Source organism: Planococcus beigongshangi, from assembly GCF_016820495.1.
Classification (GTDB): domain Bacteria; phylum Bacillota; class Bacilli; order Bacillales_A; family Planococcaceae; genus Planococcus; species Planococcus beigongshangi.
Window position 1 is genome coordinate 1 of sequence record NZ_JADHDU010000008.1, and the last position, 57,671, is coordinate 57,671.

Annotated in this window: 56 protein-coding genes and 2 riboswitches; of the genes, 44 read left to right on the forward strand and 12 right to left on the reverse strand. The window is 47.9% G+C overall.

Annotation, left to right across the window (positions count from 1 at the left end):
• Positions 1–253 precede the first annotated feature (253 nt).
• From IQ294_RS13965 to IQ294_RS14090, 26 genes are all read left to right on the forward strand, one after another.
• Positions 254–835, forward strand: coding sequence for a DUF2179 domain-containing protein (locus tag IQ294_RS13965; RefSeq protein ID WP_203334675.1), 582 nt, complete (start codon positions 254–256; stop codon positions 833–835).
• Positions 832–1,020 carry an NETI motif-containing protein gene (locus IQ294_RS13970; RefSeq protein WP_203334676.1) on the forward strand — a complete coding sequence of 63 codons (189 nt, stop codon included), beginning with the start codon at positions 832–834 and terminating at the stop codon, positions 1,018–1,020. The genes IQ294_RS13965 and IQ294_RS13970 overlap by 4 nt, the downstream gene beginning before the upstream one ends.
• An 85-nt stretch (positions 1,021–1,105) precedes the next feature.
• Positions 1,106–1,205, forward strand: a riboswitch (purine riboswitch).
• Positions 1,206–1,339: 134 nt separating this feature from the next.
• Entirely contained in the window at positions 1,340–1,828 is a 489-nt protein-coding gene (gene purE / locus IQ294_RS13975; RefSeq protein ID WP_203334677.1) for a 5-(carboxyamino)imidazole ribonucleotide mutase, read from the forward strand.
• Positions 1,825–2,964 (forward strand): 5-(carboxyamino)imidazole ribonucleotide synthase, encoded by a 1,140-nt coding sequence (gene purK / locus IQ294_RS13980; protein ID WP_203334678.1) that lies wholly within the window; start codon positions 1,825–1,827, stop codon positions 2,962–2,964. Before purE ends, purK begins: the two co-directional genes overlap by 4 nt.
• Positions 2,964–4,259: an adenylosuccinate lyase gene (gene purB / locus IQ294_RS13985; protein WP_203334679.1), complete on the forward strand. Its 1,296-nt coding sequence runs from the start codon at positions 2,964–2,966 to the stop codon at positions 4,257–4,259. The genes purK and purB overlap by 1 nt, the downstream gene beginning before the upstream one ends.
• A gap of 15 nt (positions 4,260–4,274) precedes the next feature.
• Positions 4,275–4,991 carry a phosphoribosylaminoimidazolesuccinocarboxamide synthase gene (gene purC / locus IQ294_RS13990; protein ID WP_203334680.1) on the forward strand — a complete coding sequence of 239 codons (717 nt, stop codon included), beginning with the start codon at positions 4,275–4,277 and terminating at the stop codon, positions 4,989–4,991.
• Positions 4,988–5,242: a phosphoribosylformylglycinamidine synthase subunit PurS gene (gene purS / locus IQ294_RS13995; protein ID WP_203334681.1), complete on the forward strand. Its 255-nt coding sequence runs from the start codon at positions 4,988–4,990 to the stop codon at positions 5,240–5,242. Before purC ends, purS begins: the two co-directional genes overlap by 4 nt.
• Positions 5,239–5,922 carry a phosphoribosylformylglycinamidine synthase subunit PurQ gene (gene purQ, locus IQ294_RS14000; RefSeq protein ID WP_203334682.1) on the forward strand — a complete coding sequence of 228 codons (684 nt, stop codon included), beginning with the start codon at positions 5,239–5,241 and terminating at the stop codon, positions 5,920–5,922. The genes purS and purQ overlap by 4 nt, the downstream gene beginning before the upstream one ends.
• Positions 5,906–8,134, forward strand: coding sequence for a phosphoribosylformylglycinamidine synthase subunit PurL (gene purL, locus IQ294_RS14005; protein WP_203334683.1), 2,229 nt, complete (start codon positions 5,906–5,908; stop codon positions 8,132–8,134). The genes purQ and purL overlap by 17 nt, the downstream gene beginning before the upstream one ends.
• A complete protein-coding gene (gene purF / locus IQ294_RS14010) occupies positions 8,110–9,531 on the forward strand; it encodes an amidophosphoribosyltransferase (RefSeq protein WP_203334684.1) in 1,422 nt (473 codons plus the stop codon). Before purL ends, purF begins: the two co-directional genes overlap by 25 nt.
• A 13-nt stretch (positions 9,532–9,544) precedes the next feature.
• Positions 9,545–10,606, forward strand: a complete 1,062-nt coding sequence (gene purM / locus IQ294_RS14015) for a phosphoribosylformylglycinamidine cyclo-ligase (protein ID WP_203334685.1) — start codon at positions 9,545–9,547, stop codon at positions 10,604–10,606.
• Positions 10,596–11,168 carry a phosphoribosylglycinamide formyltransferase gene (gene purN / locus IQ294_RS14020; protein WP_203334686.1) on the forward strand — a complete coding sequence of 191 codons (573 nt, stop codon included), beginning with the start codon at positions 10,596–10,598 and terminating at the stop codon, positions 11,166–11,168. The genes purM and purN overlap by 11 nt, the downstream gene beginning before the upstream one ends.
• Before the next feature lie 33 nt (positions 11,169–11,201).
• Positions 11,202–12,740: a bifunctional phosphoribosylaminoimidazolecarboxamide formyltransferase/IMP cyclohydrolase gene (purH, locus tag IQ294_RS14025; protein ID WP_203334687.1), complete on the forward strand. Its 1,539-nt coding sequence runs from the start codon at positions 11,202–11,204 to the stop codon at positions 12,738–12,740.
• An 18-nt stretch (positions 12,741–12,758) separates the two neighbouring features.
• Complete coding sequence (purD, locus tag IQ294_RS14030; RefSeq protein ID WP_203334688.1) at positions 12,759–14,018, forward strand: phosphoribosylamine--glycine ligase; 1,260 nt, start codon at positions 12,759–12,761, stop codon at positions 14,016–14,018.
• Positions 14,019–14,213: 195 nt separating this feature from the next.
• Positions 14,214–14,804: an N-acetyltransferase gene (locus tag IQ294_RS14035; protein WP_203334689.1), complete on the forward strand. Its 591-nt coding sequence runs from the start codon at positions 14,214–14,216 to the stop codon at positions 14,802–14,804.
• Positions 14,805–14,990: 186 nt separating this feature from the next.
• Positions 14,991–16,721 carry an adenine deaminase C-terminal domain-containing protein gene (locus tag IQ294_RS14040; protein ID WP_203334690.1) on the forward strand — a complete coding sequence of 577 codons (1,731 nt, stop codon included), beginning with the start codon at positions 14,991–14,993 and terminating at the stop codon, positions 16,719–16,721.
• Positions 16,722–16,759: 38 nt separating this feature from the next.
• Entirely contained in the window at positions 16,760–17,080 is a 321-nt protein-coding gene (locus tag IQ294_RS14045) for a YerC/YecD family TrpR-related protein (RefSeq protein ID WP_203334691.1), read from the forward strand.
• 247 nt (positions 17,081–17,327) lie between these two features.
• Complete coding sequence (pcrB, locus tag IQ294_RS14050; protein WP_203334692.1) at positions 17,328–18,029, forward strand: heptaprenylglyceryl phosphate synthase; 702 nt, start codon at positions 17,328–17,330, stop codon at positions 18,027–18,029.
• Between the two features lie 28 nt (positions 18,030–18,057).
• Entirely contained in the window at positions 18,058–20,271 is a 2,214-nt protein-coding gene (pcrA, locus tag IQ294_RS14055) for a DNA helicase PcrA (protein WP_203334693.1), read from the forward strand.
• Positions 20,272–20,286: 15 nt separating this feature from the next.
• A complete protein-coding gene (ligA, locus tag IQ294_RS14060; protein ID WP_203334694.1) occupies positions 20,287–22,293 on the forward strand; it encodes an NAD-dependent DNA ligase LigA in 2,007 nt (668 codons plus the stop codon).
• Positions 22,294–22,307: 14 nt separating this feature from the next.
• Complete coding sequence (locus IQ294_RS14065) at positions 22,308–23,417, forward strand: CamS family sex pheromone protein (RefSeq protein WP_203334695.1); 1,110 nt, start codon at positions 22,308–22,310, stop codon at positions 23,415–23,417.
• Positions 23,418–23,656: 239 nt separating this feature from the next.
• Positions 23,657–23,947 (forward strand): Asp-tRNA(Asn)/Glu-tRNA(Gln) amidotransferase subunit GatC, encoded by a 291-nt coding sequence (gene gatC, locus IQ294_RS14070; RefSeq protein WP_203334696.1) that lies wholly within the window; start codon positions 23,657–23,659, stop codon positions 23,945–23,947.
• 18 nt (positions 23,948–23,965) lie between these two features.
• Complete coding sequence (gene gatA, locus IQ294_RS14075) at positions 23,966–25,435, forward strand: Asp-tRNA(Asn)/Glu-tRNA(Gln) amidotransferase subunit GatA (RefSeq protein ID WP_203334697.1); 1,470 nt, start codon at positions 23,966–23,968, stop codon at positions 25,433–25,435.
• Positions 25,432–26,862, forward strand: a complete 1,431-nt coding sequence (gene gatB, locus IQ294_RS14080) for an Asp-tRNA(Asn)/Glu-tRNA(Gln) amidotransferase subunit GatB (protein ID WP_203334698.1) — start codon at positions 25,432–25,434, stop codon at positions 26,860–26,862. Before gatA ends, gatB begins: the two co-directional genes overlap by 4 nt.
• A 119-nt stretch (positions 26,863–26,981) precedes the next feature.
• Positions 26,982–27,542: a thioredoxin family protein gene (locus IQ294_RS14085; RefSeq protein ID WP_203334699.1), complete on the forward strand. Its 561-nt coding sequence runs from the start codon at positions 26,982–26,984 to the stop codon at positions 27,540–27,542.
• An 84-nt stretch (positions 27,543–27,626) separates the two neighbouring features.
• Entirely contained in the window at positions 27,627–28,538 is a 912-nt protein-coding gene (locus IQ294_RS14090; protein WP_203334700.1) for a diacylglycerol kinase, read from the forward strand.
• A 59-nt stretch (positions 28,539–28,597) separates the two neighbouring features.
• Here IQ294_RS14090 and IQ294_RS14095 read toward each other — a convergent pair whose 3' ends face one another.
• Complete coding sequence (locus IQ294_RS14095) at positions 28,598–29,026, reverse strand: NUDIX hydrolase (RefSeq protein ID WP_203334701.1); 429 nt, start codon at positions 29,024–29,026, stop codon at positions 28,598–28,600.
• A 207-nt stretch (positions 29,027–29,233) separates the two neighbouring features.
• On the opposite strand from IQ294_RS14095, the gene IQ294_RS14100 reads away from it, so the two are divergent.
• The 6 genes from IQ294_RS14100 (at position 29,234) to IQ294_RS14120 (ending at position 34,991) form a co-directional block, all read left to right on the forward strand.
• Positions 29,234–30,583, forward strand: coding sequence for a cytochrome ubiquinol oxidase subunit I (locus IQ294_RS14100; RefSeq protein WP_203334702.1), 1,350 nt, complete (start codon positions 29,234–29,236; stop codon positions 30,581–30,583).
• Complete coding sequence (locus IQ294_RS14105; RefSeq protein WP_203334703.1) at positions 30,580–31,608, forward strand: cytochrome d ubiquinol oxidase subunit II; 1,029 nt, start codon at positions 30,580–30,582, stop codon at positions 31,606–31,608. The genes IQ294_RS14100 and IQ294_RS14105 overlap by 4 nt, the downstream gene beginning before the upstream one ends.
• 15 nt (positions 31,609–31,623) lie before the next feature.
• Positions 31,624–31,734, forward strand: a complete 111-nt coding sequence (gene cydS / locus IQ294_RS16530; protein WP_432419964.1) for a cytochrome bd oxidase small subunit CydS family protein — start codon at positions 31,624–31,626, stop codon at positions 31,732–31,734.
• A 110-nt stretch (positions 31,735–31,844) separates the two neighbouring features.
• Positions 31,845–33,209, forward strand: coding sequence for a 23S rRNA (uracil(1939)-C(5))-methyltransferase RlmD (gene rlmD, locus IQ294_RS14110; RefSeq protein ID WP_203334704.1), 1,365 nt, complete (start codon positions 31,845–31,847; stop codon positions 33,207–33,209).
• Between the two features lie 117 nt (positions 33,210–33,326).
• Complete coding sequence (locus tag IQ294_RS14115) at positions 33,327–33,485, forward strand: Fur-regulated basic protein FbpA (protein WP_203334705.1); 159 nt, start codon at positions 33,327–33,329, stop codon at positions 33,483–33,485.
• A gap of 57 nt (positions 33,486–33,542) precedes the next feature.
• Positions 33,543–34,991, forward strand: coding sequence for an amidase family protein (locus IQ294_RS14120; protein WP_203334706.1), 1,449 nt, complete (start codon positions 33,543–33,545; stop codon positions 34,989–34,991).
• 48 nt (positions 34,992–35,039) lie between these two features.
• Here IQ294_RS14120 and IQ294_RS14125 read toward each other — a convergent pair whose 3' ends face one another.
• Positions 35,040–35,897 (reverse strand): TetR/AcrR family transcriptional regulator, encoded by an 858-nt coding sequence (locus IQ294_RS14125; protein ID WP_203334707.1) that lies wholly within the window; start codon positions 35,895–35,897, stop codon positions 35,040–35,042.
• A 173-nt stretch (positions 35,898–36,070) separates the two neighbouring features.
• Between IQ294_RS14125 and IQ294_RS14130 the strand changes: the two genes are divergently transcribed.
• The 4 genes from IQ294_RS14130 (at position 36,071) to IQ294_RS14145 (ending at position 41,030) form a co-directional block, all read left to right on the forward strand.
• A complete protein-coding gene (locus IQ294_RS14130) occupies positions 36,071–37,543 on the forward strand; it encodes a DHA2 family efflux MFS transporter permease subunit (protein ID WP_203334708.1) in 1,473 nt (490 codons plus the stop codon).
• Positions 37,544–37,677: 134 nt separating this feature from the next.
• On the forward strand, positions 37,678–38,835 hold the full coding sequence (locus IQ294_RS14135; protein ID WP_203334709.1) for a DEAD/DEAH box helicase: 1,158 nt from the start codon (positions 37,678–37,680) through the stop codon (positions 38,833–38,835).
• Positions 38,835–40,064, forward strand: a complete 1,230-nt coding sequence (locus tag IQ294_RS14140) for an aminopeptidase (RefSeq protein ID WP_203334710.1) — start codon at positions 38,835–38,837, stop codon at positions 40,062–40,064. Before IQ294_RS14135 ends, IQ294_RS14140 begins: the two co-directional genes overlap by 1 nt.
• Positions 40,065–40,076: 12 nt before the next feature.
• Positions 40,077–41,030, forward strand: coding sequence for an SGNH/GDSL hydrolase family protein (locus IQ294_RS14145; RefSeq protein ID WP_203334711.1), 954 nt, complete (start codon positions 40,077–40,079; stop codon positions 41,028–41,030).
• Between the two features lie 44 nt (positions 41,031–41,074).
• Here IQ294_RS14145 and IQ294_RS16540 read toward each other — a convergent pair whose 3' ends face one another.
• Together IQ294_RS16540 and IQ294_RS14150 are read right to left on the reverse strand one after the other, a co-directional pair.
• Positions 41,075–41,221: a hypothetical protein gene (locus tag IQ294_RS16540; protein WP_489884383.1), complete on the reverse strand. Its 147-nt coding sequence runs from the start codon at positions 41,219–41,221 to the stop codon at positions 41,075–41,077.
• Between the two features lie 70 nt (positions 41,222–41,291).
• Positions 41,292–42,365, reverse strand: coding sequence for a M20 family metallopeptidase (locus IQ294_RS14150; RefSeq protein ID WP_203334712.1), 1,074 nt, complete (start codon positions 42,363–42,365; stop codon positions 41,292–41,294).
• 137 nt (positions 42,366–42,502) lie between these two features.
• Positions 42,503–42,602, forward strand: a riboswitch (TPP riboswitch).
• 96 nt (positions 42,603–42,698) lie between these two features.
• Between IQ294_RS14150 and thiT the strand changes: the two genes are divergently transcribed.
• Together thiT and map are read left to right on the forward strand one after the other, a co-directional pair.
• Entirely contained in the window at positions 42,699–43,274 is a 576-nt protein-coding gene (gene thiT / locus IQ294_RS14155; protein WP_203334713.1) for an energy-coupled thiamine transporter ThiT, read from the forward strand.
• Between the two features lie 124 nt (positions 43,275–43,398).
• Positions 43,399–44,151 (forward strand): type I methionyl aminopeptidase, encoded by a 753-nt coding sequence (gene map, locus IQ294_RS14160; RefSeq protein ID WP_203334714.1) that lies wholly within the window; start codon positions 43,399–43,401, stop codon positions 44,149–44,151.
• 28 nt (positions 44,152–44,179) lie between these two features.
• On the opposite strand, the gene IQ294_RS14165 is transcribed toward map, so the two are convergent.
• Entirely contained in the window at positions 44,180–44,932 is a 753-nt protein-coding gene (locus IQ294_RS14165; protein ID WP_203334715.1) for a TspO-related membrane protein, read from the reverse strand.
• A 212-nt stretch (positions 44,933–45,144) separates the two neighbouring features.
• Between IQ294_RS14165 and IQ294_RS14170 the strand changes: the two genes are divergently transcribed.
• Positions 45,145–46,944, forward strand: a complete 1,800-nt coding sequence (locus IQ294_RS14170; RefSeq protein ID WP_203334716.1) for a M3 family oligoendopeptidase — start codon at positions 45,145–45,147, stop codon at positions 46,942–46,944.
• Position 46,945: 1 nt separating this feature from the next.
• Positions 46,946–47,497 (forward strand): GNAT family N-acetyltransferase, encoded by a 552-nt coding sequence (locus IQ294_RS14175; protein WP_203334717.1) that lies wholly within the window; start codon positions 46,946–46,948, stop codon positions 47,495–47,497.
• Between the two features lie 127 nt (positions 47,498–47,624).
• Here IQ294_RS14175 and IQ294_RS14180 read toward each other — a convergent pair whose 3' ends face one another.
• The 4 genes from IQ294_RS14180 to IQ294_RS14195 form a co-directional block, all read right to left on the reverse strand.
• Entirely contained in the window at positions 47,625–48,188 is a 564-nt protein-coding gene (locus IQ294_RS14180; protein ID WP_203334718.1) for a carbonic anhydrase, read from the reverse strand.
• 236 nt (positions 48,189–48,424) lie between these two features.
• Positions 48,425–49,432, reverse strand: coding sequence for a rod-share determining protein MreBH (gene mreBH / locus IQ294_RS14185; protein ID WP_203334719.1), 1,008 nt, complete (start codon positions 49,430–49,432; stop codon positions 48,425–48,427).
• Between the two features lie 248 nt (positions 49,433–49,680).
• Positions 49,681–49,821, reverse strand: coding sequence for a hypothetical protein (locus IQ294_RS14190; protein WP_203334720.1), 141 nt, complete (start codon positions 49,819–49,821; stop codon positions 49,681–49,683).
• Between the two features lie 82 nt (positions 49,822–49,903).
• The gene (locus IQ294_RS14195) at positions 49,904–51,136 is read right to left on the reverse strand and encodes an aminopeptidase (RefSeq protein WP_203334721.1); all 1,233 of its coding nucleotides are present in this window, start codon (positions 51,134–51,136) and stop codon (positions 49,904–49,906) included.
• 214 nt (positions 51,137–51,350) lie between these two features.
• Between IQ294_RS14195 and IQ294_RS14200 the strand changes: the two genes are divergently transcribed.
• Positions 51,351–52,658, forward strand: coding sequence for an FAD-dependent oxidoreductase (locus IQ294_RS14200; protein ID WP_203334722.1), 1,308 nt, complete (start codon positions 51,351–51,353; stop codon positions 52,656–52,658).
• Positions 52,655–53,641, forward strand: a complete 987-nt coding sequence (locus tag IQ294_RS14205; protein WP_203334723.1) for a class I SAM-dependent methyltransferase — start codon at positions 52,655–52,657, stop codon at positions 53,639–53,641. The genes IQ294_RS14200 and IQ294_RS14205 overlap by 4 nt, the downstream gene beginning before the upstream one ends.
• A 509-nt stretch (positions 53,642–54,150) precedes the next feature.
• Here IQ294_RS14205 and IQ294_RS14210 read toward each other — a convergent pair.
• Both IQ294_RS14210 and IQ294_RS14215 read right to left on the reverse strand, forming a co-directional pair.
• A complete protein-coding gene (locus IQ294_RS14210) occupies positions 54,151–54,372 on the reverse strand; it encodes a DUF1128 domain-containing protein (RefSeq protein ID WP_203334724.1) in 222 nt (73 codons plus the stop codon).
• 58 nt (positions 54,373–54,430) lie between these two features.
• Positions 54,431–55,804 (reverse strand): alanine/glycine:cation symporter family protein, encoded by a 1,374-nt coding sequence (locus tag IQ294_RS14215; protein WP_203334725.1) that lies wholly within the window; start codon positions 55,802–55,804, stop codon positions 54,431–54,433.
• A 196-nt stretch (positions 55,805–56,000) separates the two neighbouring features.
• Between IQ294_RS14215 and IQ294_RS14220 the strand changes: the two genes are divergently transcribed.
• The gene (locus IQ294_RS14220) at positions 56,001–56,441 is read left to right on the forward strand and encodes a YtxH domain-containing protein (protein ID WP_203334726.1); all 441 of its coding nucleotides are present in this window, start codon (positions 56,001–56,003) and stop codon (positions 56,439–56,441) included.
• A gap of 76 nt (positions 56,442–56,517) precedes the next feature.
• Positions 56,518–57,363: a YihY/virulence factor BrkB family protein gene (locus IQ294_RS14225; RefSeq protein WP_349291370.1), complete on the forward strand. Its 846-nt coding sequence runs from the start codon at positions 56,518–56,520 to the stop codon at positions 57,361–57,363.
• A gap of 47 nt (positions 57,364–57,410) precedes the next feature.
• Here the strand turns inward: IQ294_RS14225 and IQ294_RS14230 are convergent, their stop codons facing one another.
• Positions 57,411–57,605: an SE1561 family protein gene (locus tag IQ294_RS14230; protein WP_203334728.1), complete on the reverse strand. Its 195-nt coding sequence runs from the start codon at positions 57,603–57,605 to the stop codon at positions 57,411–57,413.
• Positions 57,606–57,671 lie beyond the last annotated feature (66 nt).

The following is a 57,671-nucleotide window of genomic DNA, read 5'->3' on the forward strand; positions in this document are numbered from 1 at the left end:
TACCGCGTAAGTGGTGATGGCCTTTTTTGCCGTTTTTATTGGTATATAAAATTTCCTTCTATTATATATAGCTGGAAATGAACAGTTTTATTTTCTTTCTCTGATCGAGACAAAATTGTGGGAATATAATTATAAATCTAGGCATCTGAAATACAAATTAAATAGGGATGAAAAATAACTCCGAAACAGTTTCCAGATTTCATTGGGGGAAATAGCCTTTTCACTCTTGCTTTATAGAGTGGATTCCACTAGTATGAAATTTAATTGTTCAGGAAATGAAAGGGTGTACGAATTGGAAATAAATCCATGGTTGATGGTGATCATCATTTTCTCCATCAATATTGTTTATGTGTCGTTCTTTACGATTCGGATGATCATGACTTTAAAAGGCTATCGTTACCTGGCAGCAATGGTCAGTATGGTGGAAACGGTTATTTATATAGTGGGTCTGGGACTGGTGCTGGATAACCTGGATCAAATTCAAAACTTGATAGCATACGCTATCGGCTATGGATCTGGTGTGATCGTAGGATCTAAGATAGAAGAAAAAATGGCGCTGGGCTATATCACGGTGAATGTAATTACCAGTGAGCGAAGCCAGGAATTGCCTAAGGCTCTACGTACAAAAGGGTACGGGGTCACGGACTGGGCAGCGAATGGCATGGACGGTGACAGGCAGTCGATGCAGATTCTGACGCCGCGGAAATTGGAATTGAAACTGTATGCCACTATTAAGGAAATTGATCCGAAAGCATTTATCATCGCCTACGAACCGAAGACGATCCATGGTGGGTTTTGGGTGAAGCAAGTCCGGAAAGGAAAGCTGTTTAAATGAATAAGAAAACAATATGGTTCGAAGTCAGAGAAGATGAAACCATCGATGATTGTCTGAAACGTATGCAGTCAGAAGGTTATATGGCAGCTGGCAGGAAAGAAGAGCCACTATTTAAAGAAGTGGATGGACAGCCGGTTCCAGTAAGGCAAATAGTAAAGTTCAAAGGTATTAAAGCCAGCGATTAACCCAAGTCAACAAAATTTCCGAACTATATTAAATTCTGACAAATTATTGTTCGTGTTTATGTGTTGACTCCTAAATACTGAGTTGTTATGATTAACTAGGAAACCCCATATATGCAGAAGAATTGGCTTCTGCGTCTCTACCAAGACACCGGAATGTCTGGACTATGCGGGAAAGCAACTTATGGAAATGACGCGAGGGATGTGCAGCTATGCCATCATTCTCTATTTCGTTGATTTTGAAGTCCTTAAGTAAACTGCTTTTCACGTAAAAGTGAGCAGTTTATTTGAGGGCTTTTTACTTTTTTAAGGGAGCGATACGATGAATCCGAGAATCGGTGTAATCATGGGAAGTTCGAGTGACTGGGAAACTATGAAAAATACGTGTGAAGTATTGGATGAGTTGAATATCGCTTATGAAAAGAAGGTAGTATCAGCTCATCGCACACCTGATCTTATGTTCAGCTATGCAGAAACCGCAAGACAGCGGGGGCTGCATGTACTTATTGCTGGTGCAGGCGGCGCAGCTCACTTGCCGGGTATGGTTGCGGCGAAGACCACATTGCCGGTAATAGGCGTACCTGTCCACTCAAGATCGCTCAATGGACTGGATTCATTGCTGTCGATTGTCCAAATGCCTGGTGGAGTGCCAGTTGCTACGGTGGCAATCGGAAAAGCTGGTGCAGTCAATGCGGGTTTATTGGCGGCGCAGATTTTGGGTACGGTAGATGAAGAAGTCGCCAGAGCACTTCAGGTTCGCAGAGATAGGACAGAAAAAGAAGTTCTGGCAAGTACGGAGGATTTAATATGATGAAGACGATTTTGCCGGGACAGACAATTGGCATCATAGGCGGTGGACAGCTTGGGCGGATGATGGCGCTTGCGGCGAAAGAAGCTGGATTTAAGATTGCGGTATTGGACCCGGCAATGGATTCGCCTGCTGGCCAGATTGCGAATGTCCAATTGATCGCCCCGTACAATGATATCGAAGCGCTGGAGGAATTGGCAGCGGTAAGTGACGTCATCACTTATGAATTTGAAAATATCGACGTTGAAGGCCTGAAACGTTTATGTGAAATTTCGTATGTACCTCAAGGTTCCGACTTGATTCGAATCACGCAGAACCGGGTTGCCGAAAAGGAAGAGCTTACAAAGGCAGGTGTTTCGGTAGCGAAATATATAGTTGCTGAAAGCTATGCCGGACTGCTGGAAAAAAGCTCATCCCTCGACTATCCCTTTATCGTTAAAACAGCGCGTGGCGGTTATGACGGCAAAGGGCAGCAAACTATTACCAGCCAGGCCGAATTAAAGCTGGCAGAACCGCTGTTTGAGAACGGCGTCTGTGTCGCAGAACAATTCGTTGATTTTACGAAAGAAATCTCTGTCATCATTCAGCGCAACGGTTACGGAGAAACAGCTATTTTACCGATCGGTGAAAATATACACAAAAACCATATCCTGCATGAAACCATTGTTCCTGCGCGTGTAGACGCAGTGACAATAGCGGAAGCGACTGAAGCTGCTGAAGCGATTGCTGAGCATCTGGAAATGGTCGGCACACTCGCAGTTGAGATGTTCGTGTTGAAAGACGGCAGTGTGATGGTGAATGAATTGGCCCCGCGTCCCCATAACTCTGGCCATTATTCTATAGAAGGAACCAATAGTTCACAGTTTCACCAGCATGTTCGCGCGATATGCGGATGGCCGCTGCGTAAGCCTGAATTATGGTCCGACACCGTGATGGTGAATGTACTTGGACAGCATGTTGCCCCGCTGACATCCAAAATAGCGCAATACCCGAATTGGTCGATACACCTTTACGGAAAAGAAGAAGCAAAGCATAATCGAAAGATGGGCCATGTCACGATTCTTACAAAAAATTTGGAATCAGCCCTGAATGAAATAGACGCGTCCGGAATTTGGACGGAAAAACTGGAGGAAAACTGATGATAGCACGTTATACAAGACCTGAAATGGGCAAGATCTGGACAGAGGAAAATAAATACAATGCATGGTTGGAAGTGGAAATACTTGCATGTGAAGCTTGGGCGGAATTGGGGGATATCCCTAAGGAAGATGTCGCTTTGATCCGGAAGAATGCTTCATTTTCAGTAGATCGCATTCTTGAAATTGAAGAAGAGACACGTCACGATGTGGTGGCATTTACGCGAGCGGTGTCTGAGACATTGGGCGAGGAGCGCAAATGGGTGCATTATGGATTGACGTCGACGGATGTAGTGGATACGGCGCTTTCATATCTTTTGAAACAGGCAAACGAAATCATCCGCAAAGATTTGACGAACTTCATCGAGATTTTAGCAACTAAAGCCAAAGAACATAAAATGACGGTCATGATGGGCCGGACGCACGGTGTCCATGCAGAGCCGACAACTTTCGGTTTGAAATTGGCTTTATGGCATGAAGAGATGAAGCGCAACCTGGAGCGTTTCGAAGCAGCTGCTAAATCGATCGAAACCGGCAAAATGTCCGGTGCAGTTGGGACTTATGCCAACATCGATCCGTTTGTTGAAGAATATGTCTGCAGAGAATTGGGTCTTGCGGCTTCACCGATCTCGACACAAACATTGCAGCGTGACCGTCACGCTCAGTATTTAAGCGCTTTGGCTTTGATCGGCACGTCGATTGAGAAATTTGCGACTGAAATCCGCGGTCTCCAGAAATCGGAAACGCGCGAAGTGGAAGAGTTTTTTGCAAAAGGCCAAAAAGGTTCATCGGCAATGCCGCATAAACGCAACCCGATCGGTTCTGAGAACATGACGGGTCTTGCACGCCTGATCCGCGGTTATATGCTGACGGCTTATGAGAACGTATCGCTTTGGCACGAACGTGATATTTCGCATTCATCTGCAGAGCGCGTAATCCTGCCGGATGCGACGATTGCATTAAATTATATGCTGAACCGTTTCGGCAATATCGTGAAGAATTTGACGGTGTTCCCGGAGAATATGAAACGCAATATGGATTCGACGCTGGGCCTCATTTATTCACAGCGTGTCCTGCTCGCCTTGATCGATAAAGGGATGGCGAGGGAAGCGGCTTATGACACGGTGCAGCCGTGTGCGATGGAAGCCTGGGAAAACCAGACGCATTTCCGCAAGATCGTGGAAGCGAACGAGACGATCACTTCCCAGCTGTCGAAAGAGGAATTGGACGATTGCTTCGATTACAACCATCACCTGCAGCAGGTGGACATGATTTTCAACCGGCTCGGATTAAACTAAACGGGGGCTATTCACATGGAAAAAGGTCAGCTTTTGTACGAAGGCAAGGCAAAACGTTTATATGCAACGGATGAACAGGATATTTTATGGGTGGAATACAAAGACTCAGCTACGGCTTTCAACGGGGAAAAGAAAGCGGAAATCGCCGGTAAGGGCATGCTGAACAATAAAATCACATCATTGATCTTCAAGAAATTGCAGACAGCGGGCATTGCCTCGCATTTTGTTGAACAATTGTCTGACCATGAACAGCTCGTACGGCAGGTTTCGATTATTCCAATCGAAGTGGTGGTGCGGAATATCGTTGCCGGGAGTATGGCAAAACGCCTCGGTTTGGAGGAAGGCACGGTGTTGAAACGGCCGATTGTCGAATTCTACTTCAAAGATGATGCACTCGGTGACCCGATCCTTACAGAAGACCATATTGACATGCTGGACCTGGCATCGGCTGAGGAAGTCGCAGAGCTTCGGGAAAAAGCATTGACAGTTAATGAAGTGCTGATCGGCTTCTTTTCGGAAGTGGGCGTCGATCTGGTCGATTTCAAGATTGAATTTGGACGCGGCAACGAGGGACAGATCCTGTTGGCAGATGAAATTTCGCCGGATACCTGCCGTCTATGGGACAAAGAGACGAAACAGAAACTCGATAAAGATGTATTTCGCCGGGATCTTGGCAATTTAACGGAAGCATATGAACTCATTTTAGCGAAACTGGGAGGACAACATTCATGAGAAAAGTTAAAATCTATGTCACTTTGCGCGAAAGCGTACTGGATCCACAAGGCTCTGCGGTCATGGGCTCGCTTCATAAAATGGGTTACGGTGAAGTTAAAGACGTCCGGATCGGCAAATATCTGGAATTGATGATTTCTGATGAAGCACGTGATATCGACGCTTTAGTGAATGAAATGTGCCATAAATTGTTGACGAACACGGTGATTGAAGATTATCGTTTCGAAATTGAGGAGGCTGTCTCGCAATGAAATTCGCAGTAATCGTGTTTCCTGGGTCCAATTGTGATTTGGATATGTACCATGCAGTCAAAGATGAGTTAGGTGAACAAGCTGAATACGTTTGGCATGATGCAACAGATTTAAGTCATTATGACGGAATTCTTTTGCCTGGCGGTTTTTCTTACGGCGATTACCTGCGCTGCGGGGCGATTGCACAGTCTTCAGCCATCATGGGTGAAGTGCGGAAAGCGGCTGAAGCCGGGAAGCCGGTTCTGGGCATCTGCAACGGGTTCCAGATTTTAACAGAAGCAGGTTTATTGCCAGGCGTATTGCTGCGCAATAAAAACATGAAATTCATGTGCAAAACTGTCGGCTTGAAAGTTGAGAATGCCACTACTTTGTTTACCAGCGAATATACTGATGGCCAGGAAATACAAATTCCGATTGCCCACGGTGAAGGGAATTATTATTGCGACGATGCGACATACGAAGGACTGAAACAGAACAATCAAATCGTTTTCTCCTATGCGGATGATTTTAACGGCAGCCGCAATAACATTGCAGGAATCATCAACGAACGCGGAAACGTCCTTGGCATGATGCCGCATCCGGAACGGGCTGTGTCCGACTTGATCGGCGGCAGCGACGGGCTGGCTTTATTCAAATCAATCGTCAAACAGTGGAGGGAAGCAAATGTCACTCATGCTTGAGCCAAATACGGAACAGGTTAAAGAACAGAAGCTCTATCGCCAAATGGGATTGTCGGATGCCGAATTTGCCATGGTCGAAGATATTTTAGGCAGAACACCGAATTATACGGAAACCGGATTATTTTCGGTCATGTGGTCGGAACATTGTTCGTATAAGAACTCCAAGCCTGTATTGGCGAAATTCCCGACCAAAGCACCGCGTGTCCTGCAGGGGCCGGGAGAAGGCGCTGGAATCGTGGATATCGGTGATGGCCAGGCAGTCGTTTTCAAAATGGAATCACATAACCATCCATCGGCGATTGAACCTTATCAGGGAGCAGCAACGGGTGTCGGCGGCATTATCCGTGACGTCTTTTCGATGGGAGCACGGCCGATTGCGATGCTGAATTCGCTTCGTTTCGGGGAACTCACTACACCCCGCGTGAAATATCTGTTTGAGGAAGTCGTTGCTGGCATCGCTGGATACGGTAATTGCATCGGGATTCCGACAGTGGGCGGCGAAGTGCAGTTTGATGCTTCCTATGAAGGAAATCCATTGGTCAACGCGATGTGTGTCGGTTTGATTGATCATAAAGATATTCAAAAAGGCGTGGCTTCTGGAGTCGGCAACCCAGTGATGTATGTCGGTGCCAAAACGGGACGTGACGGCATCCACGGAGCAACATTCGCTTCAGAAGAATTGACCGAATCGTCGGGGGATAACCGTCCGGCGGTACAGGTGGGAGATCCGTTCATGGAGAAACTTCTGTTGGAAGCTTGCCTCGAACTCGTGAAGTCTGACGCACTTGTCGGCATCCAGGATATGGGCGCAGCAGGTCTGACTTCTTCGTCAGCTGAAATGGCTTCAAAGGCAGGATCCGGCATTGAAATGGAACTGGATCACGTGCCGCAGCGGGAAACCGGTATGACGGCATACGAGATGATGTTATCGGAATCTCAGGAACGCATGTTGATCGTTGTAAAAAAAGGCCGGGAGCCTGAAATCGTGGAATTGTTCGAGAAATATGGCCTTGATGCTGTGACAGTCGGAACTGTGACGGATGATTCGATGCTGCGTTTGAAACATAAGGGAGAAGTTGTTGCAGAAGTGCCGGTTGATGCACTTGCTGAAGATGCTCCTGTCTACCATAAACCATCAACGGTCCCTGCTTATTTCACGGAATATCAACAGATGGAAAACGTCGAGCCGAAAGTCGCAAACTACAGCGAGACGCTGAAAGCCCTATTGCAGCAGCCGACTATCGCTTCGAAAGAATGGGTTTATGAGCAGTATGACCATCAGGTGCGTACGAGCACTGTCGTCAGCCCGGGATCGGATGCAGCAGTGATCCGCGTGCGAGGCACGAATAAAGGCTTGGCGATGACGACAGACTGCAACTCTCGCTATATCTACCTGGATCCGGAAATGGGAGGCAAAATTGCGGTAGCTGAAGCGGCACGCAACGTAGTCGTATCAGGGGCAAAACCCCTGGCCATCACTGATTGCCTGAATTTCGGCAGTCCTGAAAAACCTGAGATCTTCTGGCAATTGGAGAAAGCGGCAGATGGCATGTCCGAAGCATGTACGATCCTGGATGCACCGGTAATCGGCGGAAACGTCTCTTTATACAATGAAACTAACGGAACGGCCATTTACCCGACACCGACAATCGGCTTGGTAGGCTTAATCGAAGACTTGTCGCACGTCACGACGCAGGATGCCAAAAAAGCGGGAGATCTTATCTATCTGGTAGGCGAAAGCTTTACGGAATTCGGCGGCAGTGAATTGCAGAAGATGGTGGAAGGACGTATTTTCGGTAAAGCACCTGCAATCGATCTTACAGTTGAAGCAATCCGTCAGAAACAAATCCTTGAAGCAATCCAAAAAGGACTTGTGGCGTCAGCTCATGATGTGGCGGAAGGCGGCGTTGCGGTCGCACTCGCGGAAACAGCTTTCGGCAAAGGATTTGGCCTGGATGTTGCACTTTCAGGTTCAGCCACCAGCGCTCTTTTCAGCGAATCACAATCACGTTTCATCCTGACCGTTTCGCTGGACAATGCTAAGGAATTCGAAGAGCTTGTTTCAGATGCCAAGCAGATTGGAACAGTCACTGATACAGGACAATTGACCATAAAAAGTGAGGACGGTTCAGTCTGGATCGACGATTCGGTTGAGACGCTCCGCGCAGCCTGGAAAGGGGCAATCCCATGCTTGCTGAAATCAGAAGCTTAAACGAGGAATGCGGCGTCTTTGGAATATGGGGCCACTCCAACGCAGTGCAGCTGGCCTATTACGGATTGCACGCACTTCAGCACCGTGGACAGGAAGGCGCAGGTATTGTTGCGACAGATAAACAGTTTTTGAAGGCTATCAAAGGCGAAGGCATGGTCAATGAAATCTTTACACCTGAAAAAATGGAAGTGCTGAACGGTACAGGCGCAATCGGCCATGTCCGTTATGCGACAGCGGGCGGCAGCGGCATTGAAAATGTCCAGCCGCTGCTTTTCAATTCGACCACCGGCAGCCTTGCAATTTCCCATAACGGGAATCTTGTCAATGCCAATCAGTTGAAAAGCCATCTGGAGCGGCAAGGAAGCATCTTCCAAACGACTTCCGATACGGAAGTACTGGCACACCTGATCAAAAGAAGCGGCTACGAAACGTTTGAGGAAAAAGCCAAAAATGCGTTGTCACTCCTAAAAGGTGCTTTTGCTTTCGTGATCCTGAAAGAAGATGCGATGTATGTGGCACTCGACCCGAACGGCCTGCGTCCACTGTCTCTTGGCAGACTGGGTGACGCCTGGGTCGTTGCTTCAGAAACGTGTGCGTTTGATATCATCGGTGCGGAATATGTCCGGTCGGTTGAACCGGGGGAATTTTTGAAGATAACGGATGAAGGAATACAGGCGGACCGTTTTGCCTATCCGCAGGAACGTTCCATCTGCACGATGGAATACGTGTACTTTTCACGTCCGGATTCGGATATCGACGGCATCAACATCCATGCTGCACGAAAACGCCTCGGCAAGCAATTGGCGAAAGAAATAAGCATCGATGCAGATGTCGTGACAGGTGTACCTGATTCGAGCATTTCAGCAGCCATCGGCTATTCGGAAGCAACAGGAATTCCATATGAACTTGGCTTGATCAAGAACCGCTATGTCGGAAGAACTTTTATTCAGCCTTCACAAGACCTTAGGGAACAAGGTGTGAAGATGAAATTGTCACCTGTACGCCAGGTGGTGAATGGAAAGCGCGTCATCATGGTGGACGATTCCATCGTACGCGGCACAACTTCACGACGGATCGTCAACTTGCTGAAAGAGGCAGGAGCGACCGAGGTGCACGTCGTCATTTCTTCACCGCCGATCAAGAGCCCATGTTTTTACGGAATTGATATTTCGACTTCCGGTGAATTGATCGCTGCGAATAATTCGATAGAAGAAATGCGGGAAATCATCGGGGCAGACTCGTTATCGTTCCTGTCACTCGACGGCATGGTGCAAAATATCGGCAGAACGGACCCGGGTTCGAAATGCGGGCATTGCCTGGCATGCTTTACCGGTGAATATCCGACGAACATTTTTCCGGATACAGTTTTACCGCATGAAAAAGAGAAAGTGAAATAAGGGGGAAACCGGTGTGTCTAAAGCATATGAAAAAGCAGGCGTCAATATCGAAGCGGGCTATGAGGCGGTCGAGCGGATGAAATCCCATGTGGAGCGTACAGCGCGGCTTGGGATGCTCGGATCATTCGGCGGTTTCGGCGGCATGTTCGATCTATCCGAACTGAACCTGAAAGAACCGGTTCTTGTATCGGGGACGGATGGTGTCGGCACGAAATTGAAATTGGCATTCATGGCGGATCGCCATGATACGATCGGCATAGACTGTGTCGCGATGTGTGTCAATGACATCGTTGCACAGGGCGCGGAACCCTTATTTTTCCTTGATTATCTAGCGGTCGGCAAAACGGTGCCGGAGAAAATCGAACAGATTGTCAAAGGGGTGGCAGATGGCTGTGTTCAGGCAGGCGCGGCGCTGATCGGCGGAGAGACTGCGGAAATGCCGGGGCTGTATGAAGCGGATGAATACGATATTGCCGGTTTTGCAGTGGGTGCAGCTGAAAAATCGAAAATTGTCACAGGTGAAAAGATTGAAGCGGGTGATGTGCTGATCGGCCTTGCTTCGAGCGGCATCCATTCAAATGGTTATTCGCTCGTGCGGAATATCGTAATTGACCAGCATCAGCTGAAGCTGGACGAAACAGTTGAAGGCTTTGAAGATCTCGGAGCGCTTGGCGATGAATTGCTGAAGCCGACGAAAATCTATGCCAAGACAGTGGCGGCGATTGCTGAAATTGTCGACATCCATGGTATGGCCCATGTGACGGGAGGCGGATTCATCGAGAACCTGCCGCGCATGATGCCGGAAGGGGTAGGGGCGGAAATCGACCTGGGCAGCTGGCCGGTGCTGCGCGTTTTTGAAATGCTGCAGGAAAAAGGGAAACTGACTGACCGGGACCTGTTTTCGGTTTTCAATGCGGGAATCGGGTTTGTACTTGCCGTAAAACCGGAAGATGCAGAACAGGTGATGAGTGCCGCCCATAAGAGCGGGGATCAGGCTTATCTCATCGGCCGCGTTTCCAAAACAGCCGGAGTCCAATTCAAAGGTGAACAGGACGGAACCCTCGATGGCCAATAAAACCAAAATCGCCGTTTTCGCATCTGGAAACGGCTCTAATTTTCAAGCGATCGCCGATTCGGCAGCAACAGGTGCCCTGCAGGCGGAAATCATGCTGGTGGTGACGGACCGTCCGCAGGCATATGTGATGGAACGCGCACAGCAAGCAGGCATCCCTTCTTTCGCTTTTATCCCGTCGGCTTATGAGTCAAAACAATTATATGAAGAAATGCTGAAAGAAAAGCTGGAGCAATTGAATGTGGAATGGATCATATTGGCAGGCTATATGCGCCTGATCGGGCCGGTGCTGCTGGAGGCATTCGAGAACCGGATCATCAATATCCATCCGTCTCTGCTGCCTGCATTCCCAGGTAAGGATGCCATCGGCCAAACGCTGGCTGCGGGAGTGGAGACAGCAGGTGTCACAGTGCATTATGTCGATGCCGGAATGGATACCGGCAAAATCATTGCCCAGCAATCAATTGCAGTCCGCGACCGGGGCCGGGAAGAAGTCGAGGAAGAAATACATGAAATCGAACACCGCTTATATCCTGCAACTTTGCAGCGGTTATTCGCTCAATAAAACACATCTGCAGTATTATTAGGAGGACGTATCTTGAAGAAGAGAGCATTACTGAGTGTATCCGATAAATCCGGTATTCTGGAATTTGCGCAGGAACTGGAGCGAATGAATTATGAAATCCTGTCGACAGGCGGCACAAAACGCTTTTTGGAAGATAATGGTGTAGCGATTACCGCTGTTGATGAAATTACGAAATTCCCCGAAATTCTTGGTGGACGCGTTAAAACCCTGCATCCTTTAGTCCACGGCGGTTTATTGGCCAAGCATGATGATGCAGCGCATCAAAGTGAAATGGCTGATAACGGCATTTCTCCGATTGACATGGTCTGTGTCAATTTATATCCATTCCGCGAAACGATTTCAAAACCGGATGTCCCTGTAGAGGATGCCATCGAAAATATCGATATCGGCGGTCCGACGATGCTCCGTTCTGCGGCTAAAAATCATGCGTATGTAACGGTGATCGTAGATGCGGAGGATTATCCGGCCGTCCTCGAAGAACTCCAGAGCAAAGAAGGCACAACCACTCCTGAAACAAGACGCCGCCTGGCTGCAAAAGTGTTCCGCCATACGGCCGCTTATGATTCCTATATCTCCAATTATTTGACAGATCTTACGGAAGAAGAATATCCTGCTCAGCTGACGCTTACATACGAGCTTCAGCAGACGCTGCGCTACGGCGAGAACCCGCACCAGAAAGCGGCATTTTACCGAAGCCCGCTCGGTTCGGAATTTTCGATTGCGAGTGCTGATCAGCTGCATGGCAAAGAGCTTTCCTATAATAATATCCAGGATGCAAACGCCGCTTTGCAGATCATCAAAGAATTCACGATGCCTGCTGCAGTGGCGGTGAAGCATATGAATCCTTGCGGCGTCGGAACAGGCGACACCATTTCGGCAGCTTTCGGTAAAGCCTATGAAGCGGATTCAACATCGATTTTTGGCGGCATTGTTGCCCTTAACCGTGAAGTCGATGCTGAAACAGCACGGCTATTAGGGGATATTTTCCTGGAAATCATCATTGCACCGGCATTTTCGGAAGTAGCATTGGAAATTTTAACCAAAAAGAAAAATATCCGTTTGCTGACGATATCCTTTGATGGGGCTAAACAGGACAAATGGAATACGGTCACTGTTGAAGGCGGTTTGCTTGTCCAGCAGCCGGATGTCTATAATTATGAAGATGCAGAAATTACAATAGCTACCAAACGCCAGCCGACGGAAGCGGAGCTCGAAGCGCTGAAATTGGGCTGGAGCGTTGTAAAACACGTTAAATCGAATGCTATCGTTGTCTGTGATTCACAGATGACGCTGGGCGTCGGAGCAGGGCAGATGAACCGTGTCGGCGCTGCTAAGATTGCACTGGAACAGGCAGGAGAGCGGGCTGAAGGAGCCATCATGGCTTCGGATGCGTTTTTCCCGATGAACGATACAGTGGAAGCTGCCGCGAAAGCCGGCATCAAGGCGATCATTCAGCCGGGCGGATCTAAAAAAGATCAGGATTCCATCGATAAAGCCGATGAATACGGTATTGCGATGGTCTTTACAGGCATTCGCCACTTTAAACATTAAGCCGGAGGGAGCATTAAGATGAAAGTTCTAGTTATTGGCAGAGGCGGACGGGAACATGCGATTGTCCGCCAGTTTGCGAGATCCGCTTTCATAGAAAAGGTATTTGCAGCACCCGGCAACGACGGTATGAGGCTGGAAGCGGAGCTTGTGCCGATCGAAGAGATGGAATTTCAGGCACTTGCCCAATTCGCCAAAGAACAAAAGATCGATTGCACCTTCATAGGTCCTGAGCAGCCTCTCTCAGCAGGCATCGTCGACTTTTTCGAAAGCCAGGGCCTGCGGGCTTTCGGTCCATCAAAAGCAGCTGCGCAAATTGAAGGAAGCAAAACATTCGCAAAGGAATTAATGAAAAAATACCAGATCCCGACCGCTGCCTACGCGACATTTTCTGAAATTGCACCGGCCATTGATTTCATCCGTCAAAAGGGTGCGCCGATCGTTATAAAAGCGGATGGCCTCGCTGCCGGAAAAGGAGTCGTTGTTGCCGGCAGTGAAGAAGATGCAATTGCCGCACTCCATGACATGCTGGAAGACCGCAAATACGGGGCATCTGGGTCAACGGTCGTCATTGAAGAATTCCTGGACGGCGAAGAATTTTCGTTCATGTCATTCGTCTACAATGGACGGATTTATCCGATGGTCATATCACAGGATCACAAACGGGCCTACGATGGGGACCGCGGTCCGAATACCGGAGGCATGGGCGCTTACTCACCGGTGCCGCAGATCGAAGAAAGCATCGTCGATGAAACGTTCCATAAAATCGTCAAGCCTGCAATCGAGGCCATGGCCGAAGAAGGGGTTCCTTTTAATGGAATCCTCTATGCCGGAGTCATTGTCACGGCGGAGGGGCCGAAAGTGATCGAATTCAATGCGCGTTTCGGTGATCCGGAAACGCAGGTGGTGCTGCCGCGTATGAAATCGGATTTCGGTGATTTCATGTATGCTTTGATGGAAGGGAAACCCTTTGACCTGGAATGGCAGGAACAGGCGGTCCTTGGAGTCGTCATAGCAGCAGAAGGCTATCCGGAACAGCCCGAAAAAGGGAAACTGCTGCCGAATCTGGCGGGACTGTCCGGAGTGGATATCTTCCATGCGGGCACAACAGCCACAAGTGAAGGGTTTGCGGCCAATGGCGGGCGTGTGCTGCTCATCTCATCTGAAGGCGATACAGTCAAAGCCGCGCAGGAAAAAGTTTACGAACAGATCAATTCGCTTTCATGGTCCGGATTTATGCATCGGTCTGACATCGGATGGCGTGCATCCAATCCCAATTAATGATATACTTTTAAATGACACAAATTCGACAAGAACTGTGTCATTTTTTCTTTCTGTTATAAATCCCTGAAAGATAAGGGACCTGAGGATTTTCAACAGCCCGCGTTTACCTCTATTTACACTCCTGATCGCACGATCATCACTACCCCGAAAACAAAATCAGCAGGGCATCAAAACTCGAGAGGAGCAATATGTATGAACTGGTACGAAAAGTTGAATCAGTATTTCCCCATCGAAGAGATGAAGTCAAAAGAGCATATGGACACGTTATTGAAGGAAAAAGGCAGTGTCTATTATAAGGATGAGGGTCCTTACCACGTATTGATGTATGCAGAATTCCCTAACTTCACTTTTGTGGATTACCTGTTTGTATCGAAAGAATCACGCGGCATGGGGCTTGGCAGTAAAACACTCCAGATGCTGAAAGACAAGAACAAGCCGATTATCCTTGAAGTGGAGCCGGTGAATTATGAAGACACGGATACGGAAAAACGCCTTCGTTTTTATTCGCGTGAAGGGTTTGAGCATGCTTCTTCCATCGGCTATAACCGGCGTTCACTTGCGACAGGCGAAGCGAATTCGATGGAAATCCTTTACTGGGCGCCGAACAATGAAAGCGAAGAAGAAATCTTTGAGGCAATGAAAAAAATGTACGAAGACATCCACACGTATAAAGATGAACATTTCTACGGTGAATCTTATGAACACGTAGACGAAGTCCTGACATTCAATGAGACAGAAAAGAAAGACGTGCTGAAACCGTTCAATAACCCAATTAAAAACTGATGACAGCGCTAAAATCCTGAAACGGAGTGAATGGAAGAAAAACTTTCATTCACTCCGGTTTTTTCTATTGCCAATAGCCGGCCGAGCTATCAGAATGTTCTATTATCATAGCGGCCTGACTGTCTTTCAGTGCATTATTATGCTAGTATATAAAGTATTATCATTGCAGCGGAAAGGGGCGGAATCATGGATAATCCACTCTGGAAAAATAAAGAATTGCGCAATCAGCTTAAAATCATTACGAAGGACGAGTCGCCGGATCTGGTACTGACCAATGCCTATTACCTGCATGGCATCTATAAGAAATGGATGACGGGCAATATCTGGATCCATGATGACCGCATCGTCTATGCAGGACAGGAAATGGCGAAAATTGGCGAGGCGACAGAAGTAGCAGATATGACCGGTAAATTCATCGTTCCGGGATACATAGAACCGCACGTCCATCCCTTCCAGCTTTATAACCCTCAATCATTTGCGGATTATTCCGCCCAATTGGGAACGACAACATTCATCTCGGACAACCTCACCTTATTCTTGTCGATGGAAAATGAGAAAGCGTTTTCTATATTGGATCAATTGAATGAACTGCCTTTCACGTTCTATTGGTGGACGCGCTTCGATTCGCAGACAGAACTTGCGGAAGAAGACAGGCTGTTCACTTCGAAGTCTGTCGGTGAGTGGCTGGATCGGCCGGAAGTGCTGCTCGGCGGTGAATTGACCGGCTGGCCGAAACTTTTGGCGGGAGACGATCAGATGCTTTACTGGATCCAGAAAGCGAAAATGACCCGCAAGAAAATCGAAGGGCATTTTCCGGGCGCCTCTGAAAAGACATTGGCACGCATGAAATTATTAGGTGCGGACGGCGATCATGAAGCGATGACCATCGACGAAGTGGAAATGCGCTTATTGCACGGTTATGGCGTAACACTTCGCCATTCATCGATCCGGCCTGACCTGCCCTCATTATTGAAGGGCGTCGTCGAACGCGATTTGAACGTCTACGAAAAATTGATGATGACAACAGATGGTTCGACGCCCTCATTCCATAAAGACGGTGTCATGGACCTGTGCATCCGGATCGCATTGGATGCTGGAGTGCCGGCAATCGATGCCTATATGATGGCTTCCTATAATGTAGCGCGTTATTATAATATGACAGCGATGCACGGGTTGATAGCGACAGGCCGCTATGCGAACATCAATATTCTCGATTCGATCGAGGATCCGGTGCCGTCGAGTGTCATTTCAAAAGGCAAATGGCTGAAGCGGGACGGCGAAAAAGTACGTGAACTGCCGCCGATCGACTGGAGCGTGCTGCCGAAACTGGAAATGGATTTCGAACTGACAGAAGACGATTTCCAATTTTCGATGCCGTTTGGGCTGGACATGGTGAATGATGTTATCATCAAACCTTATTCAGTCAACATCGATACACACGACGGGAAATTGTCAAAAGATCATAACGAAAGTTTCCTGATGCTGATCGACAAGCATGGCAAATGGCGTGTGAATACACTGATCAAGGGATTCACCACAGCGGTTGAAGGTTTTGCCTCGTCTTATTCGAACACAGGGGACATCATCCTGATCGGCAAAGACCGCAAACAGATGTGGCTCGCATTCGATGAATTGAAGCGGATGAAAGGCGGCATTGTCCTGATGGAGAATGGCGAAAAGATCTGTGATATCCCATTGACCCACGGCGGCGGCATGTCGGACCTTACGATGGAACAGATCATGGAACAGGAAACCGTTTTGAAAAAGGCACTGAAAGAACGGGGTTATAAACACGGGGACGCAATCTATACCTTGCTGTTCCTGCAGGCGACCCACCTGCCATATGTCCGTGTTACCCAACAAGGGATTTATGATGTGAAAAATAAAAAAGTGCTGTTCCCGGCATTCATGAGATGATTCCGCGACGGTTAGGCAGGAAAGGACGGTAAGGCCAGATGCAAGTTGATAAAATCCGAGGTCCACAAACCGATCAATTGATCGATGCGATTTTGGCATTGAAAGACCGCGAAGAAGCGTACCGCTTTTTTGATGATCTTGCCACAATCAGCGAAATCCAGTCATTATCCCAGCGTTTTGAAGTGGCACGCATGCTGCGGCTGAAAAAAACGTATGAACATATAAAAAATGAAACCGGTGCGAGTACCGCAACCATTTCCCGTGTCCGCCGCTGCCTGAATTACGGCAATGACGCTTACGATGAGATGCTCGGACGACTGTACCCGGATGAAAAACCGTTTCAGCTGCCTAAAGAGTAGGAAGCGAACGAAAATTCAAAAGCTGTCCATTAAGTCAGAGTTCGGGCTTAGTGGACGGCCTTTTCTTTTTGTCCAGACTCCAGCGCCCGGCCTCCCCGTTTCATCAGTCAGCCCAGCTGCCGTGGCAAAAAATTCCCCTCTGCTGTTCTGGATTATGCCTTTCGGGGCTGAATGGGCGCCTGCGCTTTTCTTTGTTATAATGAATAAATGAATCAGGTGAAAATGAAATGAAGTCAGGTGAAGCGAAATGGATTATCGATCATGGCGGCATGTGTTCAAATTGGACCCGGCCAAGGCAATTTCTGATGGACATTTGGAACGAATTTGTGAATCCGGGACTGATGCCATCTTGATAGGCGGAAGCGATGGTGTCACACTCGACAATGTATTGGATTTACTGGAGAGGGTCCGTCGCTTTAAAGTTCCTGCCGTACTTGAAATTTCAACAATAGAATCGGTGACGCCAGGATTCGATTTTTATTTCATCCCGACGGTTTTGAACAGCGGAGATCCGAAATGGATCAAGGGCCTTCACCATGAAGCGATCCGGGAATACGGTGACTTGATGGACTGGGAAGAACTTGTTCCGGAAGGCTATTGCATCCTGAATCCGGATTGCAAAGCGGCCCGGCTCACCGGCGCTGACAGTTTGCTGGACGAGGAAGATGTGGTGGCGTATGCCCGGCTTGCCGAACATTTTTTCCGCCTGCCGATTTTTTATATGGAATACAGCGGCATATACGGCAAACCGGAATTGGTGGCCCAGGTGAGAGAACATTTAACAGATACGCGCCTGTTTTACGGCGGCGGCATCGATTCAACGGAAAAAGCACAGGAAATGGCCAGACTCGCTGACACGATTGTCGTGGGGAATGTCATTTATACAAATATTGAAAACGCGATTAGGACCGTCGAGGCGGTTGCGGAAACTACAAAACAATCGCTATAATGAGAACAAACGTTCGAGGTGGTGCACAATGGAATTGATAACAAAGAATCTGCTTAAAGGGATGAACCCCGAACAGGAAGAAGCGGTAAAAGCGACAGAAGGGCCCCTCTTGATCATGGCTGGTGCCGGGTCAGGGAAAACACGGGTGCTGACGCACAGAATCGCATATCTTGTGCTGGAAAAACAGGTCTATCCGTCAAACATCCTGGCGATAACATTCACGAATAAAGCGGCGCGCGAAATGCGCAACCGGATCGATGGCCTGTTAGGGCATGGAACAGGGGAGCGCATGTGGGTTTCCACGTTCCACTCGATGTGTGTGCGGATCCTTAGACGGGATATCGATAAGCTTGGCTTTTCGCGGAACTTCTCGATACTTGATACAACCGACCAATTATCGGTCATTAAAAATGTCTTGAAACAGCAGAATCTCGATCCGAAAAAATATGAACCGAGAACGATCCTGAATGCGATTTCGTCTGCGAAGAACGAATGCATCACAGCAGGGGAGTTTGCGGCGAACGCCAATCAGCATAACCCTTATGAGAAGACGATTGCTGAAGTTTATGCAGGCTATGAAAAACGCCTCCAAAAAAACCAGTCGCTCGATTTTGACGATTTGATCATGACGACTCTGACTTTATTCAATAAAATGCCGGACGTGCTGGAGTTCTATCAGAACAAATTCCAGTATATCCATGTGGACGAATATCAGGATACGAACAATGCGCAGTATCAGCTTGTCCAAAAACTGGCGAGCAAATTCAAGAATATCTGTGTAGTCGGAGATTCGGACCAGTCCATTTACCGGTGGCGCGGAGCGGATATCACGAATATCCTGAGTTTCGAAAAGGATTATCCGGATGCGAAAGTCATCATGCTGGAGCAGAATTACCGTTCGACGAAGCGCATTCTGCAGGCAGCGAACGACGTCATCAAACGGAATACGAGCCGCTATCCGAAAGAATTGCGCACGGATAACGACGAGGGGCCGGCAATTACGCTTCATAAAGCTTCGGATGAACGACAGGAAGCACAATTTGTTGTGCAGACGATCCAGAAGCTGATGGATGAAGAAAATTATAAAACTTCCGATTTCGCCATTCTGTACCGTACGAATGCCCAGTCGCGGATCATGGAGGAAATGTTCGTTAAATCGAATATGAACTACACGATTGTCGGCGGCACGAAGTTCTATGACCGCAAGGAAATCAAGGATCTGCTCGCATATCTCCGTTTGATCGCCAATAACGACGACGATCTGTCGCTGGCCCGCATCATCAACGAACCGAAACGCGGCATCGGGGCCACGTCTTTTGAACGGATTGCCGGATTCGCGATCGAACATGACCGCACCATTATGGATGCGTTGCAGGAAGTCGACTTTATGGGCGTTTCCGCTAAAATCGCGCAAACGGCCCTGGAGTTCCGGACCATGATTGCCGGCTTCACTGAAATGCAGGAATACTTGTCTGTCACGGAACTCGTGGAGGAAGTCCTGAAGAAATCCGGCTATCGCCAAATGCTGCAGAACGACAAGACCATCGAAGGCGAAAGCCGACTTGAAAACTTGAACGAATTCCTGTCGGTTACCCAGGCGTTCGAAAAACAAAGCGACGATAAATCACTTGTCGCGTTTTTGACGGATCTTGCGCTGATTTCCGACATCGATTCACTTGATGACGAAGAAGACGCAGATGGTCCGATCATTCTGATGACGATGCATGCTGCGAAGGGGCTCGAATTTCCAGTCGTCTTCATCATCGGACTGGAAGAAAACGTATTTCCGCATTCGCGTTCAAATAATGATGAAGAAGAAATGGAAGAAGAGCGGCGCCTTGCCTATGTAGGGATCACGAGAGCGGAAAAACGCCTTTATTTGACGCATGCCTCTTCCCGAACGCTCTTCGGCAAGAGCAATTGGAATATGCCTTCCCGTTTCATCAACGAAATTTCGGAAGAATTGATTGAACAATCAATTGCCCACCACCGTGCGGGAGCCGCAACAAGCTATCAACAGGCACCTAAACGTGCTGCGGTGACGCGGCCGGCCTATCAGCAATCCGGCGGAGACCGGCTCGGCTGGAAACCTGGCGATAAAGCGAAACATAAAAAATGGGGCACCGGCACAGTTGTCGGCGTCAAAGGCGACGGGGAGCAGACTGAACTTGATATCGCATTCCCAAGCCCTGTCGGCATCAAGAGGCTGCTAGCCAAATTCGCGCCGATTGAAAAAGTATAATCGGGAGGTAACTATATGGACCGGATCAAAGCGGAACAACGGGTAAATGAATTGAATGAAATGCTTGGCACTTATGGGCATGCCTATTATGTGCTGGATAATCCGATGGTGCCGGATGCTGTATACGATCAATTGCTGAATGAATTGATCGAACTGGAAACCCTGTATCCGGATCTGGTATTCCCGGATTCGCCGACTCAACGGGTGGGCGGGGCACCGATTTCCAATTTTGAAAAAGTGACGCATGACCGCCCGATGCTCAGCTTGTCAAACGTATTCGGGGAAGAGGACATCCTGGAGTTTGATAAGCGGGTAAGAAGCGGTGCTGGTGAGACGATCGAATATGTATGCGAATTGAAAATCGACGGCCTTGCGGTTTCTTTGATTTATGAAGACGGCAAATTTGTCCGCGGTGCAACCCGCGGTGATGGACGGGTAGGGGAAGATATCACCGTTAATCTGCGGACGATCAACTCCATTCCGCTGAAATTGAAAGAACCGGTATCGCTCGAAGTGCGCGGTGAAGTTTTTATGCCGAAAGGTTCATTCCATAAACTGAATGAACAGCGCACGGAAAAAGGGGAAGAGATCTTTGCGAATCCCCGGAACGCAGCAGCCGGTTCACTTCGGCAACTGGACCCGAAAATTGCGGCGAACCGGAATCTGGATGTATTCATCTACGGCATCGGTGGAGACGCTGAAAATTACGGACTCTCTGACCATGATGAATCATTGAATTATTTGAGTGATATCGGTTTCAAGACAAATAACGAACGCAAAGTATGCCACAGTGTCGAAGAAGTCATGGAATACATTGCAGCGTGGACTGAAAAACGGAATGACTTGTCTTACGAAATCGACGGCATCGTCATTAAAGTCAACCGTTTCCTGCAGCAGCAGGAACTGGGCTTTACAGCGAAAAGCCCGAAATGGGCAACCGCCTATAAATTCCCTGCGGAAGAAGTGATGACGAATCTGCGGGATATCGAACTCAGTGTCGGAAGAACCGGCGCTGTCACACCAACTGCCATCCTGGACCCGGTCTCGGTGGCCGGGACGACTGTCCAGCGGGCTTCATTGCACAATGAAGATCTGATCAAAGAAAAAGATATCCGCATCGGTGATCAGGTCATCATCCGAAAGGCGGGGGATATCATCCCTGAAGTGGTGCGCCCGCTCATTGAACTCAGGACCGGTGATGAAGAGCCGTTTCTGATGCCTGAAAATTGCCCGGCATGCGACGCGGAACTTGTACGCATTGAAGGGGAAGTCGTGCTTCGCTGCGTCAACCCGAAATGTCCTGCCCAAATCACGGAAGGCCTGATCCATTTTGTATCACGCAATGCCATGAATATTGAAGGGCTTGGCGAAAAAGTCATCGAACAGCTTTATCAGCAAGGGTTGATCGCCGATATCGCCGATATTTATAAATTAACCAAAGAGGAACTGCTGGAACTAGAACGGATGGGCGAGAAATCAGCTTCAAATCTGATCACGGCCATCGATGCATCCCGCAGCAATTCCATGGAAAGGCTGCTGTTTGGCCTTGGCATCCGCCATGTCGGTGAAAGGGCGGCCAGGATCCTGTCCGAACATTTCGGTTCCATGGATAAGCTAATGGAGGCCTCTCTTGAAGATTTGACGGCCATCCATGAAATCGGTGATAAAATGGCGGACTCCGTCGTCACATATTTCGACAGCGAGGAAGTCCGTGGGTTAGTGGAACGTTTGAAGAGCAAAAACGTCAATCTTACGTACACTGGAAAACGGGTGCAGGTGGAAGCCGGTTCCAATGCCTTTGCCGGCAAAAAGATTGTTCTTACCGGTAAATTGGAACAGCTGACACGCTCAGAAGCAACTGAGCGCATCGAATCGATGGGCGGCAAACTGACGGGCAGTGTCAGCAAGAAGACCGATCTGCTGATTGCCGGAGAAGAAGCGGGATCCAAGCTGGATAAAGCAAGGGACCTGAAAATCGAAATCTGGAATGAGCAGCAATTGATCGAAGAATTGAACAAATGAGGAGATTAATGCAAATGAAACGCTTTTGGTGGATCCCTGCGAGCATTTTGCTGCTTTCAGCCTGTGTGCCGTCAACTTCGAACGAAACGGAAGTTATCGGCACCGAGGAAGTGGAAACAGCAATTATTCCGAGCATGCAGCTGGATGATCAGTTTTACCGGACTCTGTTGCCTTATAAACAAAGCGCCACTAGAGGGAAGATCGTCAACCGGCTGAATTCCCGCTATGATATTGAAGAAGCCGAGAAAGGGCTCCTTCGTCTGTCCCAAAACCAATTTTCGCCGGATGATTACTATTTCCAGGAAGGGCAGAAAATAACAGATGAAGAAGTGACTGCCTGGCTGAACCGCTTCGATGCAGAAAACAATCCGACAGGCTTGAATGCTGCAGCTGGAGGGGAAGGTGAAATCCCGCCTCCTGAAATCCTGGCCCATGTCATTGAACAAAACTATCTGGTAAGAACGAATGAAGATACGATCCGCCTTGGCGGTGTATCTGTCGGCCTCGCATTGAACTCGGTCTATTATACGGATAATAACGGCATTTCTAACGAACAGGCCATTTCTCAGGAACAGCTTGATTCAGAGGGCAAACGCATGGCGAATGAAATCGTCACCCGCCTGCGCCAGAAAGAGGGGATGGTGGACATACCGATTACGGTTGGTCTGTTCAGGCAAAAAAGCCGCAGCACGATAACCGCCGGCACTTATTTCACTTACGGAACAGCTCCCGGCGGCCAGAATGAAATCGGCAACTGGAATGCAATCGATGAAGAATTCGTTATTTTCCCTGCGACCAACCCTGAAGAGAAGTATCGTGAAATGGATACATCTTTCAGGAATTTCAAGCAGGATGTGGAAGAGTATTTCTCGAATTTCACCAGCGTCATCGGGACCGGATTTTATCAGGGAGAGGACATCCGCAAGCTGAATATTGAAATTCCGATCCAGTTTTATGGATCGGCGGAAGTGATCGGCTTTACTCAGTATCTGACAGGTTTAGTCATGAGCCACTTTCCGGAAAACATTCAGGTTGAAATTGATATAAATTCAGTCAACGGAGCGGAAGCGTTGATTTTGAGAAAAACCAACCAAACCGAGCCGGTTGTCCATATTTATGAATAAACAGTCGTCCAAGATTTTGGGATGATTGAAGAGGCAGCCGCTTCGGCTGTCTCTATTCTTTTTATTGTCCAGACTTCAGCGCCTAGCCCCTCGAGTCGCTTCGGATTTGACCTTCATGGCAAAAGCCGCCACGACGGCCAAATCCTCCAGCGCTTGCCGGAGCTGAGCAGGCGCTTCCGCTTTTCTCTATTAAATGGTATGATATAGCGTATGTTTACTGATTTCGGAGGTGTAAGGAAATGGCGAAAATGACAAAAGAAGAAGTGATCGAAGTTGCCCATTTGGCGCGTCTCGCGATTACGGATGAAGAAGCGGTTCATTTTGCGGAACAACTGGAAGCAATCACGAATGCGATGGAACTTCTGAACGAACTGGATACAGACAATGTGGTGCCGACAACGCACGTATTGCCATTGGTCAACGTATTGCGTGAAGATAAAGCGGAAGCAGGCTTGCCGCGCGAAACCGTTTTGAAAAATGTAAAAGAACATGAAGCGGGACAAGTAAAAGTTCCGACTATACTGGAATAATAGCGAGGGGGGAAAACCATGAAATTCTATGATAAAACAGCTGCTGAGTTACAGGAAATGATACATAGTAATGAAGCGACAATCGAGGAATTGACGAAACAGACCATCGAACGGATCACTGAACTTGATCCGAAAGTCGATGCTTTTCTGGCAATGAATGAAGAGCGCGCGCTTGAAACGGCAAAAGAATTGGACAGCACGCCGATGGATCAGCGTGGACCGTTATTCGGTTTGCCGATCGGCGTGAAAGACAATATCATGACTGAAGGCTTGGTTACGACGGCATCAAGCCGCATCCTGGAAGGTTTCAATCCGATCTATAATGCGACGGTTGTTAAAAAACTGCGTCAGGCAGGGATGATTACCGTAGGTAAATTGAATATGGATGAATTCGCGATGGGGTCATCAAACGAAAACTCCTATTATAAAAAGACAAGAAATCCATGGAACCTGGATTATGTGCCAGGCGGCTCTTCAGGCGGTTCGACTGCTGCTGTGGCTGCGGGCGAAGTCCCGTTCACGCTCGGTTCCGACACAGGCGGATCGATCCGCCAGCCGGCAGCATTCTGCGGCGTCGTTGGCATGAAGCCGACATACGGCCGTGTATCACGTTTCGGTTTGATCGCGTTCGCTTCTTCTCTTGACCAGATCGGTCCCGTGACACGGAACGTCAAAGACAATGCGCTGCTATTGCAGGCCATTTCCGGTCATGATGAAAAAGACTCGACATCTGCCGACATTGAAGTGCCTGATTTTGCAGCAGCTCTGACAGGTGACATCAATGGCCTCCGCATCGGTGTGCCAAAGGAATACTTCGCCGAAGGAGTCAGCGAAACAGCTAAAAAAGCGGTTTATGATGCACTGGACGTATTGACAGAAAAAGGCGCGACATGGGAAGAGATTTCGCTGCCGCATTCCAAATATGCGCTGGCAACATATTATTTGCTTGCTTCCTCTGAAGCTTCGTCCAACCTGTCCCGTTTTGACGGCATCCGTTATGGCTACCGCACAAATAAAGCGAGCAGCCTGCTGGATTTCTATATGAATACACGCGCTGAAGGATTTGGCGACGAAGTGAAACGCCGCATCATGCTTGGAACGTATGCACTGAGCTCAGGCTATTATGATGCTTATTACAAAAAAGCCCAGAAAGTCCGCACATTGATCAAGCAGGACTTCGATGAAGCATTCCAGAATTATGATGTCATCATTTCGCCGACAACACCGACACCGGCATTCAAGATCGGTGAAATCATCGATGATCCATTAACGATGTATGCCAATGATATCCTGACGATTCCGGTCAACTTGGCCGGCGTTCCGGCAATTTCAATCCCTTGCGGATTTGAAGGCGATCTGCCGCTTGGCATGCAGATCATCGGTAATTATTTCGATGAGGAAACGGTTTATCGTGTAGCCGATGTATTTGAAAAGGCGACAGATTTCCATAAAAAAACTCCTCAATTATGGGAGGGAGCAGCACAATGAACTTTGAAACGATCATCGGGCTGGAAGTGCACGTTGAACTGAAAACGGAATCGAAAATGTTTTCACCTTCACCGGCGCATTTCGGAGCAGAACCGAATACGAATACAAATGAAATCGACCTCGGCTATCCGGGAGTCCTGCCGGTAGTCAATAAAACGGCAGTCGACTGGGCAATGAAAGCTGCGCTTGCATTGAATTGCGAAATTACCCGTCATACAAAATTCGACCGCAAAAACTATTTCTATCCGGATAATCCGAAAGCTTACCAAATTTCTCAATTTGATCAGCCGATCGGTGAAAATGGCTGGATTGAAATCGAAGTGAACGGTGAGAAAAAACGCATCGGCATCACGCGTCTTCATATGGAAGAAGATGCGGGCAAACTGACTCATACCGATAAAGGCTATTCGCTGGTTGACTATAATCGTCAGGGTACGCCGCTGATCGAGATTGTTTCTGAGCCGGATATCCGTACTGCTGATGAAGCATACGCTTATTTGGAGAAGATCAAAGCGATCATCCAATACACAGGAGTCTCTGATGTCCGCATGGAAGAAGGGTCGCTCCGCTGCGACGCCAACATTTCACTTCGTCCATTCGGCCAGGAGCAATTCGGCACGAAAACGGAATTGAAGAACCTGAACTCGTTCAACTATGTCCGCAGAGGGATCGAGCATGAACAGATCCGTCAGGAACAAGTGCTGCTGTCAGGCGGCATCATTCCACAGGAAACACGCCGTTATGATGAAGCAACCGGCAAAACCGTCCTCATGCGCGTGAAAGAAGGATCTGACGATTACCGTTATTTCCCGGAACCGGATCTTGTCGATATCGTAATCGACGATGCCTGGATCGAACGTGTCCGTGCAGAAATTCCGGAACTTCCGGATGCGCGTAAAGCCCGTTACGTGGCAGAGCTCGGCTTGTCACCGTATGATGCAATGGTGCTGACGCTGGCTAAACCGATTTCCGACTTTTTCGAAGCGACCACGGCTGCAGGCGCAGACGCGAAGCTCGTTTCAAACTGGCTGATGGGTGAGGTTTCCGCCTACCTGAACGCTGAACAGAAAGAGCTTTCGGAGACAGCTTTGACGCCTGAAGGCTTGGCTGGCATGATCAAGTTGATCGCTGACGGCACGATTTCTTCTAAAATCGCTAAAAAAGTATTCCGTGAGCTGATCGAAAAAGGCGGAGACGCCAATGACATCGTGAAAGCGAAAGGTCTCGTCCAGATTTCCGACGAAGGCGTGCTGCGTGAATATGTAACGAATACACTCGATGCCAACCCGCAATCCATCGAAGACTTCAAAAATGGCAAGGACCGCGCTGTCGGCTTCCTGATCGGCTTGATCATGAAAGCCACCAAAGGACAGGCGAATCCGCCTTTATTGAATAAAATCCTGCTGGAAGAAATAAATAAGCGATAGAATAATGGATGGTCCTTTATGGGCCATCTTTTTTATCGGGGGCTTGGCCGTTGCATTTCTTTATTATTTGAAGCATTGCCGAAAGACAAGTAAACTGGAATAAAAGGAGAGGTTTACGTATGACAATGGAACAGGAATATTTTGAAAATGCAGTGACACTTGAAACATATATGGCTCAGATGGAATCGAATCAGGATAAATCCTATTCGGTTTATGAGAAGTTTGAAATGCCGCAGGACGAAGAATTCATCACGCTGTTAAAGGAAAAGAATCCCCGTATTCTGGTGATTACAGAAGACTGGTGTGGAGATGCGATGATGAACAATGCCATTCTCCGGAAGATCGCAGAAGCGGGCAATCTGGAAGTGCGCTGTGTATACCGAGATGAAAACCTGGAACTGATGGATCGTTACCTGACGAACGGCGGCCGTTCGATTCCTAAATACATTTTCCTGTCCGAAGAAGGCGAAGTACTGGCGGACTGGGGTCCAAGGTCTGCAGCAGTCCAGGAATTCGTAGACGGATTGAAAGCGAAATTGCCAGCCAAAGAAGACCCTCAATACGATTTGCATTTCAAAACAGTCATTGGTGAAATCACGGACGGCTTTGTTTACAAAACGGAATTCTGGGACAGTGTGTATCAGGAACTGAAAGATGTTTTGACCAGATCGCTGAAATAATTTATGTGGCAGGTCGATTAGAGGGAACCTTTTCCAGCTTGAAATGTCTTATTTTCCAGAGTATGTGAAGAAAGGCTGAAACTTATGAAGCGAGCACGAATTATTTACAATCCGACTTCCGGCAGGGAATTGTTCCGTAAGCATTTGCCGGAAGTGCTGGAAAAAATGGAAATCGCCGGATACGAAACGTCCTGCCATGCGACCACTTGTGAAGGCGATGCGACGACAGCCGCCATTTCGGCTGTCGAAAGAAAATTCGATTTGATTGTGGCAGTCGGCGGCGATGGCACATTGAACGAAGTGGTGGCTGGGGTTTCCAAATTTGAGGACCGGCCGAAAATCGGGTTGATCCCGATGGGCACGACAAATGATTTTGCCCGTGCCGTACATATCCCGCGCGATATAAACAAAGCTGTCGATATCATCATCCAGGGTGATTCGGTACCTGTGGACGTGGGGATGATGAATGACCGGTATTTCATCAATATAGCCGGCGGCGGAAGAATAACGGAACTGACTTATGAAGTGCCGAGCAAACTGAAGACGGTTCTCGGACAGATGGCCTATTATTTGAAAGGCATCGAGATGTTGCCGTCCATCCGTTCGTCCAATGTGCGCATTGAATATGACGGGGAAGTTTTTGATGACAAAGCGATGATGTTCCTGATCGGTCTGACAAACTCAGTCGGCGGCTTTGAAAAATTAGCGCCGGATGCCAGCATCAATGATGGTAAGTTCACATTGCTGATCCTGAAGGAAGTGAACATGGCTGAGTTTATTCGCCTGGCTTCTCTTGCGATTCGCGGTGAGCACCTTTCCGACCCGCATGTAATCTATGCGAAAGCAAGCAAGGTCGTCGTTTCATCCAAGGAGCGGGTCATGTTGAATCTGGACGGGGAATACGGCGGTGTATTGCCGGCGGTTTTCCAAAACCTCGAAAAGCATATTGAGGTGCTGGTGCCGATCCACGCAATCAATGAAAAAGATCTCGTATAATATGAAAACAAACCCGGCAGTCATTTGACTGCCGGGTTTGTTTTGGCCTTCACCTGCCATTACAGCAAGTCGACCGCCGTATCCTGTTCCATGGCAAGTTTAGGCAAATCATCGACCGGTTCCCAGCGGAACAGCAGCGTCAGGCCATTGTCGCGGCCATTGCTTTTGATGGTATGTTCCCATTCATCGACTTTTTCTCCCGTATATTCGAAATGGAAGATATTGCGTTCGTAAACTTTGTCGCGGTGTTCCGGATAATAATTGTATTTGTGGATTTTACCCGCAAAATGCAGAACATCCCGCGGCAGTCCTGTTTCCTCATGAACTTCACGGTACAATGCGTCAATGAGCAATTCCCCTTCTGCAATCGTTCCTCCAGGAACCTGAATTCCAACTTCGGGTTCACCTTTATACTCAAAAACCAGTAATTCACGATTTTCGTCAGGGCCTCTTGTGATGTAGGCAAAAACTTTTCTGCTTGTTTCCATATGAATCACCCTTTATTTTTGTTCCTTACAGAATACTAAATTTTCTAAAAGATATCAAGTGTTTTCACCTTTGCCTGTCACAGCTTATTCAAAGTTTATGAAGAAACTCCCTTTTCCGCATTCGTCCCAGAGGATTCAGACTGGCAGCATAGGGTACAATGAATATAACACTTGTGGATGAGTATATTCCGTAGGAGGGATAAGGTAATGGGATTTGAAGATACAGCGCTTTTAAGCCGGATCCTGACATTGATGACCCTGTCGTTTCACATTCTTTACGCAACGATCGGAGTCGGTGTTCCACTGATGATCTTGATTGCTCAGTGGGTCGGGATTAAAAAGAATGATGACCATTATATCCTGCTGGCCCGGAGATGGGCGAGAGGATTTGTTATTACAGTAGCGGTGGGGGTTGTGACCGGTACTGCGATCGGCCTGCAATTATCATTGCTCTGGCCAAACTTCATGCAGTTGGCCGGCAACGTCATAGCACTGCCGCTGTTCATGGAAGTTTTTGCATTTTTCTTTGAAGCTATTTTCCTTGGCATTTATCTGTATACATGGGATCGGTTTGAAGATCAGCGCAAGCATCTATTGCTGCTGATTCCAGTTGCTCTTGGTGCAGCTACTTCTTCCGTCTTCATCACAATCGTCAACGCATTCATGAATGCCCCGCAAGGTTTTGATATCTTGAACGGGGAACTGGTCAATGTCAGCCCGCTGCTCGCGATGTTCAGTCCGGCAGTGCCGACAAAAGTTGCGCACGTGATGGCGACTGCATTCATGACGAGTGCCTTTGTGCTCGCATCGATCGCCGCACTTCGCATCGTCCAAGGCTCGAAGCATGTCTACCATAAAAAAGCGTTGCTGCTGACAATGAAACTTGGTTTGGTGTTTTCAATCGCAACCGCACTCATCGGCGATTTTTCAGGAAAATACCTGGCTGAATACCAGCCTGAAAAATTAGCCGCCGCTGAATGGCATTTTGAAACGGAAGGCGAAGCCGAGTTGATCCTCTTCGGGGTTCTTGACGGGGAGGAACCGAAATATGCGATTAAGATCCCTTATGCACTCAGTATATTGGCACACGGCGTTCCCGGAGCTGAAGTGACCGGATTGAATGAGTTTCCGGAAGATGAGCGGCCGCCGCTCTGGATCCATTATCTGTTTGATCTGATGGTCACGATCGGCATGTGGCTGGCGTTCTTCTCCTTCGTGTATGTCATCGGGGCATGGCGCAAATGGCCGATCATCCAGAAGAAATGGTTCCGCTGGCTTACAGTGGCGAGTGGCCCGCTGGCTTTGATCGCCATCGAAGCGGGCTGGTGGTTTACAGAAGTCGGCCGACAGCCGTGGATATTGCGCGGCTACATGAAAACTTCCGAAGCTGCCACGACAAGCGGTCAGGTCGACTTGATGATCATCCTGTTTGCAGGCCTCTATTTTATCCTGGGCGTGGGGACGATCGTCGTTCTTACCCGGATGTACAAACGCAATCCGGTGGAAAAAGAACTTGCCCAAAGAGAAAAGACTGCTAAAGGCGGTGGCACAGAATGACTCTGGAAATTATTGGTATTTCAGTTCTTTGGCTGTTTCTGTTCCTTTATGTCATTGTCGCATCGATCGATTTCGGTGCCGGATTTTTCAATGCCTACAGTGCTTTTACAGATAAGCAGCATATCCTGACAGGCATCATTCAGCGCTACCTGTCACCGGTATGGGAAGTGACGAACGTGTTCTTCGTGTTCTTTTTTGTGGGGATCATCGGATTCTTCCCGCAAACCGCTTTCTATTACGGGACGACATTGCTCGTGCCTGCGAGCATAGCGCTGATCCTGCTCGCGATACGCGGTTCGTATTACGCTTTCGCAACTTACGGGGCGAAAATCAATCACCGCGGTTATATTTATATGTACGGATTATCCGGATTGCTGCTGCCGGCATCATTATCCCCGGTGCTGGCAATGTCGGAAGGCGGATTCATCAAGATGGACGGCGGAGAGCCTTATCTTGACTATTGGGCGCTTTTTACAAGTCCATTGATGTGGAGCATCGTGGTGCTCAGTATTGCCGCAGTGCTGTATATCTCGGCTGTATTCCTGACTTGGTATGCGAATAAGGCGGGGGACGCCAAAGCGACAGAGCTGATGCGCAAATATGCGCTCATCTGGGCAGCACCCGCAATCATAACGGCTACCGGCATCATTTTCGAATTACGGAACCATACACCTGAACATTTCGAACGCATCATGGATATCTGGTGGGTATTCGGTATCTCGTTCCTGCTGTTCGTCGGAACGGTCTATCTGATCTGGAAAAAGCGGAATTATGGATTGGCGTTCATCCTGCTCGTCGGTCAATTCTTCACAGCATTTTTCGCTTACGGGGCATCCCATTATCCATATCTGCTGTATCCGTATCTGACCATTTATGACAGCTTCACAAACGAATCGATGGCTATCGCCCTGATCATCGCCTTTATCGCGGGCCTCGGCTTACTGTTGCCGTCACTTTATCTATTGTTCCGTCTGTTCCTGTTCGATAAAGATTACGTCAAAGGCAAATCGGATTATCATGCATAAAAGGAGGCAATTTCCATGCAGGATTTCTTTATCTTCTATGCACCGTTCATCGTATTGATTGCTTCAATCATTTTCGGTTTCTGGTTTTCGCTGAAAGACGGACCGGTATCGAAGAAACGTGATTGACCAACGCGTCCAGGCTTAGCCTGGCGCGTTTTTTTATGGACGGATATAAACCGGTTGGTCGCAGGCGCTTTTCTGTAGTAGAATAAAGAAATTGAAATGGAGTGAACGAATTGAAACCTGTATCGAAAAATGACCGGCTGCTGGTCCATGTGGAAGATTTGACGCATGACGGCGCCGGAGTTGCCAAAATAGACGGTTATCCTTTATTCATCCACGGCGCTTTGCCGGGAGAAGATGTCCATGTCCACGTTTTAAAGACCCTGAAATCCTACGGTTTTGCGAAACTGCTGCAAATCGAGAATGCCTCGCCGTTCCGGGTTGAAGCGCCTTGTCCCGTATTCGACACATGCGGCGGCTGTCAGGTTCAGCATCTGTCCTATGAGGGCCAGATGACATTCAAACGGAAACTGGTGCGCGATGCCATCACCCGCATCGGGAAATTGCCGGATGTGCCGGTTCATCCCGTCAAAGGAATGGAAGACCCGTGGCGCTACCGCAATAAATCCCAGATACCTTTCGGGATGGAAGAAGGGCGCGTGGTGGCCGGATTTTACGCGCCGCGTTCCCACAAAATCGCCGATACGGATATCTGCATCATCCAGACGCCCGAAGCGGACAGCATCATGACCGGTATCAAACAGAAGCTGAGGGAAATGGGCATCGAACCTTATGAAGAAGAAACCCACCGGGGACAGCTACGCCACGTCGTCGTGCGGAAAGCACGGGCAACGGGTGAAGTCATGGTCGTCCTGGTCACGAAGAAAAAGAAATTCCCACAAGCTGAAAGAGCGGTGGAACTAATCCGTGAACTTGTGCCGGCAACGGTGTCGATCGTCCAGAACATCAATACAGAAAAAACCAACGTCATTTTCGGCGATGAAACGATTACGTTATGGGGCAACGATATTATCGAAGACCGCATCGGCGACGTGCGTTTTGAAATCTCTGCGCGTTCTTTCTATCAGATCAATCCCGGACAGACGGAAGTGCTGTACGGCCAGGCACTCCAGTATGCCGATCTGACCGGCAATGAAACCGTCATTGACGCCTATTGCGGCATCGGTACGATTTCTTTGTTCCTTGCACAAAAAGCGAAATTCGTCATGGGCGTCGAAATTGTACCGCCTGCGATTGAAGATGCTAAACGCAATGCCGAACTGAACGGATTCAGCAATACGCTGTTCGAAGCAGGGCCAGCCGAACAGGTGATTCCGCGCTGGTATAAGGAAGGGGAACGGGCTGATGTGCTGGTCGTCGATCCGCCAAGAAAAGGCTGCGATGAGCAATTGCTGCAGACGATCCTGAAACAGCGGCCAGAACGGGTGGTCTATGTGTCGTGCAATCCGGCGACACTTGCGCGCGACCTCCGTATTCTCGAAGACGGCGGCTACCGGACGCAGGAAGTTCAACCGGTGGATATGTTTCCGCAATCGACGCATTGTGAAGCGGTCGCATGGCTGAAGCTTGAACAATAAAATAGAAACGAACCGGATGCATGAGCATCCGGTTTTTTTATTTTTCAGATACGTTTCATTATTAGGCGAGGGAGGGTAAAGAAAAGAGAATACATCTGTAAGGAGAGAACGATCAACATGGAGAACATACCCGAGTCGAAATTCGAAGATAAACGCTCGAACGTCATTGAGGAATTGGTGGCCCAGAACGTCTTCAAGATTAACGGCCGTCAATTATATGAACTGAGTCTATATGAATTAATGAAGGAATATACGCAGAAAAGCCTAAGCTCGTAAGCTGCGGCTTTTTTATTTTGATTAATGCAGACATTGGACCGAAAGGGAGGGGAAGCTATGCACCAGAAAAAATTGGAGGATTACCGCAAAGGGCGGCTGGATGAGATGACCATCGCCGAGATGCAGCAGGAAATGCACGAGGGCAAGGTCACTTCAGAAGAATTGGTGCTGATGTATAAAGAGAATATTTCACTGCGTGATAAGAACATCAACGCGGTATTGGAAATTAATCCGGATGCCCTGCAGATCGCCCAGGCCCTCGATTACGAACGCAAGCGAAGCGGAGCTCGCGGCCCGTTGCACGGGATTCCGATCCTGTTGAAAGACAATATGGATACCGGTGATAAAATGCATACCAGTGCAGGTTCGCTCGCACTTGAAAATCATTATGCGCTGAAAGACGCGACTTTGGCTGAAAAGCTGAGAGGAGCAGGGGCGGTCATTCTCGGCAAAACGAATATGACCGAATGGGCTAATTTCATGTCGGATAAAATGACGAACGGTTACAGTTCTCGCGGCGGACAAGTGAAAAATCCATATGGTCCGTTTGATGTTGGCGGATCCAGTTCCGGAGCGGCCGCAGCTGTTGCGGCGAATTTGGCTGCGGCATCCATCGGTACGGAAACGTCCGGATCGATCATTGATCCGGCTGCCCAGAATAATCTGGTGGGCCTGAAACCGACCATCGGCATGGTAAGCAGGAGCGGTGTCATTCCGCTGTCTCATACCCAGGATATACCTGGGCCCATCGCCCGGACAGTCGAGGATGCAGTCACTGTATTTACGGCGCTTATCGGGGTTGACCCGGAAGATCCGGTCACCAATATGGCCGCCGATTTTGAAGGATATGACTGGCTTGCCCACCTGAAAGAAAATGGACTCGAAGGGGTCCGGCTGGCTGTGACGCCTGATTTGTTCAAGGAAATACCGGATGAGCAGCGGATATTATTTGAACAGGCAAAAGAACGGTTAAAAGAATGCGGCGCGGAAATCATCGAAGACGTGGACCTGGGGGCTAATCAGGAAGATCTTGGATTTGCAGTATTGCTTCATGAATTCAAAGCTGACTTGAATGCCTATCTTGCCAAGACGGACCCGCTCAATCCGATCCGGACAATGGCTGACGTGGTCAGCTTCAATAATGAACACCCGGAAACGATGCTCAAGTTTGGACAGAATCTGATGGAACAGGCGAACAGCCTTAGCGGTATGCTGACGGAGCGGGAATATGTGGAGGCGCTGGAACGCAACCGCTATCTGGCTGCGGAACAAGGCATCGACGCCACGTTAAAGGAAATCGATGCAGATGCGATTCTGCTGCCGCATGATTTCGGCTGCAATGTCGGAGCGGCTGCCGGATTCCCTGCCATTACCGTGCCTTACGGATTCACGGAAACAAAAGAGCCGTTCGGCATCACTTTTTATGGCCGGGCTTTTGATGAACCGAAATTAATCGAATACGCTTATGCGTTCGAGCAGGCTGTAAAAGGCAGAAAGAAACCATAGGAAAAGGCGGCCGGAAAATTTCCGGGCCGCCTTTTCCTATGCATTTGCTCAGAGAGCCGCAAGCTTTTTCCATACCTGTTCGAGTAAAATCATCAATTCCGATTCCAGCTCAGGGTTTTTCGACAAGGTCCCCAGCACACTTTCAAGCAGGGTCTGGCGCGGTGTTTCTGCCAGCAATTCCTGGGATAAAAAAAGCACCAGCTGCCGGGAAGCGGCATCATCCAGCATCGTTTCGCTGTAACTTTCAAGCTGCTGGGAAAGTTCAGACACCGAAAGATTTGCTGAAGATTTTTCTGTATAGACGGTCGGAGCTAGGATAAACCGTTCCCCCGATTCGATTTGGGCAAGGACTGCCGTTTCCAGCCGTTTGATGACAAATGCCGCCAGCTTTTCAGTCGGCAGATTTTCATCTGTAGTCAATTGCCAGATATTGACCAATTGCTGGATGGTGCCATGGACGGATGCAGCATTATCAAGGGCATAAGGTGCTGCTTGCTGGCCGTATATATCAACAATCCGTGATGTGATCCAGTCCAGTTCCACCCGGTAGGAATGCTTGGCAAAACCTTTTAATTCCGTGTCCCTGGAATAAAAGATGCTTTCATACAGCGAAAACAGATTTTTTTCGCGGTTCATCCGTATCCGGATACATAATTGTTCTGCAAGAACTTCGGGGTCATCCACCGGTCTGCCGGCTGCAGCTTCCATGCGCTTCTGCCGAATTTCATTGCCGATGGATTCCATGATGGCAATGAGGCATTCGCTTTTAGAGGTGAAATAATTATAAAATGTTCCTTTCGAAATCCCGGCTTCGTCCAGGATATCCTGGATGGAAGTGGAATTATAGCCGTTCCCGATAAACAAGGTGTAGGCGGCATCCATGATATTCTGCTTTTTTCGATTCATCTACTCACCTTTTTATTTGTAATCTATTGCCAGAATACCATAAATCATGCTTTATGCAATTAAAATGAACAACCGGTATAATTTTGTTGATAAATGTATACCAGGAGTATAGAATAGGGAAATGGAGATTTCAGAAGATCATTTCAACCAGATCAATACGGAGGAATAACAGAATGATAGAACAGAAAAAACCGCCTTATGGCATAATCGCAATTTTATTTACCGGCGCATTTGTAGCTTTTTTCAATCAGACATTATTGAATATCGCATTGCCCGAAATCATGGCGGATTTCGGTATAAAAGCTGCAACAGCCCAGTGGCTCGTTACCGGCTATATGCTCGTGAACGGTATCTTGATCCCGGCAAGTGCTTATTTCATCCAGCGATTTTCGAATCGCTCGGTCTTTATCGTTGCCATGTCCCTATTTTCACTGGGCACATTGATCGCAGGATTGGCACCGGTATTTTCAATGCTCCTGATAGGCCGTCTGCTGCAGGCTTCCGGGGCCGCTTTGATGATGCCGCTTCTTATGAATGTCATGCTGGTGGCATTTCCAGTTGAGAAACGTGGGACTGCCATGGGTTATTTCGGCCTCGTCATGGTCGTTGCCCCTGCAATCGGACCGACATTGTCGGGCTATATCGTTCAAAACTATGACTGGCGCGTGCTGTTTTTCATCGTGTTGCCGGTTGCCCTGATCCCGCTTCTATTAGGGATTTTCAAATTAAAGAATTTAACGTTCCAGAACCGGGAAATTTCGCTTGACAGATTTTCCCTTGTTTTATCAAGTCTCGGGTTTGGCGGTATTCTGTACGGCTTCAGTTCAGCGGGTACTTTAGGCTGGTCGAATCCGGTCGTTTACGTCACCATCACCGTCGGGCTTGTTTCATTGGCTCTTTTCGTATGCCGCCAACTGAAGCTTGATGAACCGCTGCTTCAAATACGGATCTATAAATATCCGATGTTCGCATTGTCTTCCATCATTTCCGTGGTGCTGTCGATGTCGATGTTCTCGGCCATGATCCTTATGCCGATCTATATCCAGACGATCAAAGGCATTTCGCCGATCAATTCAGGATTGCTGATGCTTCCGGGTGCACTGCTCATGGGTGTGATGTCGCCGATCACCGGCCGACTGTTCGATAAATGGGGAGCAAAAGTTCTGGCGATTCCCGGCTTGTCGCTGGTTGTCATCACCACTTATCTGTTCAGCCAATTGTCGCTGGATACGAGCTATTGGCAGATCATGCTGATCTATACAGTCCGGATGCTCGGTATTTCACTCGTCATGATGCCGGTCATGACGAACGGGCTGAACACTTTGCCGATGAAAGCCTATCCGCACGGAACAGCCATCAATAATACGCTCCAGCAGGTATCTGGGGCAATCGGTTCAGCATTTCTTATCACGCTGATGAATACACGGACAGAATCAGCGGCCGGCGAATTGATGGCGCAGGGAACCGCACTTGAGAGCATCGAAAATTTAGCGATGCTTGAAGGCATCAATTTCTCATTCTTTGTTTCCACGTTCATTGCGCTGACTGCGCTTGTTCTGGCACTGTTCATCAAAAAGCCGAATCGTCCTGTGACCGAACAGGATAAAGAGATTGTCTATTCCCGAAAAGAAGTATCAGACTCATAACCGGAAAGCCGCACCTTTGATGGTGCGGCTTTTATTGCATTTCACATGCTTTATTCGCATGGATGTCCTCCAAAAAAGGCGGTGGGACGCCAAATATGGTACACTGAAAACATTGAAGAAGAGGTGGAATCCAAATGACTTTTATAGAAGAAATGAATCCAGTATGGCAGGAAAAATGGAAGAAGACCGGTTTTGAAACAATCATGCCGATCCAGGAACAGATGATTCCGGAAATGATGGCCGGCAATGATATCGTTGCCCAATCACCGACAGGATCAGGCAAGACATTAGCGTATGTGCTGCCGATTTTACAGCGCGTCGATCCGGAAAAAGCGGCGACACAGGCAATGATCGTAGCGCCGTCACAGGAGTTGTCGATGCAGATCGTCAATGTGCTGCGCGAGTGGACAGAAGGTACGGATATCAGCGTCACACAATTGATCGGCGGAGCAAATATGCAGCGCCAATTGGAAAAGCTGAAGAAAAAACCGACGATTGTTGTAGGAACGCCCGGGCGTTTAAATGAACTCGTCAAAAACAAGAAATTGAAAATGCATGAAATCCGCATTTTAGTGCTTGATGAAGGTGACCAGCTGATGGCGCGCGAACACCGTGAAGTCATGAAATCGCTTGTCGAAAAAACCCAGCAGGACCGTCAGCTTGTGCTCGTTTCAGCGACGATCACCGATGAAGTGGAATTGGTGGCTGATCGCCTGATGAAAAATCCGACGCGTATCCACGTGACTGCAGAAGAAATGCCGATGCAGGGGAGAGTGACGCATTCATTCATTAAAGTGGATGAACGCGACAAGACGGATCTGCTGCGCCGCATCTCCTATATAGAGGGCGTGAAGGCTTTGGCGTTCGTCAATAATTTGGACCAGCTGTTAATGAAAGAGAATAAATTGAAATTCCGTGATGCCAAAATCGTCACATTGCATTCCGAGATGAAAAAAGATGAACGGAAAGGAGCGCTTGATGCGTTCCGCAAAGGGGAAGTTTCCATTCTGATTGCGACAGAAGTCGCTGCACGCGGCCTTGATATTGACTCGGTCTCACATGTCATCCATGTCGATGTACCGAAGACGATCGACCAGTACATGCATCGTTCGGGGCGGACAGGAAGAGCCGGAGCAGACGGGGAAGTGTTGACGCTGCTCGCTTATCAGGATGAAAGACATTATAAGAAATTCACAAAAGACCTGCCGTCGAAGCCTGTCCAGAAAATCATGCACGGCGGCGAGCTGATCGAGGGGTCGAGCAAGACAGTAAATACAAAGGGGAAAAAATAATGGATTTTCAAAAAAAAATGGAGCAGTATGCGGAGCTGACCGTATACGTTGGACTGAATGTCCAAAAAGATCAGCATGTCCTGATCAACACCACAACAGACACGATCGACTTCACGCGTCTGGTCGTCAAGAAAGCATATGAAGCCGGCGCCAAAAATGTTCATGTCAATTATTCGGATCCCATTCAGAGCCGAACTCATTATGAACTGGCGCCTGACGCGGCATTCACTGAATACCCGGAATGGTCCGTAGTGCAACGGGATGAAATCATTGAAAAAGGTGGTTCCTTCCTGTGGATTGACGCGGAAGACCCTGACTTATTGACCGGCATACCGGCAAAACGCCTGTCCGACTCACAGAAAGCCGCAGGCAAAGCCCTGGCACGTTACCGCCAGGCTGTAGGTTCCGATAAAGTGGCCTGGTCGATCATTGCGATTCCATCTCAAAAATGGGCAGCAAAAGTATTTCCGGACCTTGCGCCGGATCAGCAGATCGAAGCGCTTTGGGAAGCCATCTTCAAAACCGTCCGCATCGGAGACGGGGATGCCGTTTCTTTATGGAAAGAACATATCGATTTTTTGGAACGGCGTGCAGCACAGTTGAATGAACACCGTTTTTCCAAATTGCATTATACAGCTCCGGGAACGGATTTGACGATAACACTTCCTGACAAGCATGTCTGGATGTCGGGTGCTTCGAAAACACCGCAGGGCAATCCATTCATCGCGAACATGCCGACGGAAGAAGTTTATACAGTGCCTTTGAAAACTGGCGCCGATGGTTTCGTTCGCAATACAAAACCGCTAGTATACCAGGGCAATATCATCGACGGTTTCACCCTTACTTTCAGGGACGGGAAAATCGTCAAAGTGGAAGCTGAAACAGGCGGGGAACTATTGAATGAAATGATCGCTTCTGATGAAGGCGCCGCTTACCTCGGTGAAGTGGCATTGGTGCCGCACCAGTCGCCTATTTCAGATTCAGGGCTATTATTCTTCAATACACTGTTTGATGAAAATGCATCCAACCACCTGGCAATCGGGGATTCCTATCCGACCTGCTATGAAGGGGCGCGCAACCTTGAACGGGATGAACTTGCAGAAATCGGTTTGAATACGTCGATTGTCCACGAAGACTTTATGATTGGCAGTGCTGAAATGGCTATCGACGGCATTACAGCAGATGGTTCGAAGATTCCTGTTTTCAGAAATGGGAACTGGGCATTCTAAGAGGTGATGGAGATGAAAAAAACAGCAGCAGCATTGCTGGCTTTAGTGTTCATATTCAGCATGATGAATACGGCGGCGGCACAGGTGAAAATCCCCGCTGTCTATATAGCGCTCGGCGATTCACTGGCAGCCGGTCAGACACCAGCCAGCCAGATTGATACAGGTTACGCCGATCTGATCGCCCAGGAACTGGGGCGCAATCAGCCAGTCGCTTTCTTTTCGAAGGATCTGGCGTTTCCCGGATATACGACTGCTGATGTGCTGGAACGGATAAGAGAGGAAGAAACAAAGGAAATCCTCGCTTCAGCGAATATCATCACGCTGTCTGCAGGGGCCAACGATCTGCTGCGTCTGGTGCAGGCGAATCCGGCAGATGGCTCGCTACGTTTCGAGCGCATCCAGTCAGATTTCGCACTCAATAAAGCGAGACAGAACGTCAGTGAAATTCTGCAGGAATTGGCAGGGGCCGCCCCTGCAGCCGATATTTATGTCATGGGCTATTATTTCGCTTATCCGCATGCCCGGGACACCCAAAAGTCGGGAGTCGCTGCGCAATTGGATATGTTGAATGCGATTTTGAAAAATGAAGCAGAAAAAGCGGGAGCGAAATTTATTGCTGTCGATGAGGCATTCGGCCTTGAGTCAGTGTCCAAAGTGCCGAACGCTGCGGATGTGCATCCAAGCTTCGAAGGCTATCAGGCGATGGCCAATGCGTTTCTGGCGCAATACCGTGAAGGATGGGTCATTGAAGACTGGGAATTGCCTCAGCCGAATCCGATCAGTTTTGATGAAATCCTGAGACGCCAGGAAACTGGCAACGAGGCTGAAGGTGATGCAGGAGCAGCTGCAGGGCCTGAGTCTCCTGAACAGGATGCTGAAACTGTAGAGGATGAGTCATCTGCAAGCGTACTGCCGGATCTCAAGTCTGGCTATCTCGCCTTGCGCACCATATTGCCTATCATTTAAAAGTAAAATCCCTCTTCTGATACGCAGAAGAGGGATTACTTGTTTTATCGGCGCGTTTTACTTGTTTTATACTGGCTGGTGTTCGTTTGGACATTTCCTTTGGCTTTTTTCTTATTCATGAATTTACGTATGATCGGATAAGCTATAGGACCATATTTAATCGCTGTTCTAAGTAATCTTCCGACTGCCATATATATCGCTCCATTCGTGTTTAAAGGTACTCTTTAAATTCCCTCTTTTCGCTTTGCCTAAACATGCCGTTCAGCTCAATGCGTGATTCAGCAGGATATCTTTATATTCGTGGACACTTGATATCAGTACATATTCCGCATTGCCATGCCAGTCGCCGCCAGACGGACCGAACTCAATGGCACCTTCACCGCCGTTGACGGCAGCATAATAGCGGGTATCGGCAGCGCCATGCTGGCCGAAAAGGATGGCGTCGTTTCCGGTAGTGGAGCGGATACTCTGTCCCAGTGATTGGATATAGGGATTTTCTTCTGTTGTGGTCAAAGCGGGAGTTGAGGCAGAACTGGATTCATAATCAAAATCGATATTGAGGGTTTCTCCCAAATCCACCATCTGTCTGGTGATTTCTTCCGGGTCCTGACCCGGCATAAAGCGGATGTCATAGGACATCTCACAGATTTCCGGCACCATATTATAGCGTTTGCCGGCATTGATAATGGCGAGGTTGACCGATGGCTGATCATAATATTCGGTCGATTCTTTTCGGAAAGGCAGTTCCGCCATAGCCATATGATATTTCATGGCCTGCTCAATAGCATTGACCCCTTCCCATGGTCTGCTGCCATGCGCAGGTTTTCCTTTAAATACCATGTCCATATGAAGGATGCCTTTTGACTGCAGTCCCACTTTCAGACCTGTCGGTTCACCGCAGATGACAAAATCTCCACTGTAGCCTTGCGATACAAGCCATTTCGATGTATTGCGCCCACCGATCTCTTCATCGGTGACAAGATGAAGTTCGACTTGGCGGCTCAGATTTTCCGGCTCAAGTTCGATGAAAGCCTGCATCATTGCTGCAACTCCAGCTTTCATGTCCGCTGAACCGCGGCCAAACAGGCGGTCCTGTTCTTCCATTGGTGTAAATTGATCCGCGTGTCCTGGCACCACATCGACGTGTCCATTCCAGATAAGCTTTTCATCGCCCTGGCCTTTTGTGGCTGTCAGCATCAAATAGCCATCATTGTCATGGACTTTTACGGTTTCCCCTTTTTGTTCAAGCCATTTTGCGCAAAACAGAAGTGCTTCGTTCGCCCCTTCTTTTGTGTAACTTTTAATTTTAATCAGATCTTTTAACAATTCAATCATTTATAAGCAGCCATTTATGCTGCCTCCACCGCCTTTCCGAGACATTTACTTCATTTTTACCCTAATATCCGCTGGTGAAACGAACTTGCATCTCTTCATTTTGTCCGTTACAATACAGGTGTTACGAAAATAACTGTATACACCACAAGGGGAGCTTTTGCTGAGAGTGAACGATTCCGTTCTTACCCTTCGAACCTGTAGGTTAATGCCTGCGCAGGGATGTGGATAGAAACCTGCCCTTTTAAGCGGCGCCAGGATCTGTCCCGGCGCCGCTTTTATATGGTTTTTATTAGCGGCCCTTCTGGTGATGTGCAAACACATGGGGAGGAAATCATGAGAAATAGAAAATTATTGCTGATGCTCGAAATAGCGATTTTCGGTGCACTCGGCTACGTCCTGGATTTCATTGCGTTCAGTATGCCGCAAGGCGGATCGGTTAGCCTGGTGATGATACCAATCGTACTGATGGCATTCCGGCGCGGATTGGGTGCTGGGCTTCTGACGGGGCTGGCGGTCGGTTTGCTTCAGCTCGTCACCGGGCGGGTTTATATCGTACCGCTGTCATTCGGTTTCGCGTTCACGCAAGTGACACTCGATTATCTTGTCGCTTTCGCAAGCGTCGGATTTGCAGGGCTGATGAGATCCTTCTATTTGAAGAATCTCCGGAACGGGACGAAAGGGCAAGTTGTAGCCGCAATAGTTGCTGGTGCCTTTATCGGTGCATTCCTGCGCTATCTTGTGCATGTCATCGTAGGTATCCTGTTTTTCAAGGAATTTGCGACCGGCAACGTTTACCTGTATTCATTCGGCTATAACGCTACATATATGTTCCCGGCATTCCTGTTGACGGCATTTATCTGCTCGGTCCTGTTCATCGCCGCACCGCGCCTGATCGATGTGAAAGAATAAAGGAAGGAGGCTATCTTAGGATAGTCTCTTTTTCATTGTCCAGACTTTCGGAGCTTAACGGGCGCGGTCGCTTTTCTAATATGCTATAATTTCTAAATAGAAAAGTTTGAAAGAAGGGTATTGAATGATTGCTACAAATGAAAAAGATATTGAAATGCTGAAAAAAGCCGGCCAGATGGTTGCCAAGATCCGCGAGGAGATGAAAGCTGCAACCAAACCCGGCGTTACAACTAAAGAGCTTGATGAACTGGGCGGGCGCCTGTTCAAAGAACTGGGCGGCGTATCAGGGCCGAAATCGGAATATGATTTTCCTGGCTATACCTGCATCAGTGTCAACGAAGAAGTGGCGCACGGCATTCCGGGCAAACGGGTCATCCAGGATGGCGACATCGTCAACATTGATGTTTCCGGTTCATACGAAGGCTATTTTTCTGATACGGGCATCTCTTTTGTCGTCGGTGAAGGCCATGCCGATAAGGAAAAAATCTGTGATGTGGCTGAACTGGCTTTCAACCGGGCGATGACGAAAGTCAAAGCGGGGGCAAAATTGAACCAGATCGGTAAAGCAGTGGAGCGGGAAGCAAAAGACCAGGGACTGTTCGTCATCAAAAACCTGACTGGCCATGGCATCGGTAAATCATTGCATGAAGCGCCGCAGCATATCCTGAATTATTACGATGCGTGGGAAACGACGATTCTGAAAGAGGGGATGGTTCTTGCTGTCGAACCGTTTATCTCACAAAAAGCGGAACACATCATCGAATCAGGCGACGGATGGACATTCATCACCCCTGACCAGTCGCTTGTGGCTCAGATCGAGCACACGGTCCTGGTGACAAAAGGTGAACCGATTTTATTGACTAAATTAGAGGAATAGAAAAAAGCCTGCATAGCGCAGGCTTTTTTTACATTTTATGGGCTGTTTCTTCATTAATACTGACATTTTTCTTTATCAACAATATGCCGGTGACGATTACGCCGCTCAGGAACAGCGAGGCGGTGGTGACAAGCAGCTCGCTGAATCCGTGTTTCACGGCGATGCCGATGAACGCCCAGATGAAAACGGCGGCAAATGGGATATCCGAATGGTGGAAACGTACATGAAGCGCAAGTGCCGTAGCGACAGTGAGCATGATGACCGCCCATAATTCGTTGCTCAGGCCCCAGCCGCTCCAATTATGAAAGGTTAGTACATAGCTGATGTTGGTGATGGTGGCTACGCTGATCCATGCTAAATTTATTGAAACGGGCATCCGCTCGGTCAATTTCGATTCATTGTTCTTGTATTGGAGGTATAAAAGGATAAGGGCAGCCAGATAAACCAGCATTGCCGCGATAGACCAGATAAAGAATTCATAATGCCACAGCAGCAGCCAGCCGATATTGGCAGCAGCGCTCAGGATGAAATAAAAACTGATTGCCACAGCAGGCGTTTCATGATTTTTCTTATAGCGAATCCAAAAACCTGCAATCCAGATGGCCAATAATATGTATATGACTGACCAGATTGAAAAGACGTAGCCGGCGGGTGTGAACAGTACAGGGAGCCTGTTGGATATTTCTCCTGTCGTCTGTCCGTTGATCGGCAATATATTGGCTAAAGCATTAATTGTAACAATAGCCATAAAAGCGATCGTCATCAATATCAAACGGAACATCTGTAATCCCTCCTCGCTAACAGTATACCTGTCCTTCATTCCCACAACAATTAAGTGTTTGCGGAACATGGGAAATAATTCCGAGAAATCGTCTATATTATGACAAGGCGTAAGAAAACTTCGATCAATAGTAGGGAATATTCCGTAAACCGAAGAAAAATGGTATACTTAGAATTGTTTTTAGAAAATTTAGTTTACCGGGAGGAAACAGCATGACAGTTAAATATCCGGAAGTATGGGATTTGGACGTATTATTCCCAGGTGGAAGCGATTCCGCCGAATTGCGTGTACATATGGACGAAGCAGGACCGAAATTGGTCGAATTCGAAAAGTTATCTAGAAATTTCAGCGTCCCTGAAAAAACGGAGGATGCCCGCCAAGTGGCAGAAGTGTTGGAAGCGGTAAAAGATGTGATGCTGCACCTTCGCCAGTCAGGCGCATTCATCGGATGCCTTCAGGCGCAGAATACGGAAGATAAAAAAGCTTCCTTGTTGCAAAGTGAATCTTCGAGCCTCAGCGCCCGCTTCAGCTCGGCCCTGCAGAAAATCCAGCAGGATCTGACGAAGACTGATGACGCAGTCTGGAGTGAATTGATGAAAGATGAAGAGTTATCGGAATTCACATTTGTCCTGAATGAATGGCGTACAAAAGCGAAACTCCTCCTTTCTGAAAAAGAGGAAAACCTGATCACTGCGCTCAGCATGGACGGCTATCACGGCTGGAGCCAGCTTTACGATATGCTGGTCGGAGAGATCAAAGTCAAAATCACTGTAGATGGTGAAGAAAAAGTGATGTCAGTCGGCCAGGCGAATAATTTAAGCGCCCATGCAGATGCTGCTGTCAGAAAAGAATCCTATGATAAGCTGGAAGAAGCTTGGACAGAAAAAGAAGAGTTTTTCGCAAAAACACTGAACTCGATAGGCGGCTTCCGCCTTGAAGTCTATAAGAAACGCGGCTGGGAGAATCCCCTGCAGGAACCTTTGCAGATGAACCGCATGGAGCAGAAGACACTGGATGCAATGTGGAGCGCCATTTCAAAACACAAACAGCCGTTTGTCAGCTACCTGGACCAGAAAGCGAAATTGCTCGGCAAAGATAAACTCGACTGGTACGATGTGGATGCACCGGTAACGGAAAGCACGCAGACATTTTCTTACCAGGAAGGTGCAGAGTTTATCCTTGAGCATTTTAAAAAGTTCGGGCCAGAGCTTGAAAAATTCTCCCGCAATGCTTTTGAAAAGGGTTGGATCGAAGCGGAAGACCGTCCAAACAAACGGCCAGGGGGCTTTTGTACGGGATTGCCGATGACGGAAGAATCCCGGATTTTCATGACATACAGCGGGTCGATGTCAAACGTCGCAACGCTTGCCCATGAGTTGGGCCACGCATTCCATTCGTATGCGCTTCGTCCTGTGCACCAGATCAACCGCTCGTATGCGATGAATGTTGCGGAAACCGCATCGACGTTCGCTGAAATGATCGTAGCGGATGCCGCAGTGAAAAATGCATCATCGACTGATGAAAAAATTGCGTTGCTGGAAGATAAAGTTCAGCGCAGTGTCGCCTTCTTCATGAACATCCATTCGCGCTTCCTGTTTGAAACACGTTTTTATGATGAGCGTAAAAAAGGTGTCGTTCCGGCTTCGCGCCTGAATGAATTGATGGAAGAAGCACAGATGGAAGGCTTCGGAGGCGGATTGAAATCAGCGCATCCACACTTCTGGGCATCTAAACTGCATTTTTATATCACGAATGTGCCGTTCTATAATTTCCCGTATACGTTCGGTTATTTGTTCTCTCTTAGCGTTTACGCAAAAGCGTTGGAAGAAGGGGCAGGATTTGAGGAGAAATACATGGCGTTACTGCGTGATACGGCTATTATGACAGCTGAAGACTTGGCGCTGAAGCATCTCGGGGAAGATATTACTCAAGAAGCGTTCTGGGAAAAAGGAATTGCTCTTTGTGTGAAAGATGCGGAAGAATTCATATCGCTGACGTCATCCACTGACTGATATGAAGAACTTAGTCTTGGCTGGCCGACTGTGCTACCTCCGGGTTCTGACAGATGACGATGCTGAAGAAATGGTGCAATTGCTCCTCAGCAACCGGAATTATTGGGCGGTTTTCGAACCGCGTCATCCGGACAGCTATTTTACAGTGGCTGTTCAGCGTGAAAAAATCCGTGAATCCATTTATCAATCAAGGGAGAACCGGGAATACAGTTTCGGCATTTTCGAACACCGGTCGCATAAACTGATCGGCCATATCTCGATGTACAATATCAAGCGCCTGCCTTTCCTGAGCGCTTTAGTGGGTTACTCCATTGATGAGACATACAGTGGACGCGGCATTTCAACGGAAGCTGTGCAGCTGCTCATCAAATTCGGCTTCGAGAAATTGCGGCTTCACCGGATCGAAGCTTATGTGTCACCCCGCAATACAGGTTCCATCCGGGTACTGGAGAAAGCAGGATTGATCAATGAAGGATTATTGAGGGAGTTTCTCCATATCAATGGAATCTGGGAGGATCACTATCATTTTTCCATTCTGGAAGACGAATTTTGAAAGGGTAAGGCCGCCTATAAAAAATGGTGGAAAGATCTGAAAAGGTGGCTATGGGAATGAACCGTCCCGTTTAAGTTGCCAGTCCATAAGAAAACCGCCGGGAACAGTTTCCCGGCGGTTTTTGGTTTCAATTTTTATTGCCGTCGACGATGAGGTCGAGTTTGCCTGTCGCCGGGTCTATGACAAGGCCGTGAACAGGTACTTCCTTATCCATAAGCGGATGGTGGCGCACCATATTGACACTGTGTTTGATGCTTTCGGTCACATCGTCGAATCCGCCGAGCCATTCATCCAGATTGACGCCGGAATAGCGCATCATATCCAGGGTCTCTTCGCTGATGCCGCGGCCTTTCATCTTATCAAGGATCTTTTCAGGTTCGATCGCCGACATGCCGCAGTCATGATGGCCGATTATGTATACTTCAGACGCATTCAATTCATAGATCGCAACCATCAGGCTCCGCATAATCCCCCCGAATGGGTGATTGATCACAGCACCTGCCGACTTGACGATTTTCACATCACCATTTTTCAGGTTCATGGATTTCGGCAGCAATTCAAATAACCGTGTATCCATACACGTCAGGATGACCATCTTTTTATCCGGGAATTTGGTGGTGCGGTATTCTTCGTATTTTTCTTCCTCGACAAACTTCTTATTGTAGTCCAATATTTCGTTTAACATCGACACATTATTCACTCCTCAAGGTTTGCTGTCTTTCATTTTAATCGAAATCCAGTCAATTGACTATTCTCAACTATTGGACAATAGAAAAGCGACGGCACCCGTTAAGCTCTGACAAGCGTAAGACAGAACAATGAAGTGGCGGTTTCTGCCACGTAATTGGGCTGGCTTACGACTCGAAGAGCTGGGTCGCCGGAGTCTGGACAACGAAAAAACCGAAAGCGCAGGCTTCCGGTAAATGGTTATTTTGAAATCTTATCGAGCTTGCTCATCATGACAAGCGAACGTCCTGTTCCGATAGCAACAGACTCCAGCGGCTCAGGCGCCATATGGACAGGCACAGAGATTTCCTGTGACAGCCATTGCTGCATGCCTTTCAGTAAAGCGCCGCCTCCAGTGATCACCACTCCCTGGTCAACGATATCTCCGGACAATTCAGCCGGGCAATTCTCAAGCGTCGCACGGATGCACTCAAGAATAGCCAGCAACGGTTCTTTCAATGTTTCCTGAATTTCCGTCGACGTCAATGTCACAGTCTTCGGCAGACCGGTCATGATATCGCGTCCCCGGACTTCCATCGATTCCGCTTTATGCGGAATCAATGCATACCCGATTTCTTTTTTGATCTTTTCGGCAGTGATTTCACCGATCAGTACATTGAAATGCTTGCGCACATACTGGACGATGTCATCATCCATGCGGTCGCCGGCAACTTTAACGGTATTTGAAGACACTACGCCGCCAAACGAAATGATTCCGACTTCAGTCGTACCGCCGCCGATGTCAACAATGACACTGGCAATCGGTTCGCTGACGGGAAGGTCCGCTCCTATCGCTGCGGCCACCGGCTCCTCGATCAAGTGAACGCTTTTCGCGCCGCTTTGTTTGACTGCATCAAGAATTGCACGCCGTTCCACGGAAGTTGCCCCGGAAGGCGTACAGATCATCACATTCGGTTTACGGTAAGCGCCGCCCAATTGTTTGGCTGCCTTTTGCATCACCATCCGGAGCAGGTCCGTCGTTACGTTGAAATCTGCGATGACGCCGTCTTTCAAGGGACGCACCACACGAATGGATGCAGGGGTTTTGCCGATCATCGCCTTGGCATCTTCCCCGATGGCGAGTACTTTTCCTGTTTTTGTATCGAGTGCCACAACAGATGGCTCATTCAAAATAATGCCTTTTGATTTTGTATAAACGAGAATGTTTGCTGTTCCAAGGTCAATCCCGATATCTGATGAAGAAAACATAACTATACTCCTCCTAATAAAAAACAAGTCCATTTTGAATTTTAACACGCCAAATTCCGCTTGTTTTTCAAAAAGCAGCTATCTGCAATATAACGGGGGCCTATTGTCTCCTGAAAACGGAATTTCGTGGGACCATTGATTTGGAATGTTACGGTTTTGCAAAGCAAATGATTCGGAACTGTAATCTATCAGACATTTTAAATATCAAAAAGCAGGCTTTTGGATAAAAGCCTGCTTTCGGGGATTGCTTAATATTTATCCTCTGGAAGTGGATCGATATGTTCTGCATCATGAGTATGCAATTCTTTACCAAGGAAATGCAGAAGCGTAAAGAAGAACAGGAAGATCACTACCATAAAGCCCAGGACAGTAACTAATTGTTCAAGCATGCTAAAAACTCCTCTCGACTTTATTGTCATCTCTTAGTATACATGATACGAGATAAAAGATTAAGTGTCGAATTATTGAGTATTAAAACGCCCAGTTGCCGTTTCTGAAAATCGGTTCACGGGTCCCGTCTTCCAGGATGCCGTCAATATCCATCACTTCAGAACCGACCATGAAATCAACGTGGGTGATACTTTGGTTGAGACCGTGTGCCAGCAATTCTTCAGAAGACATTTTCTTGCCGCCTTCGATGCAGAAAGCATACGCACTGCCGATCGCGAAATGGTTGGAGGCATTTTCGTCAAACAGGGTGTTATAGAAAAGGATGTCAGAAGCCGAGATTGGTGATTGATGCGGTACCAATGCAACTTCTCCTAAATAGTGGGAACCTTCATCCGTTTCAACAAGCTGTTTCAGGACATCTTCCCCTTGTTTTGCAGAAACGTCGACGATGCGGCCATTTTCGAAGGTCACTTTAAAGTCATCGATGATATTGCCGCCATAGCTAAGCGGTTTCGTGCTTGAGACATAACCGTTCACGCCGTCTTTCTGCGGAACTGTGAAAACTTCCTCGGTAGGCATGTTGGCCATGAAGACGTCGCCTTTTTCATTGATGGAACCGGCTCCACACCAAAGGTGGCCTTTTGGCAAAGCGACTTCCAGGTCCGTGGACGGGGAAGTGTAATGTAATTTAGCGTATTTTTTATTGTTCAGATAATCCACTTTCGTGTGGAGCAATCTGTCATGCTCTTTCCACTCCTGGATCGGATCTTCCAGGTCTGCGCGGACCGCTTTGAAGATTGCGTCCCACAATGCGTCAACCTGCTGCTCTTCCGGAAGTTCCGGGAACACTTTCGCTGCCCAGGCTTTCGATGGCGCGGCGATGACGGTCCAGCTGATTTTATCGGATTGAACATATTGACGGTATTTGCTCAGTGCCTGGCCCGCGGCTTTTTGAGAAGCGGCGATGCGTGTCGAATCGATGCCTTTCAGAAGGTCGGGGCTCTGTGAAACGATGCTCATGAATGCAGCGCCTTGTTCAGCCAGTTGTTCGCGTTCCTGGACTTTCCACGAAGGAAACTCCGAAAACGAATCTTCCGGTGCCATTTCAAAGCGCAGACGTGATACTTCGTCATCATTCCAGTCGACGAAAACCTGTTTCGCTCCTGTTTCGTATGCTTTCTTTACAATCAGTCTTACAAGCGGTGCCGCTTCAATCGAAGCTGCTATATACAATTGCTGGTTCGGCTGGATATTGACGCCGACTTTCACTGCCAATTCCGCATAGCGTGTCAGTTTATCAGTTAATGATGTCAAATAGATCTCTCCTCTCATCTCTCTATATAGTATCAATTTTCAGTTAGGGTCTGCAATGCCTGCCCTTCGAAAATCGTCTTTATGCATAAATATTTTGAAAATAATCAGTCTTGGGCGGAGTGATTTCCATAAAAAGAGAAGAATTTATGCTGAAGCCGTGAATCAGGTTTTAGATTGGGAGCATGAGGAATATAGAAGAGAGGAGCTGAGTCGGATGAAAACACAAGTCTTTATCAGCGGCGGCGGCATCGGCGGACTGGCATTGGCCCTTAAACTTGTTCAGCGGGATGTCGATGTCATCATGGCGGAACGATTAAAAGCGAAAGCGTCCACCTATAAAGGGGAATTGCTTCAGCCAAAAAGCATGCAAATCTTTGACAGCCTCGGCATGTACGACGAAATCACAGCCCGTGGCAATGAAATAAAAATCCTTGATATGCTCGAGTTATCCAGTTCACTGCATGTAAAAGATCAGTCTTTCATGGATTACAGCGTACTGCCAGGCAAATACAATGCCGCTTTCATGGTCCATCATGAGGAACTGAAAGAGATCCTATTGAACGCTGCGAAGGAATACAGGAATTTCCACTATATGCCAGGCACGTCCTGTACAGGCTACACCGACAATAAAGCTTTGCTTAAAGCCGGCAAAGAACAATTCGAAGTCGAAGCTGATTTCTTTTTCGGCGCTGAAGGCCGGGCATCCGTTACTAGAAAGCATATGGAGATTGATATCAAACAGAGCACCTACAATCACCATTTCCTTACGGTATCATTTCCGAGACCGGAGAATTTCACGGATGGCCAAATCATTTCTACATATAATCGTTTTCTAGGGCTGTTCCCGTTGCCGGACAACCAGGTCCGTTCGGTATATTTGATTCCCGAAGGGGATTATAAGGAACTCAAGGAAAAGCCCATCAGCCACTTTCATAAACTGTATACGGATCTGGCCCCGGCTATGGATGGCTATGTCCAGCAGCTGACAGACTGGAAGAAGATCCAGCTGATGATCCCGGTCATGTTCCATGCTCCAGCATACGTCAAAGACAATAAGGCGATCATCGGCGACGCAGCACATGCTGTCCATCCGATGGCTGGTGAAGGTATGAACATGGCGATCCAGGATGCCGATATTCTGGGGGAACTGACAGCTGATATGATCAGCCGCCATAAAGCGGATCCGGAGAATCTGAAATGGTACGAGAAGGTCCGCTATAAGAGGGCGGAGCATGTGCTGCAGCTCAGCCATCTTGCGGCGCTCGCCTATTCCTATCCATTTAAACCGATAAGTTTTTTACGGCAGCGCACTTTCGAACGAATGGAAGAAGATCCAATCCTTCATTTTAAACAAATGCTCAACGTCTCGGGTCTTGGCATGTGGAAGGAAAATGTCCGTGACCGTTTTATCCAGGGCGGCATCATGCCGGTGCGGATGAGAAATCTGCCAAATGAAAAAAAAGAGCTGAGATATTACACGCAGGAAGATGATTATCCATGGAAAGCTGAGGGATTGCTATGATAGATGTGATGAAGATGTTCAAAGCAAGAATGTATATGAAGAGAAATGAGCCATTTTTATATAGTTGGCATGCTTACGTAGGATACGAATTGGACTTGTTCAGTGCCTTTGAACGCCCAATGGCAAAATCCGATGTTGCAGATGCCTATCGCCTTGATGAAAATTTGCTCGATCAATGGGTAGCGGTCGGCGTCTCGATCGGCCATTTGAAGGAAGCGGGGCGTGGGCGTCATAAGGTGAAAAGTAAATGGAAGCTTCCGAAACCGAAAGGCAATAATTCCTCCGGCGTCCTTTTGAAGGAGATGATGGAACTTCATATTCCCACCCTGCTGAATTACCCTCAGATGATGCGCACGAGCGACCGGCTGCATTTCGATGAAGATAAACATGCGCCGACAGTTGCAGAAACGAGCAGGTTGCTGGAAGTGCTGGCGATGCCGAAAATGGCCAAACGGATCCGGGAGAATGATATACGTTCAGTATTGGATATAGGCTGTGGTGAAGCGGGCTATATCAAAAAGTTGGCGGGCAAATTTCCTGAGACACATTTTACCGGAATCGAAATCAGTGAAGAAGTTACAGAAACCGCAAAACAACTGACAGCAGAAGATGAAAATATTGCGATCGAAAATGCCGACCTGTGGGATTACAATCCCGAGCAGCCCTATGACATGGTCATGATGAATAATGTGCTCCATTATATTGACCTCGAGAAACGGGAGGCCCTGATTTATGAATTGGCAGGCTGGGTCAATCCTGGCGGTATCCTGTCCATGGTCACACCGATTGCTGGCAGCAGCGATGATCCGCCGTTCGCCAATGTCTTCAACAGCTTCTTTTCCTCGTTCGACAACCTTTACCGTCTTCCGACACGTGAAGAACTGCGTGAATGGGGCGAGTCAGCCGGTCTCGAGATGCTCGGCATCCATACCGTCATCAAAGAAGGCGGCTGGTATATCGCCCAGTACAGGAAACCGGAATAATAATTATGGGAACAATAAGAAAAGCCTCCGAATATATCTTCGGGGGCTTTCCTTTAAGTTGTCGAGCAAGAAGCAAAGCTAAATAAACGATACTGTGCAAAACAGCTTCGCTTTCCTTGGGGTTTGCGCTGAGCTAACTCGGCCTCGGTGTCCTTCGCCCGAGTGGATCTGCACTTCGTCGAAACAGGGTTGAAAAGCAGTCTCCGTTTCTGTTCACCTGGGAGCATCGCTCTTTTACTCTAGTTCTTATAAATAAAGAGTTTCACTATTTGCATTTACTGAGAAAACTTGTACATAAATTCTTCACAGAATTCGAATGGAGCAGAAGGCCGCGACTCCTGCAGGAAATAGAGCGAGTCCTGAGACCCCGCAGATAGCGTAAGCTATCGAGGAGGCTCAGGCAGCTCCCTGCGGAACGCGTCGGCCTACAGCGAAAATGATTCAAGCAGATGAAGTTTCTCGACAGCCTAAAAATCCCCCGAATAAATTTCGGGGGATTTCCTTTTTGCTTATTTTCTTAACGAGCCAAGTTCCTGCGCGATTGCCTGCATTTCGTTCGGCGTAATATTGTCGCGTTTTTTGACCATTTCGTAAAGGTCGCGCAAATCTTCATACTGAGAAGCATTGAAATGTTCGGGTTTCATCGCATCGACATTGACCATCCGCAATTTCGTTTTTATTTCCTCAATCATATAGTTGACGTTCTCTGGAGATTGTTTTGATAAATCCATGATAGGTTCCTGCCTTTCGGTATGGTATGCCTTATCATTTCATTTATCAAAAAGAATGTCAATTTCCTGAACGGGCAAGATCGGCTTTCGCCTCCTTTTCTTCTTTAGCTTTCGCCACAATTCTTTTCGTTTCGAAGACTATGACACCAGACAGCCCCAACAGGCCGATTAAGTTCGGAATCGCCATTAAACCGTTCATGACGTCAGAGAATGTCCAGACAACAGTAAGTGATGCAGTCGAGCCCAGGAATACTGCTGCGACGAAAAGAATGCGGTATACAATCAGCAGACTCGGGTTCTTGAACAGGTACTGGAAACATTTTTCGCCGTAATACGACCAGCCGATGATTGTGGAAGTCGCAAAGAAGATCAATCCGAATGCAACGACATATGGTCCGACGCCGCCAAGGAACTGGCCGAATGCTGCACTTGTAAGCGGCGCACCTTCAAGGCCGCTGTCGAGATATAGGCCGGACATGACGATGGTAATCCCTGTAATTGAACAAACGATCAATGTATCGAACAGGACCTGCGTCATCGATACTAAAGCCTGGCGTCCAGGCATATCGGTTTTTGCAGCAGCAGCGGCAATCGGGGCAGAACCGAGACCGGCTTCGTTGGAGAATACCCCGCGGGCGACCCCGTAACGGATCGCGGCACCGATTGCACCGCCGGCAGCTGCTTCACCTGTAAAGGCAGCACTGAAAATAGTGCCGACAGCCGCTGGGATCAAGTCGAAATTCATGACCATGATAACCAAACCTGCAATTACATAGAATAAAACCATGAAAGGAACAAAGAAAGATGTTACTTTACCGATGGTCTTGATGCCGCCCAAAATGACCAAGCCGGCAAATGCTGTCAGAATGAGTCCGGTAGCCCATGGAGTCAGGCCGAAAGTTTCGTCGACAATTGAAGCGACAGAATTGGATTGTGTCATATTACCGATTCCGAATGCTGCGATGGCACCGAAAATAGCGAACAGGACAGCGAGCCATTTCTGCTTCAAGCCGTGTTCCAGGTAATACATCGGTCCGCCGGCCATCTGGCCTTTGGCATCCGTCACACGATATTTGACGGCAAGAACAGCTTCGCCGTATTTTGTCGCCATTCCGAAGAATGCCGAAAGCCACATCCAGAAGACCGCTCCTGGACCACCGAGCACGACGGCTGTAGCGACACCGACGATATTACCGGTACCGACAGTTGCAGCCATTGCCGTGGAAAGGGCCTGGAAATGTGAGATATCACCTTTGGAATCTTTATCAATATTTTTAGAAAAAGTTAATTTAAGTGCATAAGGCAATAAGCGCAACTGAAGGAATCCAAGACGTACTGTAAGATAAATCCCTGTTCCGACAATCAGGACTAAGAGTGGGATGCCCCAGACATAGCCGCTGATCGTCCCCAATATTTCTTCAAATCGTTCCATCAATTCTCCCCCTGTTATATGTATTTCTATTTTAGTGAAATAATTTCACACCTCCCGTTGATACAATATTCCGAAAGTTTGCCCATTTAGTCAAGGTTTTTTTATAATTAAAAATATGGAAGTTTAAATTTTGGGAGATTAGGGAAAAATTCAAAAGACACGATAGAACTAACTATTTATTCGGGAGGAATTCATGATGAGCCAAAACAAATTAATGACAGGATTATTGGTAGGTGCGGCAGTAGGGGTTATCATTTCATTATTTGACCGTAATACCCGCAATGATGTTATACAGAAATCGAAAAGCGTTTCAGACAACGCCAAATATTACGCAAGCAACACAGATGAATTGAAATCTGCTGTGCAGCAGCAGGCTTCCAAATTCCAGAACCTTTACGAGCGCGTATCTGAAGATGCGTCTTATGTAGGAGAAAAAGTCAATGAATTGAAAGACTTGGCTCCTCAAGTGAAAGAAATGGCGCTTGATACGAAAGAGGCGTTCGTTGATACAAAAGAAGCTGTTGTCGATTCAACACAAGATGTTAAATCTGCATTGAAAGAAGACAATCCTTCAGCGTCTTCCTCAATCACCGGCAACAGTTCGGACCGCGATTCGGAATATGGGAAAAAGCAATAACTCCCTGAAATCTTCCAAAACAGGCAGATCAGACAATCAATTTCAAGGGTCGGATATAAAGGATGCTCATTTTGATGTGTCACGTCCGTCCGGTTTTTTAAAAGAGCTATGGAAAAGGATCAATGATGTGGATGTCACAGGACTGGGAGCGCAATTAGCGTTCTTTTTCCTGTTGTCAATCTTTCCATTATTGATTTTTCTTATTACGCTTCTTCCATATTTAAACATTGCAGAAGAGCAGATTTATAATTTGATGGCGGATATTGTTCCGGGTGAAATCTATCTTTTAATAGAGGAAACTTTGAATGAAATTTTGACTCAGGAAAATCGCAGCCTGCTTTCCGTTGGCCTGATTGCCACAATCTGGTCGGCAAGTCTCGGCATGAATGCACTTATCAAATCGTTGAATCTATCATATGGGGTGGAAGAAAATCGCCCGCTATTGATTGCCAGGGGCATGTCGATCATTGCGACAATCCTGATGATCTTCATACTGCTCATTGCTTTGGCGCTGCCGATATTCGGCCGCCAAATCGGCGTATTCATCTTTTCTTTGTTCGGACTTGAAGCCGGCTTCCTGGAGACGTGGAACATGCTGCGCTTCACGATAACGCCAATCATCATCTTTGTCATTACAGCAGTCATCTACTGGGCTGCGCCGAACATCAAACTGGATTTCCGGTCAGTCCTTGTTGGAGCGGCTTTCACAGCGGTTGCCTGGCTGGGTGTTTCATTCGGCTTTTCTGTATACATCAATAATTTCGCCAATTATTCCGCAACCTACGGCGGAATCGGCGGCGTCATCATGCTGATGCTATGGCTGTACGCCTCGGCAATTCTTCTGATGATCGGCGGGCAGATCAATGCTGTCATGCAAATACGCCGGAATGCCAATAAAGAGAAAAAAGCCGGTCTCCCTTAAATCGTTCAAGGGAAACCGGCTTTTTTAATCTGTCTTCATCATTCTATTTACTTTTCCTGTTCGGGGCGATTTTTAAACTGCTGCATTTTACCGTCCAATTCGTCCACCATGGCAATCAGCCGATCGATATCTTCCAGTTCAGCCGTTTCCGGTTCAATGGAGTCGAGAACTTCCAGAAACATGTTCAAGCGCTGTTTCATATAAACCACTTGCTGTTCTTTATCAGTAATGGATTTACCCATAACATACACCTCATTTCATTTCGCCTACTATCGTATCTGAAATTGTAACAAATTTCAATAATGGGT

Excerpts from the sequence above, each read along its gene's own strand:
- ligA (WP_203334694.1), top strand. The coding sequence starts at position 20,287 with ATGGACCGGATCAAAGCGGAACAACGGGTAAATGAATTGAATGAAATG.
- IQ294_RS14040 (WP_203334690.1), top strand. The coding sequence starts at position 14,991 with ATGGATAATCCACTCTGGAAAAATAAAGAATTGCGCAATCAGCTTAAA.
- IQ294_RS14145 (WP_203334711.1), top strand. The coding sequence starts at position 40,077 with ATGAAAAAAACAGCAGCAGCATTGCTGGCTTTAGTGTTCATATTCAGC.
- IQ294_RS14175 (WP_203334717.1), top strand. The coding sequence starts at position 46,946 with ATGAAGAACTTAGTCTTGGCTGGCCGACTGTGCTACCTCCGGGTTCTG.
- purB (WP_203334679.1), top strand. The coding sequence starts at position 2,964 with ATGATAGCACGTTATACAAGACCTGAAATGGGCAAGATCTGGACAGAG.
- cydS (WP_432419964.1), top strand. The coding sequence starts at position 31,624 with ATGCAGGATTTCTTTATCTTCTATGCACCGTTCATCGTATTGATTGCT.
- IQ294_RS14125 (WP_203334707.1), bottom strand. The coding sequence starts at position 35,897 with ATGAATCGAAAAAAGCAGAATATCATGGATGCCGCCTACACCTTGTTT.
- IQ294_RS13965 (WP_203334675.1), top strand. The coding sequence starts at position 254 with ATGAAATTTAATTGTTCAGGAAATGAAAGGGTGTACGAATTGGAAATA.
- IQ294_RS14215 (WP_203334725.1), bottom strand. The coding sequence starts at position 55,804 with ATGGAACGATTTGAAGAAATATTGGGGACGATCAGCGGCTATGTCTGG.
- gatB (WP_203334698.1), top strand. The coding sequence starts at position 25,432 with ATGAACTTTGAAACGATCATCGGGCTGGAAGTGCACGTTGAACTGAAA.
- IQ294_RS14100 (WP_203334702.1), top strand. The coding sequence starts at position 29,234 with ATGGGATTTGAAGATACAGCGCTTTTAAGCCGGATCCTGACATTGATG.
- IQ294_RS14035 (WP_203334689.1), top strand. The coding sequence starts at position 14,214 with ATGAACTGGTACGAAAAGTTGAATCAGTATTTCCCCATCGAAGAGATG.
- purD (WP_203334688.1), top strand. The coding sequence starts at position 12,759 with ATGAAAGTTCTAGTTATTGGCAGAGGCGGACGGGAACATGCGATTGTC.
- IQ294_RS14165 (WP_203334715.1), bottom strand. The coding sequence starts at position 44,932 with ATGTTCCGTTTGATATTGATGACGATCGCTTTTATGGCTATTGTTACA.
- IQ294_RS14095 (WP_203334701.1), bottom strand. The coding sequence starts at position 29,026 with ATGGAAACAAGCAGAAAAGTTTTTGCCTACATCACAAGAGGCCCTGAC.
- IQ294_RS14130 (WP_203334708.1), top strand. The coding sequence starts at position 36,071 with ATGATAGAACAGAAAAAACCGCCTTATGGCATAATCGCAATTTTATTT.
- map (WP_203334714.1), top strand. The coding sequence starts at position 43,399 with ATGATTGCTACAAATGAAAAAGATATTGAAATGCTGAAAAAAGCCGGC.
- IQ294_RS14120 (WP_203334706.1), top strand. The coding sequence starts at position 33,543 with ATGCACCAGAAAAAATTGGAGGATTACCGCAAAGGGCGGCTGGATGAG.
- purS (WP_203334681.1), top strand. The coding sequence starts at position 4,988 with ATGAGAAAAGTTAAAATCTATGTCACTTTGCGCGAAAGCGTACTGGAT.
- purQ (WP_203334682.1), top strand. The coding sequence starts at position 5,239 with ATGAAATTCGCAGTAATCGTGTTTCCTGGGTCCAATTGTGATTTGGAT.
- IQ294_RS14210 (WP_203334724.1), bottom strand. The coding sequence starts at position 54,372 with ATGGATTTATCAAAACAATCTCCAGAGAACGTCAACTATATGATTGAG.
- IQ294_RS14045 (WP_203334691.1), top strand. The coding sequence starts at position 16,760 with ATGCAAGTTGATAAAATCCGAGGTCCACAAACCGATCAATTGATCGAT.
- IQ294_RS14065 (WP_203334695.1), top strand. The coding sequence starts at position 22,308 with ATGAAACGCTTTTGGTGGATCCCTGCGAGCATTTTGCTGCTTTCAGCC.
- purF (WP_203334684.1), top strand. The coding sequence starts at position 8,110 with ATGCTTGCTGAAATCAGAAGCTTAAACGAGGAATGCGGCGTCTTTGGA.
- purN (WP_203334686.1), top strand. The coding sequence starts at position 10,596 with ATGGCCAATAAAACCAAAATCGCCGTTTTCGCATCTGGAAACGGCTCT.
- pcrB (WP_203334692.1), top strand. The coding sequence starts at position 17,328 with ATGGATTATCGATCATGGCGGCATGTGTTCAAATTGGACCCGGCCAAG.
- IQ294_RS16540 (WP_489884383.1), bottom strand. The coding sequence starts at position 41,221 with ATGGCAGTCGGAAGATTACTTAGAACAGCGATTAAATATGGTCCTATA.
- IQ294_RS14190 (WP_203334720.1), bottom strand. The coding sequence starts at position 49,821 with ATGCTTGAACAATTAGTTACTGTCCTGGGCTTTATGGTAGTGATCTTC.
- IQ294_RS14085 (WP_203334699.1), top strand. The coding sequence starts at position 26,982 with ATGACAATGGAACAGGAATATTTTGAAAATGCAGTGACACTTGAAACA.
- purK (WP_203334678.1), top strand. The coding sequence starts at position 1,825 with ATGATGAAGACGATTTTGCCGGGACAGACAATTGGCATCATAGGCGGT.
- IQ294_RS14090 (WP_203334700.1), top strand. The coding sequence starts at position 27,627 with ATGAAGCGAGCACGAATTATTTACAATCCGACTTCCGGCAGGGAATTG.
- purE (WP_203334677.1), top strand. The coding sequence starts at position 1,340 with ATGAATCCGAGAATCGGTGTAATCATGGGAAGTTCGAGTGACTGGGAA.
- mreBH (WP_203334719.1), bottom strand. The coding sequence starts at position 49,432 with ATGTTTTCTTCATCAGATATCGGGATTGACCTTGGAACAGCAAACATT.
- IQ294_RS14115 (WP_203334705.1), top strand. The coding sequence starts at position 33,327 with ATGGAGAACATACCCGAGTCGAAATTCGAAGATAAACGCTCGAACGTC.
- IQ294_RS14200 (WP_203334722.1), top strand. The coding sequence starts at position 51,351 with ATGAAAACACAAGTCTTTATCAGCGGCGGCGGCATCGGCGGACTGGCA.
- purL (WP_203334683.1), top strand. The coding sequence starts at position 5,906 with ATGTCACTCATGCTTGAGCCAAATACGGAACAGGTTAAAGAACAGAAG.
- IQ294_RS14230 (WP_203334728.1), bottom strand. The coding sequence starts at position 57,605 with ATGGGTAAATCCATTACTGATAAAGAACAGCAAGTGGTTTATATGAAA.
- gatA (WP_203334697.1), top strand. The coding sequence starts at position 23,966 with ATGAAATTCTATGATAAAACAGCTGCTGAGTTACAGGAAATGATACAT.
- IQ294_RS14170 (WP_203334716.1), top strand. The coding sequence starts at position 45,145 with ATGACAGTTAAATATCCGGAAGTATGGGATTTGGACGTATTATTCCCA.
- IQ294_RS13970 (WP_203334676.1), top strand. The coding sequence starts at position 832 with ATGAATAAGAAAACAATATGGTTCGAAGTCAGAGAAGATGAAACCATC.
- purC (WP_203334680.1), top strand. The coding sequence starts at position 4,275 with ATGGAAAAAGGTCAGCTTTTGTACGAAGGCAAGGCAAAACGTTTATAT.
- IQ294_RS14140 (WP_203334710.1), top strand. The coding sequence starts at position 38,835 with ATGGATTTTCAAAAAAAAATGGAGCAGTATGCGGAGCTGACCGTATAC.
- gatC (WP_203334696.1), top strand. The coding sequence starts at position 23,657 with ATGGCGAAAATGACAAAAGAAGAAGTGATCGAAGTTGCCCATTTGGCG.
- IQ294_RS14205 (WP_203334723.1), top strand. The coding sequence starts at position 52,655 with ATGATAGATGTGATGAAGATGTTCAAAGCAAGAATGTATATGAAGAGA.
- IQ294_RS14105 (WP_203334703.1), top strand. The coding sequence starts at position 30,580 with ATGACTCTGGAAATTATTGGTATTTCAGTTCTTTGGCTGTTTCTGTTC.
- IQ294_RS14150 (WP_203334712.1), bottom strand. The coding sequence starts at position 42,365 with ATGATTGAATTGTTAAAAGATCTGATTAAAATTAAAAGTTACACAAAA.
- pcrA (WP_203334693.1), top strand. The coding sequence starts at position 18,058 with ATGGAATTGATAACAAAGAATCTGCTTAAAGGGATGAACCCCGAACAG.
- thiT (WP_203334713.1), top strand. The coding sequence starts at position 42,699 with ATGAGAAATAGAAAATTATTGCTGATGCTCGAAATAGCGATTTTCGGT.
- IQ294_RS14220 (WP_203334726.1), top strand. The coding sequence starts at position 56,001 with ATGAGCCAAAACAAATTAATGACAGGATTATTGGTAGGTGCGGCAGTA.
- IQ294_RS14135 (WP_203334709.1), top strand. The coding sequence starts at position 37,678 with ATGACTTTTATAGAAGAAATGAATCCAGTATGGCAGGAAAAATGGAAG.